We start from the raw sequence: 48,592 nt of genomic DNA on the forward strand, positions 1-48,592 counted from the left end.
GCCAGCTGGCTAACAGCTGGACATCGGGCATTGCCGATAGATGACCGCATGGCGATGCTCCTCTTTTTGCAATTCGCCGACAGACACCAAATATTCCAAATGCGCCAGCGTCTCAGCCACTGCAAATCGCCATTGGTGCGCCGTCAACGGCTTATGGCCGAACACGCGATGGGCGACTTCATAGGCGGTGGACCCCGCTCCTGCTAGCGCTTTCATTTTTTGCAACCGTTGTTCGTGATGGCGGAAAATGTCGCCGATCCGCTCGCGAAATTGGCGAATGACCCCGCCATGGGCAGGCAGAGCCACATCCACCCCAAGCTCCTCCACTTTGCGAAGCGAAGCAAAATATTGCTCGAGCGGATTTGGGTGGGCGCCCGGCCATACACTAATGTTCGGTGTGATGCGGTCAAGCACGTGGTCCGAGGCAAGCAGCTGGCGCGATTCTGGCTGATAAAAACTGATCAATCCATCGCTGTGCCCTGGGACTGGGATGACTATCCACCGCCGTTGCCCCAGCACAATGTCTGGACGGTCCAAAACGGTTAACACCGGAAACGGGCTGACGCGCAGCGACAGCTTCCACATGTTCTCCTCAATTTCGGATACAAGCTCATCCGGCACGCCATGGCGGCGAAACATGGCACCTACTTCGCTCGCCTGGACGCTCTCTTCCCCCCACACCCGTTCCGCCATCGCATAATCCGGTTCGCTGATCCAGACGGGCGCTTCCGTCTGCTGCTGCATCCACCCGGCCAAGCCAAAATGGTCTGGATGGAAGTGAGTGATGTAAATAGCGCGAACGTGCCGCGGCTTGATTCCCAACTGCCGAAACACTGTTTCCCATGCACGAATCGCCTCAGGATCGCGAAAGCCAACGTCAACGATGCTCCACCCATCCGTCTCCCGGCATACGTAACAATAGACATACTTCATTGGAAACGGGACTGGAATCGGAACGCGGTAAATTCCGTCTCCTACCGTTTCCATTTCAATCTGCGCCATCCTTTTCCCCTCCCCCTGCTTTTTTCCTTCCTCTTATTCACAGCGCCTCAAGTGGACATGCCAGGCGCCGATATCCCCCAATCCATTTTAGACGCATAAACGGTGACATCCCCCGCCATCTATGCTTTGCTTAGAGGTAGGGGCTTCTCGGATGATCCCGTCTTATGACTAAAATGGACCGAGCGACCCCCGTCTGCCCGACGGTTGTCATCCCCCACCTCCCCTTCGTTTAGAAGTGGAGGACTTCTTTCGGAATGGCGTTAAATCATTTCCATAAACGGATTGATCGCCTTATCGCGGTTGAATGTCACCTCACGATCTGGTGCGGCCTCAAACAATGTTTCAAAATAGCGGATGGCCGGAACGGCGAGCAGCTGATGGACATTAAAAAACAGCTCCCGCGCCCTCGTTCCGCTCCAATCATCCGGTAATAAATCGTTCGGAAATCCCGGATCAATAAAGAAAAAACTCCGATATTCATGCACGAGTTTCGTCCGCTCAATGAAACATTCGCGGTCAGTCAGCTCATTGTTCCAAGCCCGTTGTTGGAATTCTTCGTACTTTCGTTCGTACGTTTCAATAAACCGGTCATACTCCTTGGCAATATAAGAGAAATCCCAGCCGCGCTCGATGATTTGCTCGTTGCTGTGCGACACGATGGAGCTCGCCGTAAACAAAATGACGTACGGCTCCAAATGATAGTCTTTAACCCATTCCATCACTTGCGGTTCGATCGGATTCGGACTCGCCCACGTCCCGTGGGAGATGAGGCCAAACCCCATCAAGCTTAATTCTTTGCGGATTTGGCTGCGCAGCTCCCGTTTTTCTTCGGGAACGGAGTACGTCAACACCCGCCATTGGCCGTCCCACTTGTAGTTCCGCTGCGAATAGACGCGGTTGAACCCGTCCATCATCGTCCGTTTCCCTTTCGGCGTCAACGAATAATAGCTGTTGTTGCCGATTTTCCGGACTTCAAAAAATCCCTGTTGCACCATCCTTAGCGCCGCTCCGCGGATGGACGACTCGGAAATGCCGAAGTGGGACATCATTTGGATCAAGCTTCCGATCCATACTTCGTTCCCATAATGTTGAATATATTCCCCAAATAACGTAAACATGAGCGCTCTCGGCTTCACTGCTGTTCACACCTTGTCTTTTTTTTGAATTTTTCTTTTATTATGGTACGAAATCACCTTCCCTTTCAAGCGCTAAATTTATGTTTTCGTAAAAACATATCGGCCGAAACGGCCGATATGCACTCTGAATCATTAAACTCCTTTCCAATTCGGTTGGCGTTTTTCCAAAAAGGCGCTCATCCCTTCTTTCGCGTCTTCGGATCGGAACAGCAAGTTTTGCAGCTCGCCTTCGCAGCGGATCGCCACATTCAGCGGCATCTCTTTCCCGTTCATGATCGCCAGCTTGATGTTCGAGACCGCATACGTCGCGCTGCTCGCGAGCTTGCGCGCATATTCCCGCGTCCGCTCTCTCGTTTCCGCCTGCGGAAACACTCGGTTCACCAGTCCAATGTCCAGCGCCTCTTGCGGCGTGATCAAATGCCAAATAGGTTCAACGGTTTAGTGCCGATATAAGAGACGACGCTTTTTGTCTCAGTGTATAAGTTCAACGTCTCAAGCGCCAGCTCGCGGCCAAACCCCGACTGCTTGTACCCCCCAAACGGCGTGCCTGGAAATGCGGAAATCGGCGAGTTGACCATGACAATCCCAGCGCGGATGCGCGCGGCGACGCGATGGGCTCTTCCGTGGTCTTTCGTCCAAACGGCTGATCCTAACCCGAAAATCGTATCGTTCGCCAGCTTAATGGCCTCTTCCTCGTCACGGAACTTCATGACAACGACGACTGGACCGAAAATTTCTTCCTGCGCCACCCGCATGTCGTTTCTTACATTGCCGATAATCGTCGGCATGTACCAATAGCCTTTCGCAAACTCCTCACCTTCCGGGATTTTCCCGCCGTATAAAATTTCGCCGCCTTCCTCAACCGCCAGCTTCACATAGCTGTCGATCACTTGCTGATGGCTTCGCGAAATGACCGCGCCCATATGCACCCCTCTTTCAAACGGGTTGCCGACGCGGATGCGGGACGCTTTTTCAATCAATTTCTCCATAAACTCATCGTAAATGGTTTCATGCACAAACAGCCGCGAACGCGCTTCGCACGACTGCCCCGTGTTGTAAAAAATGCCGTAAAGCGAGCCGTTGACCGCCGCTTCGATATCGCAATCATCAAACACGATGTTTGGCGATTTCCCGCCGAGTTCGAGCGTCACTCGCTTCAACGTCTCCGAGGCGCGCCGCATAATGTCTTTGCCGGTTTCCGTCTCTCCGGTGAAGGCCACTTTGTCAATGCACGGATGCTCGGTCATATACGGACCGATTTCAGAACCACTTCCAGCAATGACATTGACGACGCCATCCGGAATCCCGGCCTCTTGGCAAATTTCCGCCAGCATATAAGCGGTGATCGGCGTATAGCTTGCCGGCTTTAACACGACCGTGCACCCGGCTGCCAATGCCGGCGCGAGCTTCCAAGCCGCCATCATCAACGGATAGTTCCACGGGATGATTTGTCCGCATACACCGACCGGCTCTTTGACCGTGTAGTTGAAAAAGCCGTTTGGCACTTGGTTGACGTCGCCTTGCAACGTAATTGCTGCGGCCGCATAAAATTCAAAATCCTCAATCGCTTGCATAATTTGCCCTTTGGCCGCATCGACCGTTTTACCGCTGTTTAACACTTCCGCATACACCAAGTCATCGAATCGCTCCCTCATCAAGCGGGCAATTTGATTCAGCAGGCGCGCCCGCTTCGCCCCCGTCATTTTGGGCCATTTTCCCGATTCAAACGCCGCGCGCGCCGCCTTGACGGCACGGTCTACGTCTTCTTTCGTGGCTTTGGCGACGGTCGCAATCACTTCCTCTGTCGCCGGATTGATCGTTTCAAACACTTCTCCGTTGCTGCTCTCGACATACTGGCCGTTAATGAACAGCGGATAATGTTGCTTGATCTTCATCAGTGGGCTCCCCTTCCTCCTTGGCATCGTCTCTCCATCTCACCCGCTCAAACACGCTTTTGCATTGATGGCAATAGTATTGCGAAACGAGCTGAGCGGTCCCAAACATCGATAGCGGCGCTACGTTCACTGAGCCGCAAAACACGCAGCGCACCTCCCTGCCTATCGGCATCGGCTAGACACCTCTCTGTTTTATTACGTTTTATTTAATATCGTCTGTTTAACATAATACTATTAAAATTTAAACACACTGTCAATAATAAAACTGAAAAAAATGAAGATTTATAATATTCCTTCTATCCTTTGATCGATACGAATTAGCTCATGGCTTTTTAATTATATGGAACAGAAACGACCGTCCTGATCAAGAAAACCCAATGGGATGCGTTACATCCCGTCGGTTTTCTTCTCAGATCATGACGATGCCCTGCTGCCCGCTTCATTTTTCTCCTTGTTTGTTTCTCCAGACGCTCCTTTACACCAACTCGTTACGTTACGTTTCGTCCCGTCGTTTCCTCCTTCAAGAAGCAACAACATCATTCCTCCTTTACCCGACGGCTTCCATTCAACGGTTAGCATACGTTTCCTCTAAAAAGTCATACATGGGAAACATTAGACGACGATGGAGCGGTTTTTATGTAAAAGCTTGAAAAACTGCTGGCTAAAAACGGCGATTCACTTGACAATTACGCGACGGTCGAGGAACTGGCGGAGGCGGTCGTCGATTACTTGCTTCCGGATTTGGACGAGCTCGGCTTGACGGACGCGGAGTTAGAAAAGTTATACAACCATTTTGAATCGCTCAATATGGAAGATCCGCAATTCGCCGAAAAAATGGAGGAAATCGGCCAGCGGCTTGAGGCGATCGGTGCGTACGATTTCACAAGCGTGACGGAACTCTCGCCAGCGCAAATCGCTGAAATCGCCGATGTATGGACCGACCTGCTTTCCGCTTGCCAGCTGGAAGCGAAGTTTTATTTGACGAAAGACGGCGAGAAAAAGCCTCTCAGCCTGTCGACATTGTTGACGTTAGAATCAACGAACGGCTACGATTTGCTTGTTGAAATTTACAGCACCGAAGGCGAACTGCTTGCCGATTTTGTTGTGACCGAAGAGATGTTTGCCTCCGATATTTTCGATGAGATCGGGGAAGACTTGCAAAATGGAGGTCAGGCGGCAAAAATCGAAAAAGTGGTGAAACCGGCGCCGCCGAAACCGCTGAAGCGTACTGAAGCCGAGGCGAAACTGCCGAAAACAGCCTCGCCGTATGCGGCTTATATGCTGCTTGGCTTGTCCTTCATCGGCGCGGGCGCATTCCTTGTCCACTCCCGCCAAGGAGCTGAGGCAAACTAGAATGAACCGAAAACCAAAAGCGACGCTCACCGTTTCCACGTGTTATCCGTTCCGCTACGTCGGCCCCGCCCCGCAGCGGTGCGTGCTCGTCGCCAACTTAATCAAGGAACGCTCGTAACTTTGTCAAAAACGAAAAGGGATGGCCCTCGGCATGAAGGCCATCCTTTTTTGATTTCTTCCAAAGACCGATGGGGAAACGGAAAACGTTTAAGCGAGGAGACGTTCTCAAACCGCCATCTTTCTCAGGCCATTGTAAAGAAATCATCGTTTTTCACCAACTTTTAGGCATGGATCAATGGGCCTCATATGCCGTCCACGTCGGTTTCACGATTTTCGCTGATAATGAGACGATTTTCCCTTTCACTCGTTTCGCTTCCTTTCCCGTGAGCGGCACCGGCTGATAGTTGTTTCTTGTCGTCACCGACGAAATGCGAAACGGGATGACGCGAATTTCTTTTTTGGCCGTCCGTTTGCCGTTTTGGAAAGAAAACGTCTGCTGAAACACGTACGTATCTTTGTCGCTCGGATTTTTGTTCCCTCCGAACATGAAATTGCCTAGGCTGTAGACGATAAACTTCCCTTTATACTCCTCAATGCCTTGAATGACATGCGGATGATGGCCGACGACCAAATCGGCGCCGCTGTCAATGGCAAAGCGGCCGAGCGCCTTTTGCGTGCTGTTTGGCGTATAGCTTCGTTCGACTCCCCAATGAAAATGAATGAGCACGATATCGGCCCCTTGCTTCCGAAGCGTGCGAATGTCGTTGGCGATCTGCTTGCGCAGTGCGCTTGTATTGCTCCAGCCTTCATAGCCAAGCGCTCCGATTTGGATTCCTTTCACCGTTTTCAGCAGCCGAAACGTGCGACCAAAATAGCCGATGTTTTCTTTTTTCAGATTGGCAATCGTGTCATTATATCCTCGTTGCAAATAATCGTACGTATGATTATTAGCCAGATTAACAGCGTCAATGCCGCCATAGGTTAAAATCTTCGCATAGCTCGGATGGCCGCGGAAACGGAATTTCTTGCTCGCTTTGCGCGTGGAGGTGGTCAACGTTGTCTCCAAATTGACCGTGGTAAAATCATCTTTTTGAAAGATCGGCTCAATGTATTTCGTAAAATAGCGCAAGCCGTGCTTTTTCGCCTCATCGTCGAACGAATACGCATAGCCGTAGTTTTCATCGCGCCCGAGCGTCACATCTCCCGCTGCGCTTAACGTAATGCGCACTTCACTTGGCGCCGTTGACTTCATTGCCGCCTGCGCCACAGCCGCTTTGTCGGCTGGCTTCAGCAACGGCGGATGCTCGGCCGCTCGCCCAGCCGTTTCGTTTCGCGCAGCCAACACTTCTTGTGCGCCGTGGTCCACCGCATTTCCGCATGAAAATAAAAAGATTGACGCCATACACACAAGCGCCGCATTTCTCCTCTTGATCCATGAGTTCATTTTTTCTGCTCCTATCAATCTGTTTCCTTCGAACTTTGAAAACTTCCATAACTATTATTCAACATGCCCTCTATCTATTCCTTTCTTTTCACAAATTTAGAAAACTGGTGAAAAACTAGTTTTTTGCTCAAATCAGCGGCGTTTGACCAGAAAGGAGAGCAGATCTGACAAGGTTTCTCTAATTGAAAAAGAGTTGGGATGAGCCGCCTTTTTCAATAAATCGCCGCCCTTTTAGGAATGATGGCCTGGCCAATCTATGGTATAATAATTCTGTAGGCATTTCCTTCCTCATTCCACACCTCAGACTTCCCTCCCTCCATTGGCGGAAATGCCCCTCATTAGCGCGATATTCAAGTTAAGGAGGGCTCCTCATGCAAGAACAGCTTTTACGCCAATTGACTGAACTTGTACAAGGTTTAGTCAATGACATGACCGTCGTGAAACAAGATATGCAGATGGTCAAGCAAAACATGGACGCCATGAAAAAGGATATGGATTCCATGAAAAAAGATATGGATTCCATGAAAAAAGATATGGATTCCATGAAAAAAGATATGGATTCCATGAAAAAAGACATGGACTCCATGAAGAGAGAAATGGATTCCATGAAACAGGAACTCCAAACGGTAAAGCAAAAAGTGGACAAGCTCGAACAACGAATGGACAAACAGGAAGAAGAATTGCGCTGGTTAAAAGAGCAAATGAAAGAAAACACAGAAATGATCAAAGCGATCCGCGACAATCAACTCGAGCAGCGAAGCATCCAAGACGGCATGCGCCACGAAATCGCCAACCTCCGCGGAGAAATGGCTGGCATTCGCGAGCAGATGGCAACAAAAGACGAGCTCTCCCGCCTTCGCGAGCAAATGGCGACAAAAGAAGACATCTCCCTCATTCATCAGCGGCTTGATTATCAACTCAGCCGCATCGCGCGAGCGGAAGAGGAGATTTATTTGCTGAAGAAGGCGGAGTAATAAGATCCCCCATCCTGACCGTTTCCGAATGCATTGTCTGTTTCTCCCGTTTCGTCGTCCATCGTTTTTCGAGAAAAACTCCGCTACCCCACCATAGGGCTGCAGTAGGGAAAATGTGCTTTTTCTTTGCAATAACTCACACTTGCAGGGTTGAAGCGATCCAAAGATATGAAAATCCTTCGCACAGTGCCGGCGCAAGCCATGCTTGCGCCGGGCAGACTGCCCTCAACACCCCGCCATCTCAAGAGTTCGCCGTGCGATCTCTTCTCCAATAGGAAAACAGGCTGTTGCCGCAGGCGATGGGGCATTTAAAACATGAACGGTTCTCTTCGTATTAATAATGTAAAAATCATCAACGAGTGTTCCATCAGAGCGCAATGCTTGGGCGCGTACGCCTGCCGGCGCCGGGATCAAATCGTCCGCCTCTACATCTGGAAGCAAACGCTGGACATTTTTTACAAAAGATATTTTGCTATATGAACGGACCATTTCTTCCATTCCTTCTCGCCAGTACGTCAAGGCTAATTTCCAAAACCCCCTAAACGAGAAAGTATCTAGCAGGTCCTTGACATCCACATCCGTTTTTCTGTATCCTTCACGCTTGAATCCAAGTACAGCATTTGGTCCCACTTCCACCTCACCATTGATCATTCTTGTTAAATGAACGCCAAGAAAAGGAAATTGTGGATTCGGAACAGGATACACTAAGTTTTTCACAAGGTAGCGTTTTTCAGGGCGCAACTTATAGTACTCCCCGCGAAAAGGAACAATTTTTAGGTCCATTGCTACTCCCGAAGCACGAGCAATACGGTCGCTATGCAACCCTGCACAGTTAACTGCAAAATCAAATGATTGGGCGCCGCGGTTAGTAATTACGCGGACTTTTGAACGCTCTTCTACGATTCGCTCCACCTTTGTATTTAATGATAGTTCGGCGCCTACATCCTTTAATAGTGATGCTATTATTTCACAAACCTTCTTATAATCGACGATGCCAGTTTCTTTTACATGAATAGCCCTGATCCCACTAACATACGGTTCGAAATCTCGCAAACGATCCTGACCAATCAACTCGAGATTCAGACCGTTTTGCAACCCACGGTCATATAAGTTTTTCAAGAGTGGAAGCTCTTGCTCACTCGTGGCTACAATCACTTTTCCACACCGTTCAAAAGGAATCCCATATTTCTGACAAAAACGAATGAGCGCTTCCCCTCCTGATCTCGCAAATTTTGCTTTATAACTTCCAGGTTTATAATAAATCCCTGAATGAATAACACCGCTGTTATGGCCTGTTTGATGCGCTCCCCAATGATTTTCCTTTTCAATCACTGTAATTTCCGCCTCTGGTCTAGCCTGCTTAATAGAATAAGCGGCAGCTAAGCCAACAATTCCTCCTCCAATAATGGCTATATGAATCATGTTAAGATCTCCTTATTTCATACTTTCTTTTCGGAATAGTCTCTGTTCGCTGTGCTCTACATCATTTAAAAAAATTTCCGCTTTTTGCTACCGACAGAAAAGAAAGAACGGGGAAATTCTTCCCCATCTTTAACACGATGCTTCGTCATGTAAGCAATCACAATAAAGTGAACGGTTAGTGGGCACTTCCCAACAGTTTTCCAACACCATGAATTTTCTCTAAAATCAAAATAAGTACAATTGAAATCAAAATTACAACACTCGAAACCGAAGCAACAATCGGACTATATGCATCTTGCATTGTTGAAAAAATTTCCAAAGGCAATGTTCTCATCTCAGGAGACACCATAAATAATGAAACCGTAACATTATCAAATGAAGTCAAAAAAGAGAATAACGCCCCGGATAAGACCGCCGGCCGAATTAAAGGAAATGTTACTTTCCAAAAAACAACCACCGGACTAGCTCCAAGAATTGCCGCTGCCCGTTCCAAATTGTAATCAAAACCACTTAATCCTGTTAGGACAAAACGAACTACATATGGTACACAAATAATAATATGAGCGATCAAAAATCCCGTCGGAGTACCCGCTAACAACATAGGCGTGAAATAAATTAATAAGGCAATGCCCAGTACCAATTGTGGAACAGTCAACAGAGCGGTTAACAACGAGACAAGATAAGATTTCCCAGGTATATCGTATTTGGCAATAGCAAGAGCTCCTAATGTTCCCAACAAGACTGAAAACAATGATGCTAAAAAAGCGAATTTTACACTATTCCAAAAAGCTTCGACAAACTCTGGCCGTTCTAGCAACTTGGTGTACCATTGTAGTGAGAAACCCTTTGGCGGAAAACTCGGATAATTGGCGCTGGTAAGTGAAGCCGGAATGGTTACAACCAATGGGATTAAGATGTAAATGAGACTAATTATGGCTAGTAATAGTCTCAATCTTCTCAAAATACTCATTAGCGAAACACCTCCCGATAGCGCCCCTTTTCCATCATTCGAGTAAAAATAGTAACCATGATTAATGTAATGCCAAGGAGAACATACGAAATGGCAGATCCGTACGTCCAACGCAGTAAGTTAATAATTTGGTCATAAGCCACAACCGGGAGCATAGGTACATTTGCCCCTCCCATCAGCGCTGGAGTCACATAGGCACTCATCGACATGCTAAAGACCAACACGACCCCTGATACAATCCCTGGTAAACTCAATGGCAAGGTAACCGACCAAAATGAACGGAGAGGACCGGCGCCGAGAATGGCTGCAGCTTTCTCAAGAGATGGATCAATATTATATAAACTTGTAGCAACCGATAAAATCATAAATGGTAAATAGGCATTAGACAGTCCTATAACGACACCTATCTCCGAAAATAACAATTTAGGCGGTGAAGTGGTAATACCAAGGCTAATTAATAATTGATGGACTGTCCCGTTTGGTAATAAGAGAAGATACCATCCGAAATTACGCACAACAATGCTAATAAGCAACGGTGAGGCTACAAGCAAAGTTAATAATCCGCGGACACGCGGGGAACATTTAGCCATTGTTAATGCTACAGGATAACCGAGCAACAGGGATACCACTACAGTGTACAGGCTTATTTTGATTGTCAGCCATAACGAATGTAAATAGTAAGAATCAGTAAAAAAATGTACGTAGTTTCCTATGCTATAAAACGCATTCGTTTCCCCTTTGGTTTCAATAAAACTTAAATATAAAATGTAAAGCATTGGTATCACAAAAAAACCGAAAATAAATGCCACTAGGGGGAACAAAAGCAAACCGCAATATATATATTTTCTCCAATTTCTTTTTCTCCTTGCCGTAACAATTTCTGTTGACAATCTGACTATTTTTTGACGATCATCATATCTGACGGGTTCCATCCCACAGTCACCTCAGCTCCTATTTTCCAATCCGATTTAACGAAAGGTTGTAGCACTTGCACCCGTTTTCCAAACAATAGCAACTCAATTTCCCAAGCGGAGCCAAGATAGTTCATTTGAACGATCGAAGCATTGTACTTGTTGTAATAAAAAATTTCTGGCTCGCTTTCTTGTTCCTGAATGGTTAATTTTTCTGGTCGAATGTACAGTTTGACCTCATCTCCAATTGAATAAGAACGTTCCGGGCCCATCATATTTTTTGACTCAACGAGTACCTGAACGCCTTCCTCTAACTCAATACATACCATTCGACTGTCGACCGTTTTTACTTTACCCTCTAATTGGTTTGATTTCCCAATAAATTGAAAAACGAACTCGGTGCATGGATGCTCATAGATTTCCGTTGGTGTTCCAACTTGTTCAATTATTCCTTTATTCATTACCACGATTCGATCAGACAGGGAAAGTGCCTCCTCTTGGTCATGTGTAACAAAAATAGTTGTAACCCCCACCTCTTTCTGCAAACGCTTAATTTCAGCCCTTAATTCATAACGTAATTTAGCATCAAGATTGCTGAGTGGCTCGTCAAGCAACAATAACATTGGTTGCACTACTAGAGCACGAGCAATTGCCACCCGTTGTCGTTGCCCTCCGGATAATTGGCGCGGATACCTATTCTCCAATCCCACCATTTTCACTAACTCTAACGCCTGCTCGATTCTCTTCTTCCTCTCTTCTTTTGGAACTTTACGCAAAGATAAACCAAAATCAAGGTTTTCATAAACAGTCATATGCGGAAATAGAGAATATGTTTGGAATACCATTCCTAAACCACGTTTATACGGAGGAATATGTGTCACTTTTTTCCCTTTAATAAATACTTCTCCTTTATCAATATCAAGAAAACCAGCAATGACATTAAGTGTTGATGTTTTGCCGCACCCAGAAGGGCCAAGCAAGGTGAGTAGTTCACCTTGCTTGACTTGTAAATCGATACCGTTTAGGATAACGTTTTTCCCAATCTGTTTATAAACTCCCCTTATTTCTACGTCATTTACTACTGTTTGCATATGCTTTCACTCCCTAATTTATTTGCTAACCTTTTTCCCTAATTCTGGTGTAACTTCTTTAGCCCAACGATCTGTCCATTCTTCCCGAATTTCTGCCATCTTTTTAAAATCAGGGCGGAAAACATGATCACTATCTTTTAGACCAATAGATTTTTCGTACTTGGGCGCTACCTTCATTTCTTTGAGCACCGGGTAGAAACCGCTTTCTGCGATTTGTTTTTGCGACTCCTCACTTATCAAAAAGTTTACGAATTTTATCGCCGCTTCTTTATGTGGAGCATTCTTGACAACCGTCGCGCTGAATGCTTGCAATGGCGCTCCCTCTTTCGGAATAACCATTTTCAAAGGCACTCCCATATCAATCAACTCAGCTATCGCATAGCTGCCCATAACAGTGACATCTGCTGCTCCTTGTTGCACAGCTGGCATCATTTGAGTAGAGTTTTTGTAGAATGTATTGGAATAGCTAGCTAATTCCTTGGCTTTTTGCAAACCAGGTTCCAAATTATCCAAACTCCCACCATTAGCATTGGCAAGGTTATAAAGCAAAGCAAAACCCCAGTCATTGGCAATGTCGGCGAATGCTGTTTTTCCGTTATATTCAGGTCGAATAAGGTCATTCCAGGATGTAATGGGTGCCCACTTGTGTTTCTCAAACGTTTCCGTATTGTATGCAGGAGCAATTACCAACCCAAATACAGGCACCCCAACATTATTTACGACAACAAATCGCGGATCAACCTTATCCATGTTAGGAACTGTCGATGGATCTAATTTTTCAGTCAACCCTTTGTCATTAGCTCTTTGTACGTCCAAGGGTACATAAAACGCGACATCGTATTGGGGGGCATTTTTCTGCAATTCCACCTTTGACAATATTTCTCCAGATAACCCAGGAACAAAGTTTACTTTAATTCCGTATTCTTTCTCAAATTTTGGAGCAATTACTTCGCGAATAGCTCTCTCGATTTTGCCGCCATTCCCCGCGACTGTAATTTCAGTCGCACCATCTCCCGAATTGCTAGCCGGTTTAGCTTCGCTAGTTGTTTTAGGATTTGGAACACTGCAACCGACTAAAGACATAACAATTATAGAAACTAATATGGCAATCCAGCGTTTTTTCATTCGATTTCCCTCCTAACCTCTATTTACCTAGTTGTAAAACACATAGCCCTTCTACCATCCAATTTTCTTAATTACCATACATTCTTTTTGCCCCCCCTCAATAGAAAACGTTTTCACAAATGTTTATGTTAAAAAACAGAGATGCTCGGTTTTGTATAATATTGATTTTTTAAATCCACCTATTTTCCGTGACTTCACATGCCTCGGCGAGCAATTCAACAAGATGAACTGCCTTTATATGATCATGGAGATTTTCCTTGGCAATGCCCACCTTCATTTGCAATAAACAACCTGGATTAGTCGTTACAATAACATTCGCCTTTGTATCCTTAATATCAGACATTTTTGCATTAAGGATGTTCATAGACTCTTCAAAATGAATTAAATTATAAATCCCACCCGAACCACAGCAAAGGTTAGGCTTATTTAATCGTATAAACTCAATGCCTTCAATCGACTGAATCAATGCTTCCGGCTCTTTTGTAACTTTTTGAACATTAGTCATATGGCAAGAAGGCTGGTAAGTAACCCTGTAAGATAAGACTCTCTCTAGTTTTAAACCAAGCTTATTTAAAATCACGCTAATATCTGCTACCTTTTGCTTAAAATGTCTTGCGCGCTCCAACCATTCGGGATCACCTTCGAACAATCCATCATATTCCTTCAGCATGGCGCCGCAACCTCCCGCGCTATTTACAATATAATCAAACTCCTCTTTTTCAAACACTTCAATGTTCCGTTTTGCCATTTCTTTTGCTAGTTCTTCTTCCCCAGCATGCAGTTGCAACGCACCGCAACATGTTTGATCATTAACTACGACAACCTCGCAACCAACCTTTTGCAACAGGCGAATGCTAAGTAAATTAATTCGGTAAAAAACCGCTTCCATCACACAGCCGGTGAAAAATGCAACTTTCAAAGCCGGACGCTCGCTAATCGAAGGGTATCGGCGACCATCGTTTTTTCGAAAAGGAGGTTTCGCTTCAGTTAACCCCTTATCAAATAACTCCAACTTTTTCGGGAGCAAATATCGAAGCGGCTTCATATGAACAACCTTTTTCACACCTGATTTCTGATATACCCATAGAAAGCTACCAAGCTTATTCATGATGCTTTTACTTGGAAACACATGTTTAAAGACGAAACCCTCACAAAAACGCCGCAATGGAGACGAAGTCTGCTTTTTGTGATAGCGAATACTGCCTTTTACAAGCTCAAGCATTTTCCCATATTGGATGTTGCTCGGACAAACATGTTCACATGCACGACAGCCAAGACAAAGATCGATTGGAACACTTAATTCATTCACTGTGATATGTCCCTCTGCCGCCATGCGAACAAGATTGATGCGCCCCCTTGGGGTTTGTGTTTCCGTTTTCATTGTCAAATAGGTAGGACAGGAGGGCAGACAATAGCCACATCGAACACAGTCATATGTTAAATCCGCCGCCTTCTTTAAATACACGTTTTCTTGGGCTTCCATTATCTTAACACCAACCTGTCACCTGGTTTTGGGAAAATCTTTCCTGGATTCATAATGTTATTTGGATCCCACGCCTGTTTAATGCGTTTCATCATTTCAAGCGAAAACTGATCAAATTCCATTGGCATAAAGGACTTTTTCATCAGCCCGATTCCATGTTCCCCGGAAAGCGTTCCTCCGAGATCAAGGGCGGCTTCAAAAATCGCAGCCACCGCTTTCTCTACCTTCTTCATTTCCTCTTTATTGCGCTGATCACAAAGAATGTTTGGATGAAGGTTTCCGTCGCCGGCATGCCCAAAAACAACGAGCTCGATGTCGAATTTGTCTTTAATTTCCCTTAACCGTTTTAGAAAAGATGGAATTTGGCTTCTTGGAACCGTCGCATCTTCAGAAATTTTCGTCGGTTTATGTCGCGCAACAGCCGGAGACACAAGTTTTCGCGCTTTCCACATTTTTTCTTCTTGGTCACTCGTTTCAGCTTTTTGGACGCGCAACGCTCCTGTCTTTTGCATTAATTTATAAACATAGTCCGCCTCATCTCGAATAGCTAGGGGATGACCGTCAAGTTCTATAAAAAGAACCGCTTCGGCATTGATAGGCAATCCCATCGGCCGGTAACTTTCCACCGCCCAGATAGACGCTTGATCCATGAACTCGATCTTCGACGGAAGAATCCCCGAAGTAAGTACATTGGTAATCGCATAGCCCGCTTGCACAATATCATCGAAAACTGCCATAAGAGAAATCGTCGCCTGCGGTCTTGGAATAAGACGCAAAATTGCCTCTGTAATAATGCCAAGTGTTCCTTCTGAGCCAACAATTAATTTCGTTAAGTCATAACCTGTGACATTTTTGATCGTTCGTCCACCTGTGCGTATAATATGGCCTTCCGGTGTGACGACTTGCAATCCTAAAACATAATCTTTCGTTACTCCGTATTTCAGCCCCCGCGGCCCGCCCGAATTTTCCGCAATATTTCCAGCAATCGTCGAGACATTAGAACTGCTCGGATCTGGGGGATACATAAGACCAACTTTTTGAGCAGCCCGATCAATGTCAGCTGTAATTACACCTGGAGAAACAACAGCAATCATATCATCCCTGTGGATTTCCAATACATCATTCCATAAAGATACATCAATCACTATCCCGCCCTCAATAGGCAAAGCCCCTCCACTTAATCCAGACGCATTCCCTCTTGGTGTAATGGGTATTTTTTCTCGATTGGCGAGCTTAATAATTTCAGAAACTTCCTCCACACACTTCACTTGACAAACAAGATCAGGCACAAAAAAACCAAAAGACGCATCATACCCATAACTAAGAAGATCTGTTTTTTTAATAAGAACTCTTCTTTCTTCTCCAATAATCCGAACAATTTGATCTACAATATCCGGTTGTAACGGCATCACTCACCACCTCTTATATACCTTTGTAACGAGCGATGACACTTTCAAGATGATAACGCATAGCCTGACGTGCTTTTACTCCATCACCAGACAATATGGCTTCATAGATAGCACGATGCTCTTGAAGCACCTTCACAGGATCTCCTGCTCCGGCAAATGTATTGACCGCATTTTTCGTAACAGATTTAAAAAGCTTATCAGAGATGAATTCCATTATTCTAAAAAACAGCGCATTTTGAGACATTGACGATATTTGCATATGAAAAGAAAAATCTGATCTAGCCGGCAATTTTCCTGACATAACCTCTTTCTCCAGCTCAGAAAACAATTGTGTTAACTTTCTTTTACCATCTTCTGTTCCTCTTATTGCTGCATAATAAGCTGCTTCCACTTCAATCGCTTGGCGAAATTCCATAAGTTCATGAATTTCAGTGTCGTCATCCCCAAAAATATAATTTAAATCAAGCAAATGGTTTCCTGTCTCCCTTACAAAGGTTCCTACTCCAGGGCGTATCTCCAAAACACCAATAGCTTCCATAACAGCAATGGCTTCCTTAATTGTTGTGCGTGATACCTGAAACTTTTCCGCTAAATCACGTTCCGAAGGTAGTTTATCACCTGGCTGCAACTGCCCCAAACGGATAGCTTGTTGAATTTGTTCAATAATCGCTTGGTACACTCTTTTCTTCCTGATAGGCTTAATATCCATTTTTTCCTCTCCACATTCCTTAGAAGTTAATATTTCTGAAGATCTCTCTTATGGTCGGCAATTCCTGAATAAGTAGTAATAAAAGGAGCAGATAACTTTTTGTTCAATAAATATTGTAAACCTTCGGAGGTTCAGTGGTTGGTCCACTGTACCACTACACTTAGAATGTACCATAAAAAATATTTGTTTGTAAATAATAAATTTACTAAATATATTAAATATTTAATTTTTTATTAAGTATGTTAAGCTTTTCAGCTTTATTTATGACATATAAAAAAGTTGTTTCAAAAAATTGTATTTACTTCTATGGGCTAAATATTTTGCTTTATGCGTATATACATCAATAAGAAAAGGCGTCCCGATCCTTTTGGGGACACCTTCTGTTTATTTTTCCTCCTTCCTCATAGTTCGGGAAAAACCTTACACCTCAACGCCCCGCCCCCTGCAACGCCCGGTTCGTTTCTTCGGCCGCCTGATCGAGCGCTTCTTGCGGGTCGATTCCTTCATACAACCGTTCCATCGCTTTCACGACATGTTGCCGAGATTCAGGGAAGACGGTGATGAGCGCCCCTTGGGTGGCAGGGGTTGATTTTGTTTCATGCAGCTGGTCCACCGTCACTTTTAATTGCGGGTATTTCGCCCATTCATCTTTGACGAGCGGCTCATCGTACGCAGCTGGATTGATGGCAAAATACCCCGTGCGCACATGCCACTTGGCTTGGACGGGAGCGGTCGTCAAGTATTTCATGAACTCCCATGCCGCTTTTTGTTCCTCTTCACTGCTTCCTTTCATCATCCAAAGCGAAGCGCCGCCGATAATGACGCCTTGGCGCTCGACGCCATCCGGAACAGGCAAATACGAGACGCCAACGTCAAACGGCGAGTTGTTGATCACCGTTTTCACGCCAGCGGATGAATCTAAATACATGGCGATTTTTCCCGCTTGGAAGGCGGCGCGCATGTCGTCCCAATTTTGGCCGGCGTTGTAAAACGTGCCGTCTCGATACATGTCGCGGATCAACTCAAATACACGCTTTCCTTCCGTTCCGTTAAACACCGCTTTTGTCGCGTCGCCGTTTCGGCCGTTGTCGTTGTTCACATACAATCCGCCTTGCACGGCCACCATTTCTTCGAAAAACCAGCCGTAGTTCAAAATGGAAAATCCGTACCGCTCCGTTTCCTTTCCTTTTTTCTTTGTCAGCTTTTTCGCCGCTTCTTTCAACTCGCTGTAGGTGAGCGGCGGCTTTTCTGGATCGATCCCGGCTTCGCGAAACGCATCTTTATTGTAAATCAATACAGGGGTTGACGAGTTAAATGGCATCGAGTAAATCCGCCCGTTCACCGTATAATAATTGACAATATTTTTCTCCCATTGCGAAACATCATACTTGTCTTTATCGATCCATGTCTGCACCGGGACGACCTTTCCGCTGTCGATCATATGCTTTGTCCCGACTTCAAACGTCTGCATGATCGTCGGCGCGTCTTTTGTCCCGGCTACCGCATTCCATTTCGTCAGCGCCTCTTCATAGGTGCCTTGAAACACCGGCTTCACCTCAATCTCTGGATGGGTTTGGTTAAAATCAGCGACAATGTCATTCAGTACCGGCTCCAAATCCCCGCTCATCGAATGCCAAAACACCACTTCTGTTTTGCCTCCCGCCGCTTCGCCCGCATCTTCACTTGAGCATCCCGCGGCAAGCCCAATAAACATCAAGGTTAAGAAACTGGCCAAAACCTTTCTCATCTTGTTTCTCCTCCCCACTATTGAATCGCTCCTTGCATAAGCCCTTTGCGCAATTGCTTCTGTCCGGCAAACAACAGCAACAAAGTCGGAAGCATCGCGATAACCGCCGCTGCCATGACGACGCCCCAGCTGCTGGCGATCTCTTGCGTCTGCAGCTGCTTGAGCCCGATCTGCACGGTGCGGACGCGATCATCGTTTGTAACGAGCAGCGGCCATAAATACATATTCCAAGCGTCCAAAAAGCTGTAAACAGCCAGCGTTACCAAACTCGTTTTTGAAAGCGGCAGTACGACGCGGCAAAAAAAGCGGAAATTCCCGATGCCGGACAACTGCGCCGCCTCATACAGCTCGTGCGGAATTTGCTTAAACTGCTGCCGCAATAAAAAGATGCCAAACGCCATCGCCCAAAACGGCACGATGAGCCCTACGTAATGGTTTGTCCAGCCAAGCGCTTGGATTGTCAAAAAGTTTGGGATCACAGTCGCTTCCCACGGAACGAGCATGGTGGCAATGCAAATGTAAAACCACCGATCCCGACCCGGAAAGCGGAGAAACACAAAAGCGAAAGCGGCGAGACTTGACACGATGAGGCGCCCCAATGTAATCATGAAAGCCACAAAAAAGCTGTTCCATAAATATCTCCCAAGCGGCGCCTGTTGAAACGCGGCCTCATAATTGACCAATGTCCAATTCTCAGGCCATAGGCGTCCTGACAAAATAGCGGCTCCATCCATCAAACTCATCAGAAGAGCATAAGCCACTGGAAACAAGATGACAACCGAGCATAGGCATAACAACACATAGTGAGCCGTTGCCCGCGCCGCTCTCATTGGTAATGCACCTTCCTCTCGGCAAACCGAAACTGCAAAAAAGTGACGAGGGCGATGATGAGAAAAAGTACAATGGCTTGCGCGCTCGCGGAACCAAACTGATAGTTGACGAACGCTTCCCTGTAAATCGCGTAAACGAACACATTCGTGGCCTCCACCGGCCCGCCTTTCGTTAAAAAGTCAATTTGTCCGAACGTTTGCAGCGCTTGAATGAGCGAGACAGTCGTGACAAAAAACAACGTCGGCGACAACAGCGGCACAGTCACTGTCCACAGCTGGCGCCAATAGCTCATTCCAGCGATGCGTGCGCTTTCGTACAAGGATGGATCGATGTTTTGCAGGCCGGCCAGCAACAATAAAAAGGTCAGCCCGATATTCATCCAGATCGTCGCCGCCGCCACCGCATACAATGCCGTGTCCTGGTCAAGGAGCCATGAAACAGGAACCCCGCCGATCGCGGACAACAAACGATTGATGATCCCGATCGCCGGATTGTACATAAACATCCAAATCACCGAAGCGACTCCCACGCTCATCCCCATCGTAGAAGCAAAAATCGTCCGGAAGATTCCGATTCCTTTCCGCGTTTCATGAACGAGCAACGCTAAACCGAACGAAACGGCGACCGTCGTCGGGACAGTGAGCGCCGCAAACAGAATCGTCGCCTTCAAACTATGCCAAAACGAATCATCTTGAAGCAGGGCGACAAAATGCGCCAAACCGGCAAATTCCGTCGGCTGCCCTTGATAATCCGTGTGAAACACGCTTAAATACATCGTCCTCCCCAACGGGTAAAAGAGAAACACGCCAAACAGCAGGAGCGAAGGAAAAAGATACACCATCCCTTCCAACCACGATTTCATTGCGGCCTGCCGCGCCGCCCGCTTCGTCCGGACCGACCATGGCGCTGGGGGGAAAACCGGTGAAACGCGCTCATTCATTGGCGAACCCGCACCTCCTCTCGCTTGATGGACGGCGCCCCGATCCGCTTTCCACGCTCATCGAAAAAAAGGAGAGCCTGCTCATCAAACGCCAACGGCACCACTTCCCCCAAACGGATACGCCATTGTCCGTTCCATCGTGCCGTCCAATAAAGATTTTTCGCCAACTCAAACGTCACTAACGTTTCATTGCCGAGCCACTCGATATGGCTGACTTGGGCTGTCACATGTTCTTCTCCGGATTCCGCCCGATCAATATGTTCCGGCCGCAGTCCGACAGTCACCCGTTCAGCCTTCGGCAAGGAACGGCCCATGAGGCGGATGGGCCGTTCGTTTTGCAATAAGAGTGAATGTTCCAGCACATGCGCTTCCGCCAAATTCATCGGCGGTGTTCCAATAAATGAAGCGACAAACGTGTTATCCGGGCTATTGTATACATCGAGCGGGCTGCCGATTTGCTGCGGACGGCCGTCATGCAAAATCATCATCCGATCGGCCATTGTCATCGCTTCCGTTTGATCGTGAGTGACATAAATAACGGTCATGCCGAGCTGACGCTGCAGACGGCGAAGCTCGCTCCGCATTTTCGCCCGCAGTTTGGCATCTAAATTGGAGAGTGGTTCATCCATTAAACAAAGCGGAGTTTGTGCGACGATCGCCCGTCCTAAGGCGACGCGCTGACGCTGCCCCCCTGACAATTCCCGCGGCTTCCTCTGCAACACATCGGTCAGCCCGAGCAGTTCCGCCGCTTCCATGCAACGTTTCACTTGTTCCTCTTTCGGCACCTTTTGCGCCTGCAAGACAATCCGCATATTTTGCTCCACCGTCAAATGCGGATATAGCGCGTAGTTTTGAAAGACCATCGATAACCGGCGGGCATGAGGAGGCCAATCGTTCGCCACTTGCCCGTCGATCAGCACATATCCTGATGTCAGCGGCTCAAGGCCAGCGATCAGCCGCAAAATGGTGCTTTTCCCGCATCCCGATGGGCCGACAAGAACAAAAAACTCCCCTGATTCAATCGCGACATTCACATTCTCGACCGCGCTCTTTTTCCCTCCATACGATTTCGTCACCTCGACCAGTTCAAGAAACGCCATCCGCTTCTCTCCCCTTTCCTCTTGTCTATTCCATCGTAATCCATTTTTGTAAATACTGTCTGAACTTATTTTTTGATTTGTGTAAATATTTTTTTAATAAAAAAAGACGCCCTGCCAACGCAGAGCATCCTATCACAAGTTTACAACCTTTTTGATCATCTGTTTTCCCTGTTGATACAAAAGTCAGCGCGATATTAACGAACGCCCTTCATCAGCCGCTGAATGCTCGGTGCGAGCGCAAACAAGATGATGCTTAATACAATCGCCGCACCGCCGACGTGCCGAAATACATCGTTTCGTTTTCCGGGGTGTAAAAGCGCACCAACTGAGCATTGATCGCTTGCGCGGCGGCGTTCGATAAAAACCAAAGGCTCATCGTTTGCGCTGAGAAGGCCGCAGGCGCAAGTTTCGTCGTCGCCGACAGGCCGACCGGCGACAGGCAAAGCTCGCCAAGCACGACGATGAAGTAGCTCAACACGAGCCAAATCGGATGGACAAGCCCTCCGCCGCTCAAATGACCCGGAACGAGGATGACGATGAACGACAGGCCGGCAAACAACAGGCCGAACGCGAATTTTTGCGGGATCGTCGGCTGCCGTTTGCCGAGCTTCACCCACATCCAGGCGAACACCGGTGCTAAAGCGATGATAAATAACGGGTTCAGCGATTGGAACCACGCAGGCGACAAGTGGATGCCTGCTACATCCAACTGCGTCCGCTTATCCGCATAGTTTGCCAAAATCGTCGATCCTTGCTCTTGAATCGCCCAAAACATCGCCGAAGCGATAAACAGCGGAATGTATGCGATCACACGCGGCCGCTCTTCCGCTGTCGTTTTCGGACTGCGGTACATCACGACAAAATAGATGATTGGGATGATGATTCCTAAGATGCCGACAAGAGAAATAAACGTTTCCACAGTAAACAAACCGTTCGGAATCAAGATCGCAAGCAGCACGGCAATGACGACTGCTCCCACGGCGATGATCGTTGCCGCTTTTTTCTTTTCCGCTGGCGTCAATGGATTCGGCACGTACGTCCCCGCCAACCCGAGATTTTTCTTTCTTGTCGCGATGAAGACAATCAATCCGAGAAACATCCCGACAGCCGCAAGTCCGAAGCCGAGATGGAAATTGTACTTCATCCCCACCGTGCCGACAACTAACGGAGCAAGGAACGCTCCAAGGTTAATGCCCATGTAAAAAATGCTAAATCCAGCATCGCGGCGGTCATCGCCTTGTTGATACATATCGCCGACAATGCTTGAGACGTTTGGTTTCAACAACCCGGTTCCCAGGACGATGAGCACCATCGACACAAACAGCGCCGCCACCCCGCCTGGAATCGCCAAGGCGATATGGCCGACCATAATGAGGAGGCCGCCGTAAAAGACCGCGCGCGATGTGCCGAACACCCGGTCAGCGAGCCAGCCGCCGATGATTCCGGACATGTACACAAGCGCGCCATAAATCGACATAATCGCGAGCGCTAGATGTTCATCAAGCCCCAGTCCTCCTTTGGATACTTCATAGTACATGTAATACACTAAAATGGCGCGCATGCCGTAGTACGAAAAGCGCTCCCAAAACTCCGTGAAAAAGAGCGTGAACAGCCCTTTCGGATGGCCGAAAAAGCCGCGTTGTGGAACGCTGGCGGCGATTTGTTGCTTGTCGATCGATGCCATAACCACTACCTACCTCCTTTAAACTCTTTTAATATAATAATTCATTATGTTTATATTGTCAAAAAATTTTCGGATGATTCATATATTATCTTTAATTTCAACAAAAACGCATTATCATATAAAAATTCACATTATTTAGATATTATATTATTATTGACATTGAAAAAACAATTGCCGCTGTCTGTTTTCTTGTTCAGCCAATCTTGGAAAATCCTTTTACCCTTTTCGCCGGTCATGTTATAATAAATGGCGGGGGATCGTAGCTTGCCTACAGCACCATCTCCTCTCTTCCATCTCATCCACCTTTGTCCACCGCCCCGCAATCCCCCTGCATTGCATTCATCAGTCGGTGAGGAAAGGATGTTGCCCATGAGCGAACCGTGGCATCTTATTTTGGACAAGCTTGAAACCATGCAGCAGGAAATGGCGGAAATGAAAGAGCACATGGCCACCAAGGAAGAGCTCGAAGACATCAAGGCCAATATGGCCACCAAACAGGAGCTTGAGGACATGAAAGCGAATATGGCGACGAAAGCGGAGTTGAATGAACTTAAAGCCGACATGGCAAAGGGATTTGCCGCCGTTCATCAAGCCATTCGGGAAATCGATGCGATCGTGAAGCGGCTTGAGCAAAATCAAGAGCAACAACTGCAACTATTGTTGCGCCAAGAACGGATCATCGATGTGTTATGCCGCCGATCGCTTGAACATGAAGCGGCGATCGCTGATCTCCGTCTGGCCATCAAAAGCTAATATACACCTCGTTGCCGCTTTCGCTCCCCGTGACGTTGCGCATTGATCTATGCTTCCCGATACGGAAAAAGGCATTTTTCATTCCGGCCATTTCCGTTCTCGTACGAAATGTGTTATACTTATTGTTATACGGATCACCAATTGAAGGGGGATGGGGATGCTGTATCCGTATAACGGAAAACGTCCGAACGTCCATGAAACCGCATTCATTGCCCCGGGAGCCTATTTGATTGGAGACGTCACCGTTGGGCCGGAATCGACCATTTGGTTCAACGCCGTGCTGCGCGGCGATGAAGGGCCGATTACGATCGGCGCCCGAACGAGCATTCAAGACAATACGACCTGCCATTTGTACGAAGGGTCGCCGCTCGTTGTGGAAGACGAAGTGACGGTCGGGCATAATGTGATCCTTCACGGTTGCACGATCCGCCGGCGCTCGATCATCGGCATGGGGTCGACGATTTTGGACGGAGCCGAAATCGGTGAAGAATGCATCATCGGCGCCAACACGTTGATTCCATCCGGCAAAAAGATTCCGCCCCGCTCGCTCGTCATCGGCTCCCCTGGAAAAGTGGTGCGTGAGCTGACGGATAAGGACCTTGAGCTCATCCAGCTGTCGATTGATACATACGTGCAAAAAGGAAAAGAGTATCGCGAGCAGCTGGGCAAATAGCGTTAGCAAAAAAGCGATGCAAGGAAAGATGGCCGCATGAAAGAGCGATATCCGCGGCCATCTCTTCTTTTCAGTACACCAACACCAAAAAGGGCATCCGAGAAGCAACGGAACACCCTTTACACGAAACGCCTTAGAAGGCCGGTGAAAAACGATGATTTCGGCCAAATTGGTTGGTGTTGTCGGAAATGAGAAGCTGATTTTTCAAGGGTTCTCAACTTGAGGAGATCGGATTTTAAGCTGCTTTTTCATTAAATCACCAGCCTTTTAGAAGCTCATCACTTTTTCAATCGCACGCAAAACACGTGCCGGCGTTGGCAAATAATCGTCTTCATAGGCGAAAAACGGCACAGGGACGTCAAACCCCGTCACCCGTTCAACCGGTGCATGTTGGTAGAAAAACGATGTATCATTGATGACGGCGAGAATGTCATTAGCCAGCCCGCCGGTCGCATGCGCTTCTTGGACAATGACGGCTCTCCCTGTCTTTTGCACCGACTCGGCAATTATGTCTTTATCGAGCGGGTAAAGGGTGCGCAAGTCGATGACATCGGCATCAATCCCTTTTTTCTCCGCTTCTTCCGCCGCCTTCATGGCGACTGGCACCATGGCCCCCCACGCGATGACGGTCACATCGTCCCCTTCGCGCCATTTTTTGCCTTTGCCGATTTCAATCGTGTATTTTCCTTCCGAAACGTCTTCGCGGAACGCGCGGTAGCTGCGCATCGGTTCGAGGAACAAAACAGGGTCCGGATCTTCAATGGCGGCAATGAGCAGCCCCTTGGCGTCATACGGCGACGCGGGGCAGACGACTTTGATCCCTGGCATATGGGTAAACAGCGCTTCCGTGCTGTCGGAATGAATTTCCGGGGCTCGCACGCCCGCGCCGTACGGGGCGCGAATGACCAAGGGCACGGCAAAATGTCCTCTCGTCCGTGACCGCATGCGCGCCGCGTGGGTCATAATTTGTTCATACGCCGGATAGATGAAACCTAAAAACTGGATTTCGACGACAGGACGGAATCCGCCAAGCGCCATCCCTATCGCAGCTCCGGTAAATCCCGCCTCGCTTAACGGAGTGTCGATCACCCTCTGCTCGCCGAATTCCTCAAGCAATCCGTCCGTGGCGCGAAACACCCCGCCATTTTTCCCGACGTCTTCTCCGAGCACGATGACATCTTCACGCTCTTTTAGCATGATGCGAAGCGCGTCATTAACCGCTTGCACAAGCGTAAGCGATTTCGTCCCCACCTCGGTGATCATCTTGCCATCCCCCGCTTCCACTGAAGATACGCCTCTTTCTGCTCGGCGATCGTCCATGTCGGCTGCGCGAACACAAAGTCAAACATATCCGACGCATCCGCCTTTGGATAACGTTCCATTTCGGCCACCGCCTGCTCGATTTCCGCGTCCACTTCCGCTTGCACTTGATTCGCCCACTCTTCATCCCACCAGCCTTCCCGCTGCATGAACCGCTCAACTCGCTTGATCGGATCGGTCGTTTCGCGCCGTTTTTGGCTTTCCTCCTGGTCGCGGTATCTGGACGGGTCATCGGACGTCGTATGCGCGCCGTAACGCCATGTCACCGCTTCGATTAACGTCGGCCCTCCTCCGTTTCTCGCCCGTTCAAGCGCCTCAGCTGTGTGGAAATAGACGGCAAACACGTCATTCCCATCGATGCGAAGACCGGGAATGTCGTACGCCAGCGCCTTTTGGGCAATCGTTTTCGTCTTCATCTGACGGGTGATCGGAACAGAGATTGCATATTGGTTGTTTTGGTTGAAAAAGACGACAGGCGCGTTGAAAACGCTCGCGAAATTCAATCCCTCATGGAAATCCCCTTCTGATGTCGCCCCATCGCCGAAGTACACAATGACCGCATTGTTCGTCCCCTTCCACTTTTCCGCGCACGCCGCCCCTGCCGCCTGGGGAAGCTGCGTGGCGATCGGGACGCTCGGCGGTACAATCTTTTTTCCTTCAGGAGGGACGCATCCTTCCGTCCGCCCTTTCCAGTACAAAAGGGTTGTCGTTAACGAACGGCCGAACGTCATCATCGCTCCATGGTCGCGATAAGTAGGAAACATCCAATCCCCATCGCGGAGGGCAAGCGCGCTTCCGACTTGACACGCCTCTTGCCCTTCGTACGGCACATACGTCCCGATGCGCCCTTGCCGCTGCAGGCTGACACATTTTCGGTCAAACGTTCGCGTTCGAATGAGATGACGGTACATCGTCATCGTCAACGGTTTTGTGATTCGTTCACGATACTCGGGCTGCACGATCGTTCCTTCTTCGTTCAATACTTGCACGATAGGGAAGTTGAGTTCCATACCATTCCTCCTCATCGTATCGTTGACAACATCAACTCAATATCGCACGGTCGCTTGCGAGCTGTTCCCCGCGAATGCGCCGAAATTCCGCCAGCAGCTTTTCCACGGTCAAGCGTTTCTTTTCCTTCTCATCGACTTCCAAAATGATCTGCCCTTTATCCATCATGATGAGGCGGTTTCCTAAATCGATGGCTTGCTGCATGTTATGGGTGACCATCAAGGTCGTCAATCGGTAGCGCTCGACAATCTCTTTTGTTAAGTTGGTGATCAATTCCGCTCTCGCTGGGTCGAGCGCCGCTGTATGCTCATCCAGAAGCAAAATGGACGGTTCGGTGAATGTCGCCATAAGCAAAGACAACGCCTGCCGCTCCCCGCCGGAAAGCAGGCCGACTTTCGCCTGGAGGCGATCCTCCAACCCGAGATGAAGGGTCGCGAGCAGCTCGCGAAACTCATCGCGCCGTTTTTTCGTCACCCCGCGGCGGAGCGTGCGCGTTTGATTGCGCGCATACGCCAACGCCAAATTTTCCTCAATCGTCATGTTCGGCGCCGTTCCCGCCATCGGATCTTGAAACACTCTCCCGATATAGCGGGAGCGGACATATTCCGGCATCATGGTGACATCTTGACCGTCAATCCAAATCGTTCCTTCATCGGGAAACAGCACTCCCGAAATCAAATTCATCAAGGTCGATTTTCCCGCGCCGTTGCTGCCGATAATGGTGACAAAGTCGCCTTTTTGCAGCGACAGATGCACGTTTTGGAGCGCGATCTTTTCGTCAGGCGTCCCCTCATGGAACACTTTATAAATCCCGTTTAACTGCAACATCCGCCCCACCCTTTCCGACAGCGGCCGCCGTTGCCGCCTGGGCTTGGTTCCGCCTTTTTGCTTCTTTGCGTTTTTTCTCTTGTTGTTGGCGAACGAGCTGTGGAACAACGAGCGCCAAAATGACCATGCATGCCGTGATCAGCTTCACATCCCCTGTTTCGAGAAATTGGACGCGCAAAGCGAGGCTCACCACGATGCGGTACATGATCGCTCCACCGATCACGGAAAGCGTGGCTCGCGCGATCGTTTTCGTTCCAAATACCGCTTCGCCGATAATCACAGAAGCCAGACCGATAATGATCATGCCAATGCCCATCCCGACATCGGCAAATGCACCATATTGAGCCACAAGCGCCCCCGAGAACGCGACCATGGCATTGGAAAGCCCCAACCCTAAGACAATGAGCAAATGGGTGTTCGCCGACAGGCTGCGAATCATGCGCGGATTATCGCCCGTCGCCCGAATCGCAAGCCCCATTTCCGTCTGCAAAAACCAGTCTGTGAACCATTTAAACAAAAGAGCAAGCAACGTCATCGACAGGAGAATTCCCCATGTTTTCGCCGCGGCCGAGTCAAGTCCGATCTTTGTCCCCCATTCTTGAATGGTTGTAAAGACGGTCTTTTGATTTAAAAGCGGTACATTCGAACGCCCCATGATGCGAAGATTGATGGAATACAGCGCGATCATCATTAAAATGCCCGACAAAAGCGGATTGACCTTCCCTGCTGTATGAAGAAGCCCGGTCATACACCCGGCAGCGAATCCAACGAACAGCGCCAAACATGTCGCGGCAAACGGATTGACGCCGTGGACGATCAACGTCGCCGCCACCGCGGCCCCTGTCACAAAGCTCCCGTCCACGGTTAAATCAGGGAAATCCAAAACACGAAACGACAAATAGACTCCCAACGCCATAATGGCGTAAATCAGTCCTGATTCCACTGCCCCTGTGATGGCCGTCAACAACAGCGCTCATCCTTTCATTCCATGTATTCCGCTATTTGATCCCACTCAGGCTTCAGTTTGATCCCTTGTTTTTCCGCCGCTTGTTTGTTGATCACCAGTTTCAGCTTTTTCGGATATTCCGGTTTGATCTCGGACGGCTTGGCTTCCCCTTTTAAAATGGCGGCCGCCATTTGCCCCGCTTGATAGCCGATGTCGTAGTAATCAAAGCCGTACGCCGCAAAACAGCCTCGTTTTAACGAATCAAGTTCCCCTGTAAAAACCGGCATTTTGTTCTCATTGGCAACGCTGACAACGGATTCAATGGCGGATACAACGGTGTTGTCGGTCACGATGTAAAAAACATCCGCTTTGCCCACTAACGATTCTGCGGCCTGCTTCACTTCCGCTGTTGTCGACACGGACGCTTCCACAAACTTCAAATCCGTATGCTTCGCCGCTTCCTTCACTTTTTCGATTTGCGCCAACGAGTTTTGTTCGCCGGCGTTGTAAATGAGCCCGACGGTTTTGGCATCCGTCTGCTCATCGATGAATTGAATCGTTTTGCGAATCGCATCGGGATGGCTGTCCGTTGTTCCCGTGATGTTTTCCCCCGCCTTGTCCATCGACGGAACTAAACCGGCGCCGACCGGATCGGTCACGGATGTAAACACAATCGGAATGTCTTTCGTCGCGTTGAGCGCGCTTTGGGCGCTTGGCGTCGAGTTGGCAAAAATGAGGTCGACCCCGTCCGATACAAAGTTATTCGCAATTGTTTGGCTGTTGTTCATGTCGCCTTGGGCATTTTGAATATTGTACCGAACGTTTTTCCCTTCTTGAAAACCCTCGTCTTCGAGCGCCTTTTTAAATCCATTGAAGGCGGCATCCAGCGACGGATGCTCGATAATTTGCGTGACGCCGATAGTGACCGTTTTTTTCTCCTTCCCTTCTTCTTTCCCGCCATCGGTCGCCGCCTTTTCCCCTCCACCGCAGCCGGAGAGCATGAGGGCTCCGAACAAAACTGGAATGGCGAATCGTGCCACGATATGTTTCATGATCCTTCTCCCCTCGCAACTTCTTTTATTTGAAAGATAAGATGATTGTTTATTTTCAGATAAATCGTTTCATATGAATATACTTTAATGGCGAACATCCCACTTCGGCCGCTTTTGGTGTGTAAAGAAATGATTGCGTCGTTTGCGCTTCTCGAGCCGCTCTTCGCAAAACTGATCGGCCGCCTCGACCGTCGTTATGCCTTCCGAGTCGGCCCGCGCATAAATGGCGAGCAGTGTATCGTAAATCGCTTTCGTTTTCGCCAACACCCGCTCTTTGTTCGCTCCGTAAAGTTCATCGGCGACTTGAATGAGCCCGCCGGCGTTGACGATATAATCGGGGGCGTACACAATGCCTTTTTCTTTCAACATGCGGGCGTGGCGTTTGTCCGCCAGCTGATTGTTCGCCGAACCGACGACCGCTTTCACCCGCAGCTCGGCGATCGTGTCATCGTTGATGACGCCGCCAAATGCGCACGGGACGAACACATCGGCTTCGACGCGATAAATGTCCGTTCCGCTCACCGGTTTGACGGACGCCCCGATTCGTTTGCCGTGCGCCACGACCTCCTCCACGGCCGCTTCATTCAAATCGCACACGTACAAGTCCGCTCCTTCTTCGAGCAAACGAAGCGCCACTTTTTTGCCGACTTTTCCGAGCCCTTGCACCGCATACGTTTTGCCGTGCAAGTGTTTGTCGCCGAATACGACATTGTTCGTCGCCTGAATGCCGTACACGACGCCCTCGGCCGTTGGCACGGATGAGTCCCCGCTTCCGCCGTACGCTTCCGGAACGCCGACGATGCAATTCGTCTCTTTCAGGGCGTGCACGAAGTCGTCCGGCGTCGTCCCCATATCGGTGCCCGTATAAAACCGGCCGCCTAATGACTCAACAAACTGGCCGAACGCGCGAAACAGTTCCGGCGATTTGTCTTTGCGCGGGTCGCCGATGATCACCGCTTTGCCCCCGCCAAAATCAACATCCGCGGCCAGGCATTTATACGTCATCCCTTTCGACAGCCGAAGTGCATCGGCGAGCGCCTCTTCCGCCGTGGCATACGGATGCATCCGGCAGCCGCCGAGCGCCGGTCCAAGCGCGGTGCTATGAATGGCGATGATCGCCCTTAGGCCGGTCGCTTCATCGTGACAAAACACGACCTGTTCATGTTCACGCATTTGCAAAAACAAATCCAAGCTTTGTGACATGTTTGGTGATAACATGACATTCATCGCTTCCCCTCTCCTTTGCTTTACCGCTTGAAAGCGTTTTCAAGTTAATATAACAAAAAATTAAGTTACGTATAAATAACGTTATACTATTTTTATAGTAAATATGATGCTTGCGAGTGTCAACCCTCTGCCAAACGATTTTTCATCGCCAAAAAAAGACGCCGTTTGACAGGCGTCTTTGTTCGATCAGCGGAATAAGGCGGACAATGATTGCCACTGCGTTTTCGCTTCCGTCATCATTTGTTCAAACAGCTCCGCTACTGTCGGCACGTCATCGATCAGGCCGGCGATTTGCCCAGCATTGATGAATCCCTCATCGAAATCACCGGATAGAGCCCCGCGGCGATGCCGATCCTCCGATGTATATTGTTGAAACTGCTCAGCCGGCATGCCTTGCCGTTCATACTCGAGCAGCTTCTCGGCATACGGCGTGCGCATAATGCGGCGGATGCGCCCAACCGAACGGCCGACAATGACCGTTTCATGTTCCTTCGCCTCGATAAGCCGCCGTTTATACGCTTCATGAAACGGCGCTTCTTTCGTGGCCACAAGCCTTGTGCCGAGCTGCACTCCTTGGGCGCCAAGGGCGAAAGCAGCCAGCAGACCGCGCCCATCGCCGATGCCGCCGGCAGCGATGACGGGAATGCGGACGGCGCTGGCAACTTGCGGAATGAGCGTCATCGTTGTCAACTCAAGCGGCGAGTTGATGCCCGCCGCTTCATACCCCTCCGCGACAACGAGATCCGCTCCGGCCGCCTCCGCTTTTTTCGCTTGGCTGACCGAGGCGACGACGACGATGACCTTGATGCCATGTTCCGCAAAACGCGGAATCCATGGCGCCGGATTGCCGGCTGAAAGCGAGACGACCGGCACTTGATGGCGAATGACAAGCTCGATGATCTCTGCGGCGTGCGGCGTCACCTGCAGCGGGATGTTCACGGCAAACGGACGGCTCGTGCGCCGCTTCGTTTCGACGATCAACGCCTCCACCTCATCGGGCGGCATCGTGCCGGCGCCGATCGTCCCAAGCCCCCCGGCTTCCGATACGGCGCTTGCCAGCTCGGCGTTGCTGATGTTGCCCATCCCCCCTTGAATGATCGGATAACGAAGATCGAGCAAACGGCAAACATCATTCATTATATTCACATCCCGTAAAAAATACGTTATATATGAATTATACCTCATTTTTCAGAAAACGAGAATAATTGATGATAGAAAATTTTCGAAAAAGGAATATCCTCTCTTCTTTCCAAGATAACAGGACACTTTAAGGCTGGCGATTTCATGAAACATCGACCCCAAACATGCTTTTTCAAGTTGAGAAACCCTTTAAAATCAGCTTTTCCCTTGCACCCAAAAACACTAATCGAGCGAAAAGCATTGTTTTTCGCCAGCCTTCTTTGCTGTTCATTCGCTGAAAAATCAGCAACGATAAGCGCGCGCAAACCGACGATGTCCGTTCGGGGGACAACTTCCCCCTGCCACAGTCCCGTGCCGAACGTTCCATAAACGTCAAACGGGATGCACAGCCGTCATAGCGCCGTGCATCCCGTTTCATTCCACTGAGATCTCTTCCTCTTCTTTTTTCTCAAGCTCTGCCCCTTCCTGAAACACCGCTTCAAAGAAACGGCTGGCCGGTGCGGCAAGTTGTTGGTAATAGTCGTTGAACAAGGCGGCGGCATGGTTTCCCATCCACTCGTTCGGCAACAGCTCTTCCGGCAAGCTAGGGTCGATGAACAAAAACTTCCGGTATTCATGGACGAGCTTCGTCCGCTCGACAAAACATTCCGCGTCCGACATTTCTCCGCGTTCGATTTTATGTTTGTCAATCACGTATTTCTGACTGTAAACCGCAATAAACTGCTCGTATTTTTGGTTGATCTCTTCTAAGTTCCAGCACTTTTCGACAAGCCGCTTGTTCGTATGCGGTCCATCGTATTCGGCAAGAAAGAAGTCGACGTATGGACGAATGTCATACTTGTCGATCAAGTCGTACACTTGTTGCTCCAGATTATTCGGTGAAATCCAGCAGCTGTTGGAAATCGTGCCGAACCCGCTCCAAACAAGCTCCTTTCTCAGTTCATCGCGCAAATGCCGCTTCTCCTCAGGAATCGTATAGATGAGAATGCGCCATTTCCCGTCCCAATGCTCGGGGCGCGTTTTGTAAATGCGCCGCGCGGCCTCCTCCATCCGCTTCACGCCGCGTTCCGTGAGCGAATAGTAGCTTTTGTTGCCGCGTTTTTCCGCCCGAATCCAGCCTTGTTTGCTCATGCGCGACACAGCCGCCCGCACTGCTTGGTCGTTATGGCCGAACTCGCGGAGAAGGCGGATCAAGCTGCCGATCCAAATTTCGCCGCCGTAGTGGCGGATGTAGTCGCCGTAAATCGTAAAGATCATTGAGCGTGTATTCATTGTGAATGGACTCCCTTTATCTTGTTTTCGAACTATAATCGTAACAGACTTTTATCACGCTCGCAAGACGGGAGAAAAAACAAAAGGAATAAAAAGAGCCGCCTCACTAGGAAGCAGGCGGCTCTTGACAGCCTGCCAACGGGCGGCCGCAGCTTCGTCCGGCGTCATTTCACCAGGTCGCCTGTACAAGATCAACCTGGTGAAACACCCTCACCGTTCGTCTGCGTTTTTCACAATCGTCGCGATCCCTTGGCCGACGCCGATGCACATCGTCGCCAAACCATAGGTGACGCCGCGTTTTCTCATTTCGTAAATCAACGTCGTCAAAATGCGGGCGCCGCTCGCGCCGAGCGGGTGGCCAAGGGCGATCGCTCCACCGTTGACATTGACTTTCGCCCGATCGAGCTCAAGCTGGCGAATGCATTCAAGCGCTTGGGAGGCAAACGCTTCGTTCAGCTCGACAAGCCCGATGTCGTCAAGCGACAACCCGGCGCGGCGCAACACTTTGCGCGTCGCAAAAATCGGGCCGATCCCCATCACGGCCGGTTCGACGCCGGCGACCGCCGAGGTGACGTAAGTAGCCAGCGGTTTGAGGCCGAGTTCCTTCGCCTTCTCGGCGCTCATGATCAACAGCGCCGCCGCCCCGTCGTTGACGCCGGAAGAGTTGCCGGCCGTCACCGTGCCGTTTTCAAACAATGGAGGCAGCTTCGCCAGTTTCTCAAGCGTCGTATCCGGGCGCGGATGCTCATCTTTGTCGACGATGACGCGGTTGCCTTTTCGATCGTGGTAAATGACCGGCACGAGTTCATCCGCAAACCGATTCGTTTCGATCGCTTGCTTTGCTTTCATTTGGCTTTCGTAGGCAAATTCATCTTGCGCCTCGCGCGTAATGCCGAACCGCTTGGCGACGTTTTCCGCCGTCTGAGGCATGCTGTCGGTGCCGTACATTTCGTGCATTTTCGGATTGATAAAGCGCCAGCCGATCGTCGTGTCGTACATCTCGATGTTGCCGCGCGGGAAATCGCTTTCCGGCTTCGGCATGACAAACGGCGCACGCGTCATGCTTTCCACGCCGCCAGCGATCATGATGTCCGCCTCACCAGCCAAAATCGCCCGCGCCGCATAATTGACCGCATCAAGCCCCGAACCGCACAGCCGATTGACCGTCACCCCCGCGACTTCAATCGGCAGTCCGGCCAACAGCGCCGCCATGCGGGCGACGTTGCGGTTGTCCTCGCCGGCCTGGTTGGCGTTGCCAAAGACGACATCATCAATTTGCTCGACCGGCAATCCCGGGTTTCGCTCGATGAGCGCCCGAATGACAACAGCCGCCAAATCATCGGGCCTTACTTCTTTCAGCGCTCCCTTGTAGCGGCCAATCGGCGTGCGCACCGCATCCACAATCACAACTTCTCTGCCCATGTTTTCTCCCTTCCTTTTCCAGCGAATCAGCTGTTTTCCCGATTCGTATAGTCATAGACGCCGCGGCCTGTTTTGCGGCCGAGCCGCCCCGCTTTGACGTATTGCTCCAACAGCGGCGCCGGACGGTATTTTTCTCCGAGTTTTTCGTGCAAATATTTTAAGTTGTTCAGCCTCGTATCGAGCCCGACTAAATCCGCAAGCTCAAACGGCCCCATCGGGAAGTTGAGGCCGAGCTTGATCGCTTTGTCGATCTCTTCCGGCGTCCCGACCCCTTCCTGCAGCATATAAAACGCTTCATTGCCGACAAGGGCGCTGATCCGGCTCGTGACGAATCCCGGAAATTCATTGACCACCACTGTTTCTTTCCCCATTCGCTCGGCGGCTTCTTTCGCCACTTGTGCCGTTTCATCGCTCGTTTCAAGGCCGCGGATGATTTCCACCAGCTTCATTTTATGGACCGGATTGAAAAAGTGCATGGCGATCACCCGCTCCGGCCGCTTCGTGAACGAGCCGATTTCCGTCGGGCTCATCGTGGACGTATTCGTCGCGAAATAGCACGAGGCTGGCGCATGAGCGTCAATTGTCTCAAACACTTGTTTTTTCAGTTCAAGCTTTTCCGGCACCGCCTCGATCACCAAATCGGCATCGCGCACAGCGGCTGCCAAATCAAGCGAATACGACAGACGCACCTCGGCTTCTTGCCGCTCTCCAGTTGTCAATTTTCCTCGAGTGACCGCTTGTTCAAAAATAGAAGTGATCTCCTTCCGAGCGCTGTCCAATTGTTCTTGCTTGACGTCAACTAACGTCGTCTGAAACCCGCCGACAGCGCCGACATAAGCAATGCCTCTTCCCATTACGCCGCTGCCGACGACAACAAGACGTTCGATCATCGTCTTCCCCCTCTCCTGTTTTGGCGTATGACGGCTGATGCATCGAGCCGGCGTTTCCTTTCGCCAAGCGGCGGACGCCATCAAATGAACTTGCACCCCATCGGCAGCGACGGGGTGCTCGGCAAACGGCCGGAGGCATCCCCCATCGGCCGTCCTAAGCAATCCTAAGCCTTCAAGGCGCTGCAAGCCGAACTATACTCCCAAGGACACGACAGGCCAAGCAACGCCGGCGGCCTTAGACGCCGAACGGATTGAGCGGACGCGGACCGTAATACGACAGCACGCTTTTCGTTTCTGTGTACAAATCAAGCGCCTCGACAGACAGCTCGCGCCCAAATCCGGATTGTTTGTAGCCGCCAAACGGCGTGCCTGGGAAAGCGGAGAATGGGCTGTTGACCATGACAATGCCGGAGCGCAACTGTTTGGCTACACGAACCGCCCGACCATGATCTTTCGTCCAAATGGCGGCAGCGAGCCCATAATCGCTGTCGTTCGCCAATTCAATGGCTTCGGCTTCATCGCGAAATTTCATCACGACGACAACCGGTCCGAAAATTTCTTCTCGAACCGCTTTCATTTGATGGTTCACGTTCGTCAAAATCGTCGGCTCATACCAGTAACCGTTTTCAAAGCCAGCGACAACCGCCTCTTTTCCCCCGGCGGCGACCGTCGCTCCATCGGCGACAGCCGATTGCACGTATTCGTCAATCACTTCCAGCTGACCGCGGCTGATGATCGCCCCGACATGCGTGCCGGCATCAAACGGATTGCCGAGTTTCAGCAGCTTCGTTTTGGCCACGAACGCTTCCATAAACGCGTCATAGATGCTTTCATGCACATACAAGCGGGAGCGCGCCTCGCACGACTGGCCGCTGTTGTAGAAAATGCCGAACAACGAACCAGCGACAGCGGCCTCTAAATCAGCATCCGCAAATACAAGGCTCGGCGACTTGCCGCCAAGCTCGAGCGTCACCCGTTTTAATGTTTTCGACGCCTTCTCCATAATTTCCTTCCCGACCGGCGTCGATCCGGTAAACGCCACTTTATCGACGAGCGGATGTTCAACCAAATAGTCGCCGACTTCCGCCCCGGCGCCTGTCACCACATTGACGACCCCTTCCGGCACGCCGGCCTCATGGCAAATTTCCGCCAGCACAAGGCAAGTGAGCGGCGTCAACGACGCAGGTTTGACGACGACCGAGCAGCCGGCGGCAATGGCAGGCGCGATTTTCCAAGCAGCCATCATAAGCGGGTAGTTCCACGGAATGATTTGCGCGCATACGCCGACCGGCTCTTTTTCCGTATAGTTATGAAACGCCCCCGGCATCGGATTGACCGCCCCGCGGTGCCCAATGATCGCCCCGGCGAAAAACTCAAAATCTTCGATCGCTTGCATCACTTGTCCTTGGGCCGCCGACAACGCTTTGCCGGTATTTAAAATTTCCAACTCCACTAATTCATTGAAGCGTTCGCGCATGATCGCCGCAATTTGGTACAAGATGCGCGCCCGTTTTTGCACTGGAAAATGCCGCCATTTCCCGCGGTCAAACGCTTGCCGCGCCGCTTGCACCGCCCGTTCGGCATCCTCGCGCGTCCCTTTGGCAACGCGGGCGACCGGTTCGCCAGTGGCCGGATTGGTGACGACAAACGTTTCGCTTGAGGCGCTTTCCACCCGTTCTCCATTAATAATCAAATGATAGAAATCGCGTTTCGTTGGCATCGGTTCCATTTTCTTTTGTTTGACAGTCGCCATCGTTTCGTTCCCCCTTGCTTAGTTTCCTCGAAATATTGGTTTTCGTTTTTCAAAGAACGCCTTGACGCCTTCACGGTGGTCTGCCGTCAATCCCGCAATGCGCTGGCATTCCGCCTCCCGTTCGAGGTAACGGTCAAACGTCGTTTCTTCGCTTTCGCGAAGCAGCCGTTTGATAAGTCCGATCGCCTTCGTCGGCATGGCCGCCAACCGCTCGGCAAACCGCTGCACTTCCTCTTCCCAGGCAGATAGAGGAATCACGTTTGTCGCCAATCCGAGCGAAGCTGCCTGTTCGGCTGATATTTTTTCCCCGAGCACCGCAAGTTCAAGCGCCTTCGCCCGCCCGACAAGACGCGGTAAATAGTAGAGATGGCCCGCATCCGGCACAAGGCCGACATGAATAAACGCGGGAGCGAAACTCGCTTTTTCCGAGAGAAGACGGAAATCGCACGCCAGCGCCAAGCTCATGCCCGCGCCGGCCGCCGCCCCGTTCACCGCCGCGACAACCGGTTTTTCAAGATGATGAAGCGCTTTCATCATCGGCGCGTATCGGGTGCGCAACACGTCGCCATGGTCCATTTCTTCCGTCACGCCGCTCAAATCTTCCCCGGCGCAAAACGCCCGGCCGGCGCCTGTGATCACCACGCAGCGGACGTTTGGATCCGCCCCTGCTTGTTTTAGCGCCTTTGTCACTTCAGCGTTCATTTGTTCCGTAAACGCGTTGAGCTGATCAGGGCGGTTGAGCGTCAGCCAGGCGACCGAACCTTTCACTTCATAATGGATCGTTTCGTACATCGAACGCCCCCCTTATTTTCCTTGGAAGCGCGGCTTCCGTTTTTCGAGGAATGCCGCCATTCCTTCTTTTTGGTCTTCCGAGGCGAACAATAGGTAAAAGTTTTTCCGCTCAAATTGCATGCCTTCATACAGCGGATAGTCGACCGCTTTTTGCACCGCCTCTTTGATCAGCCGAAGGGCGAGCGGCGGCTGTTCAGCGAGGCGCCGCGCCAACCGCATCGTTTCTTCCATTAAAAGCTCTGGGCTGACGACGCGGTTGACAATCCCTAGCTGCTGCGCTTCTTTCGCCGACAAACGCGCCCCGGTCCAAAGCCACTCGAGCGCCCGCTTCGGACCGATGAGCTTCGTCAGCCGCTGCGTGCCTCCCGCACCTGGCATGACGCCAAGGTTCACTTCTGGAAAGCCAAATTCGGCCGCCGCCGACGCGACAATCAAGTCGCACGAAAGCGCCAACTCAAAGCCTCCCCCTAGCGCCAACCCGTTCACAGCGGCGATCATCGGCGTTTTCACGATGGACAGGCGATCCCAATCGGCAAACTGGTTCAATAGCTCAAGACGAATGGGGTCATCTTCCGCCATCTCTTGAATATCCGCCCCCGCCGCAAACGCCCGTCCACGCCCAGTGAGCACAATGACACGCACCTTTTCATCCCGGTCAAACGCTTCCACGGCCGCCACGATTTCCGCCACCATTTGGCGGCTCAGTGCGTTCAAGACATCAGGACGGGCGAGCTCGATAATGCCAACCGCTCCTTCTTGCCGCACCGCAATGGAATTCCATTCACTCATGTTCCACTTCCTCACCGACCATAAAGGTGACGAGATCACCGGCAAATGACATGACATCTTTTGCCGATGCCTTCGCTTCTTTCGTTTTCATCGCCTCTTGAAACGCCTCTTGGCTGTCGTAATACATTTCACACAACAAATAATACTCGCTTTCCGTCCCCATCGGCGTCCCCGTAATTTTCGTCACCTTGATTTTTCGGAGGCCAGGAATTTTTTTCGTCAACGGCACATGCGTTCCGTAATAATGAGCGTCAAACTGTTCCTTGTCTTTCGGCTGTTTGTACAAGGCGATCATTTTAAACATCTCGAACGTCTCCTTTCCCTTTTCTTATCCCAAAGTCAATACGGGCTTCATCGCCTCAAACGGATTTTTGCATTGTTTGCAGTAGAAGATGCTGCGGCAGGCGGTCGGGCCGAACAAATTTTCCATGATGGTTCGCTCCGCCCCGCAATATGGGCACGCCACTTGCCATGCCCCTGACGGCATTTGCCGCGGCGGCGGCGCGATGCCAAACTGCTTCAGCCGCTCCCGCCCGGCTTCGCTGATCCGATCGGACGTCCACGGCGGATGGCGAAGAAACTCAATCGCCACCGCCGAGGCCCCCGCTCGCTTCACCGCTTCCTCAACCCGAGTGCGGATGATATCAAGCGCCGGGCAGCCGAGAAATGTCGGCAGCAGACAGACCGAGACCGCTCCATCACGAACGTCAACCTGTTCCACCATCCCAAGATCGACAATGCTAATCGAATGGATTTCCGGGTCTTTCACCGTTTCTAACGCTTTCCAAACCTCTTCTTTTGTCATGGTTCTCCCTCACATTTTCCAACTCGCCGCCGTTTTGCCCCTTGAACAAGCACTTCGCCGCCACCAAGAGGCGTCATGCCCAACGCCGCCCTTTGGCGAACGGCGGCGCGGACATTACCATACCGCATGCGGGACGGCGCGGTATACTTCTGACAACGTCGCTAGCGCTTCATCCAAATCCGGCGTATGTTCGCCATTCCGGCCGTTGCCATGTTTCATGCCAAACGGCATCGGCCACTCAAGCCCCACTTCGGCAAACGCCGGCGCCAGCGCAGCAATCGTGTTTTCCGTCAGCACCTCTTCCTCATCAATCAGCCCCCACCGCACCATGTCCTTTCCTTTCGCCCCGAGCGTCAACACGCCGGCGAAATCAGCGGCCACGTCCTGAATGGCTTTTGTCATTCGCGTCCGCGCTTCCCCAGGGGCGTTGGTCAGTTGGACAAACCACGTATGCCAATGAAGCAGATGGTAGTGCAGCTCCACTTGAATTTTCGCCGCCACTTCAGCCAGTGGGGCATAAGTGCTTTTTGTCAGCGACTCGAGGCGGACGCGCTTCGCCTGCGTATAAAAATAGTGGCGAACAACAGTAAACGCCCAATCATATCGGGGCTCGCGCAAATAATGGCCCGGGCCGTTCGGCCGTTCCAGCAAAACCGCGTTGCGCCGCGCTGAAGCCGGCCGGGCGTGCGCTAATTCGTCGGCTGATCCACAGCCAAGGTCTTCAAGCAGCTGATAATACATGGCCGCATGCCCCATCGTATCTTGGCTGATGGAAGAAAAAGCAATATCCTCCTCAATATGCGGCGCCAAACCGAGCCATTCCGAGCCGCGGTATGCCAGCAAAAAATCATCGTCCGCAAGCTGAAACAACAGCTCGACAAGCGCTTCTTGACCGTCTGGATGGAAGTGCATCGGTTTTTCGCTCATCGCCGAATCTCGCCTTTCCATGACAAAATTTCCTTCTCATCGAGCACGTCTTGTTCATATTTGCGCCATCGTTTCTTTAAGTCGGCATACCCTCGCGTCAACCGGTAATCTTTGTTGTCAAGCCGCTTAAGCGCCGCTTTTTCCTCTTCACTCATGCGACGAATATAGTCTCGCTTCACCACCCAAAGGTCAGCGACCGGCTCGCGGCGCATAAAGTTTTCCTGCGCCATCACGAGCGCGATCTCCTCATTGGGGGCAAGCAGGCTGAATTGGTGCTGCATCGGCGCGTCCGGCGTTTTCCGGCTGAACACTTCAAACACTTGATAAAATCCTTGTTCCTTTCCCACCATGGCCATCCCTCCTCATCCAGCCGTCCGTACGGCGCTGAGCGCCTCGCGCACCCACGCGTTCTGCTTGTACGCCGTCCGCCGCAGCTCAAGCCGCTCTTGCGACTTCGGCCCTTTGTTGCGGATGATCTCTTTAAACCGCTCCCAATCCGGCTGCCGGTAAATCCATCGGCCCTTCTCTTTGTCAAAATGCATTGTCTCATCAGGAATCTTCAGACCAAGCGCCCAAATGCGCGGCACATATTTCGTAAAGAAGTCTTGGCGCAGCTGTTCATTCGTTTTCGTACGGATGCGGTATTTGATCGTGATGTCTTGCTTCGAGGTTCCCGTCGTGTCGGCCGTCGGCGGGCCGAAAAACATGAGGAGCGCCTCCCACCAACGGTTGAGCGCCTCTTGCAGCATCTCTTTCTGCTCTTTCGTCCCTTCAGCGAGCGCCAAAATGATCGACTCGCCGTGCTGGGCGTGAAACACTTCCTCGGCGCAAATGCGCTTCAGCGCCCGTGCGTATGGTCCGTATGATGCATCCAGCATGTTCGTCTGCGTCATAATCGCCGCTCCATCAACAAGCCAGCCGATCAACCCGGCATCCGCCCATGTCGGCGCTGCCATATGAAAAACGTTATGAAACTTCAACCGCTCGTTCAATAAATCTTCGATAATCTCTTCCCGCGTTTTGCCAAGCGGGGCCATCAAGTCTTCCGCCACCCGAAGCAGCAACTGGCCGTGCCCCATCTCATCCTGCACTTTCGCCATGATGCCAAGTTTCCGCCGCAATGACGGCGCTTTCGGCACCCATTCTTTTTCCGGAAGCGCTCCCATAATTTCGCTGACCGCATGCATCGCAATGAGCTTGATAAGCGTCACCCGATACTCATCAGGCATCCAGTCATCGGCTTCGATCTTTTCCCCCGCTTCAATGCGCTGCATAAACCGTTCGTATTTCTCCTCATCTGACAGGCGGGTGAACGTCATCATCGCTGCCATCCCCCATCCACCTCTCATTTAAAATATATAACGTTCGTTTAACGCCATTATATTTTAACGTTATATATTTTGCAATCGTTTTTTTCTCTTTCTCTATCAAATGGATTGCTGCGCTTCAAGATGGCGGCGGTCAACGATACGCACCGCTTTTCCTTCCGAGCGCGGGAGCGTTTTCGGCGAATGGAGACGGACGTCAATCGAAATGAGACAGTGCGTTTTCAACAGCGACTGAATGCGCCGGGCGAGGGCAACGGCCTGCTCGCTTTGCAAATCTCCGCCGACCTCGCTGTAAAAACGATCGGTCACTTCCGCATGCAGCTCAAGCGTTTCTAAATGTCCGTGGCGGAGACGGTGCAGCTGATAGTGTGGAGCCAGTTCCGAGACGCGAAGCAGATGGTGCTCAATTTCCGACGGGAACACATTGACACCGCGGATGATAATCATATCATCAACCCGCCCCTTGACCCGCGACATGCGCGCCGTCGTCCGCCCGCAAGAACACCGTTCTTTCGTCACGGAAGCGATATCCCCCGTCCGATAGCGGATGACCGGAAACGCCTCTTTCGTCAAGCTTGTAAACACCAACTCCCCTTCTTCCCCTTCGGCCACTGGCTCAAGTGTTTTCGGATTGATCACCTCAACAAAGAAATGGTCCTCGGCGATATGGAGGCCGTTTTGCGCTTCATGGCACTCCATCGCCACCCCCGGGCCGATCACTTCGCTCAGGCCGTAAATGTCGCACGCTTTAATATCAAATGTTTCTTCAAGCGTCCGCCGCATCTCCTCTGACCACGGTTCTGCCCCGAAAATCCCGTATTTCAACGACGTTTGTCTCGGATCTTTGCCCAGCTCTTTCATCCGCTCGGCAATGTTCAATACATAGGACGGCGTGCCGCAAATGATGGTCGGTCGAAAATCTTCAATGATCATCACTTGCCGGTCGGTGTTGCCTCCGGATACCGGCACCGTCACCGCCCCAAGCCGCTCGCTGCCATAATGCAGCCCAAGGCCGCCGGTAAACAGCCCGTATCCATAGGCGTTGTGAATCACATCCCCCGGTTTCCCGCCAGCGATGACAATCGCCCGCGCCACAATATCGGCCCAATGGTCAATGTCCTGCTTCGTGTAAGCAACCACCGTCGGTTTGCCGCTCGTGCCGCTTGATGCGTGCAAACGAACGCACTGGGAAAGATCAACCGCCAACAAGCCAAACGGATAATGGTCCCGCAAATCGCGCTTTGTCGTAAACGGAAGTTTGCGCACATCCTCAAGCGTCCGGATGTCCTCCGGCTTCACTCCCTTTTCATCAAACCGTTGCCGGTAAAACGGCACCCGCTCATACACACGCTCTGCCGTCGCCCGCAGCCGTTCAAGCTGGAGCGTCTCGAGCTCGCCACGCGAAACCGTCTCGATGTCATGCAAAATCATCGTTCCCGCCCCCTCTTTTAAAGCGCTTTCATAAAAAATGGAAAATATAAAACTATATAACGTTATACAAACGTTATATAGTTTTATCATTATATCTAATTTTAAAATAGGCTAAATATTTGAAAATGTCAACAGATTTTCAGGCCGACAAAACTGTAAAAAAAGAGGCGATGGACGCCCCTTTCCAAAATAAATTAAAGAGGCGGAAAAACCGCCTCTTTTGATCCTGATCGTCTAGTTGCGTCCCTCGCGCTCTTGGAAGGGGACGACGTTCTTACAGAAATCCGCTAAATCTTCATAATCCCCCCCGTGCTCGCCGATGTGACGTGCTTCGAGTAGCGGGCGAGATACCCTGTTTTCACTTTCGGCTCGAAGCCTTTCCAGTTCGCTTTCCGGCGTTCGAGCTCCTCATCGGACAGCTTGACGTTGATCGTCCGTTTCACCGTGTCGATCTCGATGATGTCGCCGTCTTGGATGAACGCGATCGGTCCGCCTTCCGCCGCTTCTGGAGAAACGTGGCCGACGGACAAGCCGCGCGAGGCGCCGGAGAAGCGGCCGTCAGTGACGAGCGCCACTTTGGTGCCGAGCCCCATGCCGACGATTTGCGAGGTCGGGGCGAGCATTTCCGGCATGCCTGGGCCGCCTTTTGGCCCTTCGTAGCGAATGACGACGACGTGTCCCGGCTTGATTTTGCCGCTGGCGATGCCTTCAAGCGCCTCCTCCTGCGAATCGAACACGATCGCCGGCCCTTCGTGGCGCGTGATGCCGCCTTGCACCGCCCCTGTTTTGATGACCGCGCCGTCCGGCGCCAAGTTGCCAAACAAAATGGCGAGCCCGCCCGTTTCCGAATACGGGTTGTCGATCGGACGGATGACATCGTAGTTTTTCACTTCACAGCCGGCGATGTTTTCGCCGAGCGTTTTGCCGGTGACGGTGAGCGTGTCAAGATGCAAAGTGCCTTCTTTTTTCGAAAGCTCGTTCAATACCGCGGAAACGCCGCCCGCTTCGTGCAAGTCTTCGATGAAATGCACATCGGACGCCGGCGCGAGCTTGGCCAAATGCGGCACGCGCGAGGCGATTTCGTTGATGCGCTCAAGCGAATAGTCGATGCCGGCCTCGTTGGCGATCGCGAGCGTATGGAGCACGGTGTTCGTCGAGCCGCCAAGCGCCATATCGAGCGCGAACGCGTTGTCGATCGCTTTTTCCGTGACGATGTCGCGCGGTTTAATGTCATGCTCGATCAAATACATGAGCTGCTTCGCCGATTGGCGGACAAGCTCTTTGCGCGCCGGGTCGACCGCCAAAATCGTGCCGTTGCCTGGCAACGCCAGCCCGAGCGCTTCGGCCAGACAGTTCATGGAGTTTGCGGTAAACATGCCCGAACACGATCCGCACGTCGGACAGCCGTAGCGTTCGAGTTCTTCCAGCCCTTTTTCATCGAGCGTTCCACCTAAATACGCCCCAACCCCTTCAAATACGGACGAGAGCGAAATTTTCCGCCCGTCTTTCGTCACCCCGGCTTTCATCGGGCCGCCGCTGACGAAAATCGTCGGGATGTTGAGCCGCATCGCGGCCATCATCATCCCCGGCGTAATTTTGTCGCAGTTTGGAATACACACCATGCCGTCAAACCAGTGCGCAGAAATGACCGTTTCGATCGAATCGGCGATGATTTCCCGGCTCGGAAGCGAATAGCGCATCCCAATATGGCCCATCGCGATGCCGTCATCAACGCCGATCGTGTTCATTTCAAACGGCACGCCGCCTGCCTCGCGAATCGCTTCTTTGACGATTCTCCCAAACTCTTGCAAATGGACATGCCCCGGAATAATATCGATGTACGAATTGACAACCGCAATGAACGGTTTGTCAAAATCCTCGTCTTTCACGCCGGCCGCCCGCAGCAAACTCCGGTGCGGGGCGCGGTCAAATCCTTTTTTGATCATATCGCTGCGCCGTTTTTTCATGTTCTGGTCCCTCCATCGAGCAGATTGATAGGTTGCTAGTATTGTACCACTTTTTTTAATAAAGTGACAATTAACTTTATTCTGAAAGCGATTTCATTTTTCCCTCCCGCCAAGGCTTCGCCAAAATCACCTGTTCCTCTTGACAACGGAGGGATTTGGCGGCATAATTTCTTACAAACTATGAATCACTTCAGCGTCCTTGACAATGAAACACGAAAACGGCACGGGACTAGTAAACCGAGGGAACGCGCCAGAGAGTGGAACCCACAGGCTGGAAGGTTCCTCGCGGGAAGCCGGTTGAACCTGCCCTAGACGGCCGCTTATGCAAACATAAGCCGCACGCCTGCGTTACAGGCTAGAGGGGGCGCTTTGTGCGCCAAAAAAGGTGGTACCGCGGAACGCTTTTCCGTCCTTTTGCAAAAAAGGAGGAAAAGCGTTTTTTATTGGCCGGCCGCTTCGGCAGGCGGCTAGGCGATCCGCCTTTTCAGCCATACATGCAGTCCGACACGCAAAGGAGGGAATGCGATGAAACGGCAACGCGTGGTGGTCAAGATCGGCAGCAGCTCGCTCACCGATCCGAAAGGCGGCCTTTGCCATGACAAACTGTTTGATCACGTCGAAGCCATTGCTTATCTCAAACAGCTCGGCCATGACGTCATTCTCATCACGTCCGGCGCTGTCGCCGCCGGGTTCGGACCGTTAGGCTACCCGGCGCGGCCGACGACGATCGCCGGCAAACAGGCGGCCGCCGCCGTCGGGCAAAGCTTGCTCATGCAGGCGTACAGCTCGGCGTTCGCCCAATTCGGCTTCACGGCCGCCCAGCTGTTGTTGACGCGCGGCGATTTTTACAGCCGCGAACGGTTCCGCAACTTGTTCGCCACGATCACAACGCTGCTGGAGAACGGTGCCGTGCCGATCATTAACGAAAACGACTCCGTTTCCATTGAGGAATTGACATTCGGCGACAATGATATGCTTTCGGCGCTCGTGGCCGGTTTTTTGCACGCCGATGCGCTTATTTTGCTCACTGACATTAACGGGCTGTATGACGCCAACCCGAAAACGGACCCGCAGGCGAAAAAATACGCCTTTTTGCCGCACATTACAGACGAGATGATTGAAGCGGCCGGCGGAAGCAGCTCGGCGGTCGGCACCGGCGGGATGCGGTCAAAGCTTCTCGCCGCCCGAAAAGCGCTCTCGTTTGGCGTCAGCGTGTTTATCGGCACGGGGAGGGGCAAAGAAAAATTGGCCGACATTTTAGAAGGAAAAGGCGACGGCACGTACATCGGCGCTCCGTTCCCAAAACAAATGCAAATGCACAAGCAATGGATCGCCTATCACGCTCCTGTCGCCGGCACGATTACGATCGACAGCGGCGCCGAAGAAGCGTTGCTTGTGCGCGGGAAAAGCCTGCTTCCCGCTGGGGTCACGGCTGTTTCCGGCAATTTTCACGCCATGGACGTTGTTGACGTCGTCAATGAAAAAGGGATGACGATCGGCCGCGGCCAAGTATATTACGCCGCCGACGATTTAGAGAAAGTGAAAGGCCGGCCGAGCGAAGAAGCCCGGCAATATTCGTACCTGCATCGCCCGGAAGTCATTCACCGCGACAATTGGGTCACGTTGCGAAAGGAGAGTGTATCGAAATGAGCGAACTGCTCGAAAAAGCCGAACGGTTGAAAACCGCCTCACAAACACTGGCCATGCTGTCAACAGAGGAAAAAAACGCGGCGTTGGAACAAATCGCCCAAACCATTGACCGTGAACGCGCCTTCATTTTACAAGAAAACGAGAAAGATATGGCCCAAGGCCGCGAACAAGGACTGTCCCCCGCTTTGCTTGACCGGCTCCAGCTCACGAATGAGCGGCTTGACCAAATCATCGACGGCGTCCGCCAAGTCGCCTCGCTGCCTGACCCGGTCGGAGAAATCGTCGCAGAGTGGACGCGGCCGAACGGACTTCGCATCCAAACGGTGCGCGTGCCGCTTGGGGTGATCGGCATGGTGTATGAAGCGCGGCCGAACGTCACGGTCGATGCGGCCAGCCTTTGCCTCAAAACCGGCAACGCGGTTTTGCTTCGGGGGAGCACATCGGCGCTTCATTCGAACAAAGCGCTTGTCGCCGTCATGAAAGAAGCGCTTCGCACGACGGCCGTTCCCGATACGGCCATTGAGTTGCTTGAGGACACGAGCCGGGAAACGGCCCAGCGCATGTTTCGCCTAAACGAGTATCTTGACGTTCTTATCCCGCGCGGCGGCGCCGGGCTCATCCGTTCAGTCGTTGAAAACGCCACCGTGCCGGTGCTTGAGACCGGCGTCGGCAACTGCCATATTTTCATCGATGAATCAGCTGAGCGGCAAATGGCCATCGACATCGTCCTCAACGCCAAACTGCAGCGCCCGTCCGTCTGCAACGCGGTCGAAACGGTGCTCATCCACGAACGGTGGCCGCATGCTGGCGGCTTGCTTGAGGCTTTGCACGCCCGCAACGTCGAACTGCGCGGCGACCACCGTCTTGCCTCGTCGTACCCGTTCATCAAGCAAGCGACGGAAGACGACTGGCATACGGAATATTTGGCTCCAATTTTGGCGGTCAAACTCGTCGCCGATGTCGATGAAGCGATTGCCCACATCCGCCGCTACGGGACGAAACATTCCGAAGCGATCATCACCGAAAACGAGGCGAACGTCCGCCGCTTTTTCCAAGCGGTCGATGCCGCTGTCTTGTACCATAACGCGTCCACCCGCTTCACCGACGGCGAACAGTTCGGCTACGGAGCGGAAATCGGCATCAGCACGCAAAAGCTGCACGCCCGCGGCCCGATGGGGCTTGTGGCCATCACGACGACGAAATCGCTCGTGTACGGGACGGGGCAAATTCGCAAGTAGAAATGATCGATCATAGACGGTGACAGACGCTGGCGACCACGCAAAATGCGTAGGATGTTGAAAAAAAGAAGAGGGTGTCCCAAAAGGATCGGGACACCCTCTCTTATTACCATATAATAGATAATAGGTATAAAACAATCACTAAGAAACAATAG

The 48,592-nt window shown here is 51.0% G+C and carries 43 protein-coding genes and 3 pseudogenes; 7 read left to right on the top strand and 39 right to left on the bottom strand.

The features are described 5' to 3' along the window. Nucleotides 1-9: 9 nt before the first annotated feature. From GJ1_RS04005 to GJ1_RS19470, 5 genes and pseudogenes are all read right to left on the bottom strand, one after another. Complete coding sequence (locus tag GJ1_RS04005; RefSeq protein ID WP_066228801.1) at nucleotides 10-1,002, bottom strand: MBL fold metallo-hydrolase; 993 nt, start codon at nucleotides 1,000-1,002, stop codon at nucleotides 10-12. A gap of 260 nt (nucleotides 1,003-1,262) precedes the next feature. Beyond that, on the bottom strand, nucleotides 1,263-2,138 hold the full coding sequence (locus tag GJ1_RS04010; protein ID WP_240432125.1) for a PaaX family transcriptional regulator: 876 nt from the start codon (nucleotides 2,136-2,138) through the stop codon (nucleotides 1,263-1,265). 132 nt (nucleotides 2,139-2,270) lie between these two features. Continuing rightward, nucleotides 2,271-2,552: pseudogene (locus tag GJ1_RS18270) on the bottom strand (enoyl-CoA hydratase/isomerase family protein); the annotation flags it as partial. Next, nucleotides 2,552-4,033 carry an aldehyde dehydrogenase family protein gene (locus tag GJ1_RS18275; protein WP_373278019.1) on the bottom strand — a complete coding sequence of 494 codons (1,482 nt, stop codon included), beginning with the start codon at nucleotides 4,031-4,033 and terminating at the stop codon, nucleotides 2,552-2,554. The pseudogene GJ1_RS18270 and the gene GJ1_RS18275, both read right to left, overlap by 1 nt. Beyond that, a complete protein-coding gene (locus GJ1_RS19470; RefSeq protein ID WP_083509933.1) occupies nucleotides 3,999-4,205 on the bottom strand; it encodes a PaaD-like zinc ribbon domain-containing protein in 207 nt (68 codons plus the stop codon). Before GJ1_RS19470 ends, GJ1_RS18275 begins: the two co-directional genes overlap by 35 nt. A gap of 485 nt (nucleotides 4,206-4,690) precedes the next feature. On the opposite strand from GJ1_RS19470, the gene GJ1_RS04020 reads away from it, so the two are divergent. Next, nucleotides 4,691-5,386 carry a processed acidic surface protein gene (locus GJ1_RS04020; RefSeq protein WP_281176908.1) on the top strand — a complete coding sequence of 232 codons (696 nt, stop codon included), beginning with the start codon at nucleotides 4,691-4,693 and terminating at the stop codon, nucleotides 5,384-5,386. Nucleotides 5,387-5,396: 10 nt separating this feature from the next. Continuing rightward, nucleotides 5,397-5,504 (top strand): annotated as a pseudogene (locus GJ1_RS17605) (class D sortase); the annotation flags it as partial. Between the two features lie 174 nt (nucleotides 5,505-5,678). Here GJ1_RS17605 and GJ1_RS04025 read toward each other — a convergent pair. Next, the gene (locus GJ1_RS04025) at nucleotides 5,679-6,830 is read right to left on the bottom strand and encodes a CapA family protein (RefSeq protein ID WP_066228804.1); all 1,152 of its coding nucleotides are present in this window, start codon (nucleotides 6,828-6,830) and stop codon (nucleotides 5,679-5,681) included. Nucleotides 6,831-7,405: 575 nt separating this feature from the next. Here GJ1_RS04025 and GJ1_RS04030 point away from each other — a divergent pair. Beyond that, the gene (locus GJ1_RS04030; protein ID WP_373278020.1) at nucleotides 7,406-7,804 is read left to right on the top strand and encodes a hypothetical protein; all 399 of its coding nucleotides are present in this window, start codon (nucleotides 7,406-7,408) and stop codon (nucleotides 7,802-7,804) included. A gap of 225 nt (nucleotides 7,805-8,029) precedes the next feature. Here GJ1_RS04030 and lhgD read toward each other — a convergent pair whose 3' ends face one another. The 13 genes and pseudogenes from lhgD to GJ1_RS04095 form a co-directional block, all read right to left on the bottom strand. Then, nucleotides 8,030-9,226, bottom strand: a complete 1,197-nt coding sequence (lhgD, locus tag GJ1_RS04035) for an L-2-hydroxyglutarate dehydrogenase (RefSeq protein WP_066228809.1) — start codon at nucleotides 9,224-9,226, stop codon at nucleotides 8,030-8,032. A 175-nt stretch (nucleotides 9,227-9,401) separates the two neighbouring features. Further along, nucleotides 9,402-10,196 carry an ABC transporter permease gene (locus GJ1_RS04040; RefSeq protein ID WP_083509934.1) on the bottom strand — a complete coding sequence of 265 codons (795 nt, stop codon included), beginning with the start codon at nucleotides 10,194-10,196 and terminating at the stop codon, nucleotides 9,402-9,404. Then, nucleotides 10,196-11,128, bottom strand: coding sequence for an ABC transporter permease (locus GJ1_RS04045; RefSeq protein ID WP_025948812.1), 933 nt, complete (start codon nucleotides 11,126-11,128; stop codon nucleotides 10,196-10,198). The genes GJ1_RS04040 and GJ1_RS04045 overlap by 1 nt, the downstream gene beginning before the upstream one ends. Beyond that, the gene (locus GJ1_RS04050; RefSeq protein ID WP_066228812.1) at nucleotides 11,092-12,198 is read right to left on the bottom strand and encodes an ABC transporter ATP-binding protein; all 1,107 of its coding nucleotides are present in this window, start codon (nucleotides 12,196-12,198) and stop codon (nucleotides 11,092-11,094) included. Before GJ1_RS04050 ends, GJ1_RS04045 begins: the two co-directional genes overlap by 37 nt. Nucleotides 12,199-12,216: 18 nt before the next feature. Then, nucleotides 12,217-13,323 (bottom strand): ABC transporter substrate-binding protein, encoded by a 1,107-nt coding sequence (locus tag GJ1_RS04055; protein ID WP_066228814.1) that lies wholly within the window; start codon nucleotides 13,321-13,323, stop codon nucleotides 12,217-12,219. Between the two features lie 169 nt (nucleotides 13,324-13,492). Then, a complete protein-coding gene (locus GJ1_RS04060) occupies nucleotides 13,493-14,806 on the bottom strand; it encodes a (Fe-S)-binding protein (RefSeq protein ID WP_066228817.1) in 1,314 nt (437 codons plus the stop codon). Continuing rightward, complete coding sequence (locus tag GJ1_RS04065; protein ID WP_025948808.1) at nucleotides 14,806-16,215, bottom strand: FAD-binding oxidoreductase; 1,410 nt, start codon at nucleotides 16,213-16,215, stop codon at nucleotides 14,806-14,808. Before GJ1_RS04065 ends, GJ1_RS04060 begins: the two co-directional genes overlap by 1 nt. A gap of 13 nt (nucleotides 16,216-16,228) precedes the next feature. Beyond that, nucleotides 16,229-16,894: a FadR/GntR family transcriptional regulator gene (locus GJ1_RS04070; RefSeq protein WP_236567204.1), complete on the bottom strand. Its 666-nt coding sequence runs from the start codon at nucleotides 16,892-16,894 to the stop codon at nucleotides 16,229-16,231. A 457-nt stretch (nucleotides 16,895-17,351) separates the two neighbouring features. Continuing rightward, nucleotides 17,352-18,671, bottom strand: coding sequence for an ABC transporter substrate-binding protein (locus tag GJ1_RS04075; protein WP_066228823.1), 1,320 nt, complete (start codon nucleotides 18,669-18,671; stop codon nucleotides 17,352-17,354). 17 nt (nucleotides 18,672-18,688) lie between these two features. Beyond that, nucleotides 18,689-19,501, bottom strand: coding sequence for a carbohydrate ABC transporter permease (locus GJ1_RS04080; protein WP_066228825.1), 813 nt, complete (start codon nucleotides 19,499-19,501; stop codon nucleotides 18,689-18,691). Next, entirely contained in the window at nucleotides 19,498-20,442 is a 945-nt protein-coding gene (locus GJ1_RS04085; protein WP_066228827.1) for a carbohydrate ABC transporter permease, read from the bottom strand. The genes GJ1_RS04080 and GJ1_RS04085 overlap by 4 nt, the downstream gene beginning before the upstream one ends. Then, a complete protein-coding gene (locus GJ1_RS04090) occupies nucleotides 20,439-21,542 on the bottom strand; it encodes an ABC transporter ATP-binding protein (RefSeq protein WP_066228830.1) in 1,104 nt (367 codons plus the stop codon). The genes GJ1_RS04085 and GJ1_RS04090 overlap by 4 nt, the downstream gene beginning before the upstream one ends. A 194-nt stretch (nucleotides 21,543-21,736) precedes the next feature. After that, a pseudogene (locus GJ1_RS04095) lies at nucleotides 21,737-23,226 on the bottom strand (peptide MFS transporter). 369 nt (nucleotides 23,227-23,595) lie between these two features. Here GJ1_RS04095 and GJ1_RS04100 point away from each other — a divergent pair. Together GJ1_RS04100 and GJ1_RS04105 are read left to right on the top strand one after the other, a co-directional pair. Then, nucleotides 23,596-23,979, top strand: coding sequence for a hypothetical protein (locus tag GJ1_RS04100; RefSeq protein ID WP_066228833.1), 384 nt, complete (start codon nucleotides 23,596-23,598; stop codon nucleotides 23,977-23,979). Between the two features lie 157 nt (nucleotides 23,980-24,136). Continuing rightward, nucleotides 24,137-24,652 carry a gamma carbonic anhydrase family protein gene (locus GJ1_RS04105; RefSeq protein ID WP_066228837.1) on the top strand — a complete coding sequence of 172 codons (516 nt, stop codon included), beginning with the start codon at nucleotides 24,137-24,139 and terminating at the stop codon, nucleotides 24,650-24,652. 267 nt (nucleotides 24,653-24,919) lie between these two features. On the opposite strand, the gene GJ1_RS04110 is transcribed toward GJ1_RS04105, so the two are convergent. From GJ1_RS04110 to ilvD, 20 genes are all read right to left on the bottom strand, one after another. Beyond that, complete coding sequence (locus GJ1_RS04110; protein ID WP_066228912.1) at nucleotides 24,920-25,915, bottom strand: alpha-ketoacid dehydrogenase subunit beta; 996 nt, start codon at nucleotides 25,913-25,915, stop codon at nucleotides 24,920-24,922. Continuing rightward, on the bottom strand, nucleotides 25,912-26,982 hold the full coding sequence (pdhA, locus tag GJ1_RS04115; RefSeq protein ID WP_044731569.1) for a pyruvate dehydrogenase (acetyl-transferring) E1 component subunit alpha: 1,071 nt from the start codon (nucleotides 26,980-26,982) through the stop codon (nucleotides 25,912-25,914). The genes GJ1_RS04110 and pdhA overlap by 4 nt, the downstream gene beginning before the upstream one ends. Before the next feature lie 31 nt (nucleotides 26,983-27,013). Further along, nucleotides 27,014-27,808, bottom strand: coding sequence for an ABC transporter ATP-binding protein (locus GJ1_RS04120; RefSeq protein WP_066228839.1), 795 nt, complete (start codon nucleotides 27,806-27,808; stop codon nucleotides 27,014-27,016). Then, nucleotides 27,783-28,775 (bottom strand): ABC transporter permease, encoded by a 993-nt coding sequence (locus GJ1_RS04125; RefSeq protein ID WP_066228841.1) that lies wholly within the window; start codon nucleotides 28,773-28,775, stop codon nucleotides 27,783-27,785. The genes GJ1_RS04120 and GJ1_RS04125 overlap by 26 nt, the downstream gene beginning before the upstream one ends. 14 nt (nucleotides 28,776-28,789) lie before the next feature. Beyond that, a complete protein-coding gene (locus GJ1_RS04130) occupies nucleotides 28,790-29,806 on the bottom strand; it encodes an ABC transporter substrate-binding protein (RefSeq protein WP_066228844.1) in 1,017 nt (338 codons plus the stop codon). A gap of 84 nt (nucleotides 29,807-29,890) precedes the next feature. Beyond that, nucleotides 29,891-31,033, bottom strand: a complete 1,143-nt coding sequence (locus tag GJ1_RS04135; protein WP_066228849.1) for a Glu/Leu/Phe/Val dehydrogenase dimerization domain-containing protein — start codon at nucleotides 31,031-31,033, stop codon at nucleotides 29,891-29,893. Nucleotides 31,034-31,219: 186 nt separating this feature from the next. After that, nucleotides 31,220-32,218 (bottom strand): NAD(P)H-dependent flavin oxidoreductase, encoded by a 999-nt coding sequence (locus GJ1_RS04140; RefSeq protein ID WP_167346083.1) that lies wholly within the window; start codon nucleotides 32,216-32,218, stop codon nucleotides 31,220-31,222. Between the two features lie 369 nt (nucleotides 32,219-32,587). Beyond that, a complete protein-coding gene (paaX, locus tag GJ1_RS04145; protein ID WP_066228855.1) occupies nucleotides 32,588-33,445 on the bottom strand; it encodes a phenylacetic acid degradation operon negative regulatory protein PaaX in 858 nt (285 codons plus the stop codon). Between the two features lie 210 nt (nucleotides 33,446-33,655). Next, a complete protein-coding gene (pcaF, locus tag GJ1_RS04150) occupies nucleotides 33,656-34,867 on the bottom strand; it encodes a 3-oxoadipyl-CoA thiolase (RefSeq protein WP_066228858.1) in 1,212 nt (403 codons plus the stop codon). Between the two features lie 26 nt (nucleotides 34,868-34,893). Further along, a complete protein-coding gene (locus GJ1_RS04155) occupies nucleotides 34,894-35,757 on the bottom strand; it encodes a 3-hydroxyacyl-CoA dehydrogenase (RefSeq protein ID WP_044731156.1) in 864 nt (287 codons plus the stop codon). Between the two features lie 235 nt (nucleotides 35,758-35,992). Continuing rightward, nucleotides 35,993-37,510: an aldehyde dehydrogenase family protein gene (locus GJ1_RS04160; protein ID WP_066228861.1), complete on the bottom strand. Its 1,518-nt coding sequence runs from the start codon at nucleotides 37,508-37,510 to the stop codon at nucleotides 35,993-35,995. Nucleotides 37,511-37,528: 18 nt separating this feature from the next. Beyond that, nucleotides 37,529-38,302 carry an enoyl-CoA hydratase-related protein gene (locus tag GJ1_RS04165; protein ID WP_066228864.1) on the bottom strand — a complete coding sequence of 258 codons (774 nt, stop codon included), beginning with the start codon at nucleotides 38,300-38,302 and terminating at the stop codon, nucleotides 37,529-37,531. A gap of 12 nt (nucleotides 38,303-38,314) precedes the next feature. Next, nucleotides 38,315-39,091 (bottom strand): enoyl-CoA hydratase/isomerase family protein, encoded by a 777-nt coding sequence (locus GJ1_RS04170; RefSeq protein ID WP_066228867.1) that lies wholly within the window; start codon nucleotides 39,089-39,091, stop codon nucleotides 38,315-38,317. Then, complete coding sequence (locus tag GJ1_RS04175) at nucleotides 39,084-39,395, bottom strand: EthD family reductase (RefSeq protein WP_066228870.1); 312 nt, start codon at nucleotides 39,393-39,395, stop codon at nucleotides 39,084-39,086. Before GJ1_RS04175 ends, GJ1_RS04170 begins: the two co-directional genes overlap by 8 nt. A 24-nt stretch (nucleotides 39,396-39,419) precedes the next feature. After that, nucleotides 39,420-39,896, bottom strand: coding sequence for a 1,2-phenylacetyl-CoA epoxidase subunit PaaD (gene paaD, locus GJ1_RS04180; RefSeq protein WP_066228873.1), 477 nt, complete (start codon nucleotides 39,894-39,896; stop codon nucleotides 39,420-39,422). Between the two features lie 114 nt (nucleotides 39,897-40,010). Then, a complete protein-coding gene (gene paaC / locus GJ1_RS04185) occupies nucleotides 40,011-40,844 on the bottom strand; it encodes a 1,2-phenylacetyl-CoA epoxidase subunit PaaC (RefSeq protein WP_066228875.1) in 834 nt (277 codons plus the stop codon). Next, complete coding sequence (paaB, locus tag GJ1_RS04190; RefSeq protein WP_066228883.1) at nucleotides 40,820-41,173, bottom strand: 1,2-phenylacetyl-CoA epoxidase subunit PaaB; 354 nt, start codon at nucleotides 41,171-41,173, stop codon at nucleotides 40,820-40,822. Before paaB ends, paaC begins: the two co-directional genes overlap by 25 nt. A 12-nt stretch (nucleotides 41,174-41,185) precedes the next feature. Beyond that, nucleotides 41,186-42,154, bottom strand: a complete 969-nt coding sequence (gene paaA, locus GJ1_RS04195; protein WP_066228887.1) for a 1,2-phenylacetyl-CoA epoxidase subunit PaaA — start codon at nucleotides 42,152-42,154, stop codon at nucleotides 41,186-41,188. Nucleotides 42,155-42,250: 96 nt separating this feature from the next. Further along, nucleotides 42,251-43,582 carry a phenylacetate--CoA ligase PaaK gene (paaK, locus tag GJ1_RS04200; protein WP_066228890.1) on the bottom strand — a complete coding sequence of 444 codons (1,332 nt, stop codon included), beginning with the start codon at nucleotides 43,580-43,582 and terminating at the stop codon, nucleotides 42,251-42,253. A 287-nt stretch (nucleotides 43,583-43,869) separates the two neighbouring features. Further along, on the bottom strand, nucleotides 43,870-45,549 hold the full coding sequence (gene ilvD, locus GJ1_RS04205) for a dihydroxy-acid dehydratase (protein WP_066228893.1): 1,680 nt from the start codon (nucleotides 45,547-45,549) through the stop codon (nucleotides 43,870-43,872). 525 nt (nucleotides 45,550-46,074) lie between these two features. On the opposite strand from ilvD, the gene proB reads away from it, so the two are divergent. Both proB and GJ1_RS04215 read left to right on the top strand, forming a co-directional pair. Beyond that, a complete protein-coding gene (proB, locus tag GJ1_RS04210; protein ID WP_066228895.1) occupies nucleotides 46,075-47,199 on the top strand; it encodes a glutamate 5-kinase in 1,125 nt (374 codons plus the stop codon). Continuing rightward, nucleotides 47,196-48,437, top strand: a complete 1,242-nt coding sequence (locus GJ1_RS04215) for a glutamate-5-semialdehyde dehydrogenase (protein ID WP_066228899.1) — start codon at nucleotides 47,196-47,198, stop codon at nucleotides 48,435-48,437. Before proB ends, GJ1_RS04215 begins: the two co-directional genes overlap by 4 nt. Nucleotides 48,438-48,592: the final 155 nt, after the last annotated feature.

Source organism: Geobacillus jurassicus NBRC 107829, from assembly GCF_001544315.1.
GTDB classification, from domain to species: Bacteria; Bacillota; Bacilli; order Bacillales; family Anoxybacillaceae; genus Geobacillus; species Geobacillus jurassicus.

Excerpts from the sequence above, each read along its gene's own strand:
- paaA (WP_066228887.1), bottom strand. The coding sequence starts at position 42,154 with ATGGCAGCGATGATGACGTTCACCCGCCTGTCAGATGAGGAGAAATAC.
- GJ1_RS04165 (WP_066228864.1), bottom strand. The coding sequence starts at position 38,302 with ATGTACGAAACGATCCATTATGAAGTGAAAGGTTCGGTCGCCTGGCTG.
- GJ1_RS04170 (WP_066228867.1), bottom strand. The coding sequence starts at position 39,091 with ATGAGTGAATGGAATTCCATTGCGGTGCGGCAAGAAGGAGCGGTTGGC.
- GJ1_RS04155 (WP_044731156.1), bottom strand. The coding sequence starts at position 35,757 with ATGATCGAACGTCTTGTTGTCGTCGGCAGCGGCGTAATGGGAAGAGGC.
- pdhA (WP_044731569.1), bottom strand. The coding sequence starts at position 26,982 with ATGGAACTCAACTTCCCTATCGTGCAAGTATTGAACGAAGAAGGAACG.
- ilvD (WP_066228893.1), bottom strand. The coding sequence starts at position 45,549 with ATGAAAAAACGGCGCAGCGATATGATCAAAAAAGGATTTGACCGCGCC.
- GJ1_RS19470 (WP_083509933.1), bottom strand. The coding sequence starts at position 4,205 with ATGCCGATAGGCAGGGAGGTGCGCTGCGTGTTTTGCGGCTCAGTGAAC.
- GJ1_RS04160 (WP_066228861.1), bottom strand. The coding sequence starts at position 37,510 with ATGGCGACTGTCAAACAAAAGAAAATGGAACCGATGCCAACGAAACGC.
- GJ1_RS04080 (WP_066228825.1), bottom strand. The coding sequence starts at position 19,501 with ATGAGAGCGGCGCGGGCAACGGCTCACTATGTGTTGTTATGCCTATGC.
- GJ1_RS04060 (WP_066228817.1), bottom strand. The coding sequence starts at position 14,806 with ATGGAAGCCCAAGAAAACGTGTATTTAAAGAAGGCGGCGGATTTAACA.
- GJ1_RS04025 (WP_066228804.1), bottom strand. The coding sequence starts at position 6,830 with ATGAACTCATGGATCAAGAGGAGAAATGCGGCGCTTGTGTGTATGGCG.
- GJ1_RS04135 (WP_066228849.1), bottom strand. The coding sequence starts at position 31,033 with ATGAATGTCATGTTATCACCAAACATGTCACAAAGCTTGGATTTGTTT.
- GJ1_RS04085 (WP_066228827.1), bottom strand. The coding sequence starts at position 20,442 with ATGAATGAGCGCGTTTCACCGGTTTTCCCCCCAGCGCCATGGTCGGTC.
- GJ1_RS04130 (WP_066228844.1), bottom strand. The coding sequence starts at position 29,806 with ATGAAACATATCGTGGCACGATTCGCCATTCCAGTTTTGTTCGGAGCC.
- GJ1_RS04120 (WP_066228839.1), bottom strand. The coding sequence starts at position 27,808 with ATGTTGCAGTTAAACGGGATTTATAAAGTGTTCCATGAGGGGACGCCT.
- GJ1_RS04215 (WP_066228899.1), top strand. The coding sequence starts at position 47,196 with ATGAGCGAACTGCTCGAAAAAGCCGAACGGTTGAAAACCGCCTCACAA.
- GJ1_RS18275 (WP_373278019.1), bottom strand. The coding sequence starts at position 4,033 with ATGAAGATCAAGCAACATTATCCGCTGTTCATTAACGGCCAGTATGTC.
- GJ1_RS04075 (WP_066228823.1), bottom strand. The coding sequence starts at position 18,671 with ATGAGAAAGGTTTTGGCCAGTTTCTTAACCTTGATGTTTATTGGGCTT.
- GJ1_RS04175 (WP_066228870.1), bottom strand. The coding sequence starts at position 39,395 with ATGTTTAAAATGATCGCCTTGTACAAACAGCCGAAAGACAAGGAACAG.
- paaX (WP_066228855.1), bottom strand. The coding sequence starts at position 33,445 with ATGAATACACGCTCAATGATCTTTACGATTTACGGCGACTACATCCGC.
- GJ1_RS04110 (WP_066228912.1), bottom strand. The coding sequence starts at position 25,915 with ATGATCACCGAGGTGGGGACGAAATCGCTTACGCTTGTGCAAGCGGTT.
- GJ1_RS04055 (WP_066228814.1), bottom strand. The coding sequence starts at position 13,323 with ATGAAAAAACGCTGGATTGCCATATTAGTTTCTATAATTGTTATGTCT.
- GJ1_RS04105 (WP_066228837.1), top strand. The coding sequence starts at position 24,137 with ATGCTGTATCCGTATAACGGAAAACGTCCGAACGTCCATGAAACCGCA.
- GJ1_RS04040 (WP_083509934.1), bottom strand. The coding sequence starts at position 10,196 with ATGAGTATTTTGAGAAGATTGAGACTATTACTAGCCATAATTAGTCTC.
- proB (WP_066228895.1), top strand. The coding sequence starts at position 46,075 with ATGAAACGGCAACGCGTGGTGGTCAAGATCGGCAGCAGCTCGCTCACC.
- GJ1_RS04050 (WP_066228812.1), bottom strand. The coding sequence starts at position 12,198 with ATGCAAACAGTAGTAAATGACGTAGAAATAAGGGGAGTTTATAAACAG.
- paaC (WP_066228875.1), bottom strand. The coding sequence starts at position 40,844 with ATGGAAAGGCGAGATTCGGCGATGAGCGAAAAACCGATGCACTTCCAT.
- paaK (WP_066228890.1), bottom strand. The coding sequence starts at position 43,582 with ATGATTTTGCATGACATCGAGACGGTTTCGCGTGGCGAGCTCGAGACG.
- GJ1_RS04065 (WP_025948808.1), bottom strand. The coding sequence starts at position 16,215 with ATGCCGTTACAACCGGATATTGTAGATCAAATTGTTCGGATTATTGGA.
- paaB (WP_066228883.1), bottom strand. The coding sequence starts at position 41,173 with ATGGTGGGAAAGGAACAAGGATTTTATCAAGTGTTTGAAGTGTTCAGC.
- GJ1_RS04100 (WP_066228833.1), top strand. The coding sequence starts at position 23,596 with ATGAGCGAACCGTGGCATCTTATTTTGGACAAGCTTGAAACCATGCAG.
- paaD (WP_066228873.1), bottom strand. The coding sequence starts at position 39,896 with ATGACAAAAGAAGAGGTTTGGAAAGCGTTAGAAACGGTGAAAGACCCG.
- lhgD (WP_066228809.1), bottom strand. The coding sequence starts at position 9,226 with ATGATTCATATAGCCATTATTGGAGGAGGAATTGTTGGCTTAGCTGCC.
- GJ1_RS04090 (WP_066228830.1), bottom strand. The coding sequence starts at position 21,542 with ATGGCGTTTCTTGAACTGGTCGAGGTGACGAAATCGTATGGAGGGAAA.
- pcaF (WP_066228858.1), bottom strand. The coding sequence starts at position 34,867 with ATGGGCAGAGAAGTTGTGATTGTGGATGCGGTGCGCACGCCGATTGGC.
- GJ1_RS04030 (WP_373278020.1), top strand. The coding sequence starts at position 7,406 with ATGGACTCCATGAAGAGAGAAATGGATTCCATGAAACAGGAACTCCAA.
- GJ1_RS04045 (WP_025948812.1), bottom strand. The coding sequence starts at position 11,128 with ATGGAACCCGTCAGATATGATGATCGTCAAAAAATAGTCAGATTGTCA.
- GJ1_RS04005 (WP_066228801.1), bottom strand. The coding sequence starts at position 1,002 with ATGGCGCAGATTGAAATGGAAACGGTAGGAGACGGAATTTACCGCGTT.
- GJ1_RS04140 (WP_167346083.1), bottom strand. The coding sequence starts at position 32,218 with ATGAGGTATAATTCATATATAACGTATTTTTTACGGGATGTGAATATA.